The 57,671-nt window shown below is 69.3% G+C and carries 33 protein-coding genes and 9 pseudogenes (1 of these 42 running past the window's edge); 20 read left to right on the forward strand and 22 right to left on the reverse strand.

Annotated features, from left to right (window positions below; translation table 11 throughout):
• The 6 genes and pseudogenes from JOF55_RS22910 to JOF55_RS22930 form a co-directional block, all read left to right on the forward strand.
• Positions 1-4,005, forward strand: a pseudogene (locus tag JOF55_RS22910) (type I polyketide synthase); the annotation flags it as partial.
• 242 nt (positions 4,006-4,247) lie between these two features.
• Positions 4,248-4,766, forward strand: coding sequence for an acyl carrier protein (locus JOF55_RS24615; RefSeq protein ID WP_374727605.1), 519 nt, complete (start codon positions 4,248-4,250; stop codon positions 4,764-4,766).
• 119 nt (positions 4,767-4,885) lie between these two features.
• Positions 4,886-15,001, forward strand: a pseudogene (locus JOF55_RS22915) (type I polyketide synthase); the annotation flags it as partial.
• 163 nt (positions 15,002-15,164) lie between these two features.
• A pseudogene (locus JOF55_RS22920) lies at positions 15,165-20,669 on the forward strand (type I polyketide synthase); the annotation flags it as partial.
• A gap of 84 nt (positions 20,670-20,753) precedes the next feature.
• Positions 20,754-26,261 (forward strand): annotated as a pseudogene (locus JOF55_RS22925) (type I polyketide synthase); the annotation flags it as partial.
• Positions 26,262-26,393: 132 nt separating this feature from the next.
• Positions 26,394-32,828, forward strand: a pseudogene (locus JOF55_RS22930) (SDR family NAD(P)-dependent oxidoreductase); the annotation flags it as partial.
• Positions 32,829-33,259: 431 nt separating this feature from the next.
• On the opposite strand, the gene JOF55_RS22935 reads toward JOF55_RS22930, so the two are convergent.
• The 3 genes and pseudogenes from JOF55_RS22935 to JOF55_RS22945 form a co-directional block, all read right to left on the reverse strand.
• Complete coding sequence (locus JOF55_RS22935) at positions 33,260-33,523, reverse strand: type II toxin-antitoxin system RelE family toxin (protein ID WP_310278545.1); 264 nt, start codon at positions 33,521-33,523, stop codon at positions 33,260-33,262.
• Positions 33,520-33,807, reverse strand: a complete 288-nt coding sequence (locus tag JOF55_RS22940; protein WP_310278548.1) for a type II toxin-antitoxin system Phd/YefM family antitoxin — start codon at positions 33,805-33,807, stop codon at positions 33,520-33,522. The genes JOF55_RS22935 and JOF55_RS22940 overlap by 4 nt, the downstream gene beginning before the upstream one ends.
• A 283-nt stretch (positions 33,808-34,090) precedes the next feature.
• Positions 34,091-35,177, reverse strand: a pseudogene (locus JOF55_RS22945) (IS630 family transposase).
• 271 nt (positions 35,178-35,448) lie between these two features.
• On the opposite strand from JOF55_RS22945, the gene JOF55_RS22950 reads away from it, so the two are divergent.
• Genes JOF55_RS22950 through JOF55_RS22980 form a run of 7 tightly spaced genes read left to right on the forward strand, consistent with a single transcriptional unit; the run spans position 35,449 to position 41,767 of the window.
• On the forward strand, positions 35,449-37,074 hold the full coding sequence (locus JOF55_RS22950; RefSeq protein ID WP_310278551.1) for a purine-cytosine permease family protein: 1,626 nt from the start codon (positions 35,449-35,451) through the stop codon (positions 37,072-37,074).
• Positions 37,075-37,129: 55 nt separating this feature from the next.
• Positions 37,130-37,432, forward strand: coding sequence for an urease subunit gamma (locus JOF55_RS22955; RefSeq protein ID WP_310278554.1), 303 nt, complete (start codon positions 37,130-37,132; stop codon positions 37,430-37,432).
• Positions 37,433-37,440: 8 nt separating this feature from the next.
• The gene (locus JOF55_RS22960) at positions 37,441-37,806 is read left to right on the forward strand and encodes an urease subunit beta (protein WP_310278556.1); all 366 of its coding nucleotides are present in this window, start codon (positions 37,441-37,443) and stop codon (positions 37,804-37,806) included.
• Positions 37,803-39,542 (forward strand): urease subunit alpha, encoded by a 1,740-nt coding sequence (locus JOF55_RS22965; protein WP_310278559.1) that lies wholly within the window; start codon positions 37,803-37,805, stop codon positions 39,540-39,542. The genes JOF55_RS22960 and JOF55_RS22965 overlap by 4 nt, the downstream gene beginning before the upstream one ends.
• A gap of 50 nt (positions 39,543-39,592) precedes the next feature.
• The gene (locus tag JOF55_RS22970; RefSeq protein ID WP_310278563.1) at positions 39,593-40,285 is read left to right on the forward strand and encodes an urease accessory protein UreF; all 693 of its coding nucleotides are present in this window, start codon (positions 39,593-39,595) and stop codon (positions 40,283-40,285) included.
• Positions 40,275-41,006 (forward strand): urease accessory protein UreG, encoded by a 732-nt coding sequence (gene ureG / locus JOF55_RS22975; protein ID WP_310278565.1) that lies wholly within the window; start codon positions 40,275-40,277, stop codon positions 41,004-41,006. Before JOF55_RS22970 ends, ureG begins: the two co-directional genes overlap by 11 nt.
• Entirely contained in the window at positions 41,003-41,767 is a 765-nt protein-coding gene (locus tag JOF55_RS22980) for an urease accessory protein UreD (RefSeq protein WP_374727597.1), read from the forward strand. Before ureG ends, JOF55_RS22980 begins: the two co-directional genes overlap by 4 nt.
• A gap of 323 nt (positions 41,768-42,090) precedes the next feature.
• On the opposite strand, the pseudogene JOF55_RS22985 reads toward JOF55_RS22980, so the two are convergent.
• Positions 42,091-42,587, reverse strand: a pseudogene (locus JOF55_RS22985) (tyrosine-type recombinase/integrase).
• Positions 42,588-42,742: 155 nt separating this feature from the next.
• Here JOF55_RS22985 and JOF55_RS22990 point away from each other — a divergent pair.
• Positions 42,743-43,759, forward strand: coding sequence for an IS481 family transposase (locus JOF55_RS22990; protein WP_310279064.1), 1,017 nt, complete (start codon positions 42,743-42,745; stop codon positions 43,757-43,759).
• 131 nt (positions 43,760-43,890) lie between these two features.
• On the opposite strand, the gene JOF55_RS22995 is transcribed toward JOF55_RS22990, so the two are convergent.
• The 8 genes from JOF55_RS22995 to JOF55_RS23030 form a co-directional block, all read right to left on the reverse strand.
• On the reverse strand, positions 43,891-44,118 hold the full coding sequence (locus JOF55_RS22995) for a hypothetical protein (protein WP_310278571.1): 228 nt from the start codon (positions 44,116-44,118) through the stop codon (positions 43,891-43,893).
• 121 nt (positions 44,119-44,239) lie between these two features.
• Positions 44,240-44,794 (reverse strand): STAS domain-containing protein, encoded by a 555-nt coding sequence (locus JOF55_RS23000; protein ID WP_310278574.1) that lies wholly within the window; start codon positions 44,792-44,794, stop codon positions 44,240-44,242.
• A gap of 359 nt (positions 44,795-45,153) precedes the next feature.
• Positions 45,154-45,357: a cold-shock protein gene (locus JOF55_RS23005; protein WP_310278577.1), complete on the reverse strand. Its 204-nt coding sequence runs from the start codon at positions 45,355-45,357 to the stop codon at positions 45,154-45,156.
• A gap of 305 nt (positions 45,358-45,662) precedes the next feature.
• A complete protein-coding gene (locus JOF55_RS23010; protein ID WP_310278580.1) occupies positions 45,663-45,878 on the reverse strand; it encodes a hypothetical protein in 216 nt (71 codons plus the stop codon).
• A gap of 144 nt (positions 45,879-46,022) precedes the next feature.
• Positions 46,023-46,190, reverse strand: a complete 168-nt coding sequence (locus JOF55_RS23015) for a hypothetical protein (RefSeq protein WP_310278583.1) — start codon at positions 46,188-46,190, stop codon at positions 46,023-46,025.
• Positions 46,187-46,435: a hypothetical protein gene (locus JOF55_RS23020; protein ID WP_310278586.1), complete on the reverse strand. Its 249-nt coding sequence runs from the start codon at positions 46,433-46,435 to the stop codon at positions 46,187-46,189. Before JOF55_RS23020 ends, JOF55_RS23015 begins: the two co-directional genes overlap by 4 nt.
• Positions 46,435-46,797, reverse strand: a complete 363-nt coding sequence (locus tag JOF55_RS23025; protein ID WP_310278589.1) for a helix-turn-helix domain-containing protein — start codon at positions 46,795-46,797, stop codon at positions 46,435-46,437. Before JOF55_RS23025 ends, JOF55_RS23020 begins: the two co-directional genes overlap by 1 nt.
• 76 nt (positions 46,798-46,873) lie before the next feature.
• Positions 46,874-47,320 (reverse strand): Hsp20/alpha crystallin family protein, encoded by a 447-nt coding sequence (locus JOF55_RS23030; RefSeq protein WP_310278592.1) that lies wholly within the window; start codon positions 47,318-47,320, stop codon positions 46,874-46,876.
• Positions 47,321-47,465: 145 nt separating this feature from the next.
• Here JOF55_RS23030 and JOF55_RS23035 point away from each other — a divergent pair, with 145 nt between their 5' ends.
• Both JOF55_RS23035 and JOF55_RS23040 read left to right on the forward strand, forming a co-directional pair.
• Positions 47,466-48,053: a hypothetical protein gene (locus JOF55_RS23035; RefSeq protein ID WP_310278595.1), complete on the forward strand. Its 588-nt coding sequence runs from the start codon at positions 47,466-47,468 to the stop codon at positions 48,051-48,053.
• A gap of 396 nt (positions 48,054-48,449) precedes the next feature.
• On the forward strand, positions 48,450-48,764 hold the full coding sequence (locus JOF55_RS23040) for a MerR family transcriptional regulator (RefSeq protein ID WP_310278598.1): 315 nt from the start codon (positions 48,450-48,452) through the stop codon (positions 48,762-48,764).
• Here JOF55_RS23040 and JOF55_RS23045 read toward each other — a convergent pair.
• Positions 48,758-48,925, reverse strand: coding sequence for a hypothetical protein (locus JOF55_RS23045; RefSeq protein WP_310278601.1), 168 nt, complete (start codon positions 48,923-48,925; stop codon positions 48,758-48,760). The genes JOF55_RS23040 and JOF55_RS23045 overlap by 7 nt on opposite strands.
• Positions 48,926-49,173: 248 nt before the next feature.
• Here JOF55_RS23045 and JOF55_RS23050 point away from each other — a divergent pair, with 248 nt between their 5' ends.
• Positions 49,174-49,860, forward strand: coding sequence for a hypothetical protein (locus tag JOF55_RS23050; protein ID WP_310278604.1), 687 nt, complete (start codon positions 49,174-49,176; stop codon positions 49,858-49,860).
• Positions 49,861-49,957: 97 nt separating this feature from the next.
• Here JOF55_RS23050 and JOF55_RS23055 read toward each other — a convergent pair whose 3' ends face one another.
• The 3 genes and pseudogenes from JOF55_RS23055 to JOF55_RS23070 all read right to left on the reverse strand — a co-directional run bounded on the left by JOF55_RS23055 (position 49,958) and on the right by JOF55_RS23070 (position 50,942).
• A complete protein-coding gene (locus JOF55_RS23055) occupies positions 49,958-50,236 on the reverse strand; it encodes a hypothetical protein (RefSeq protein ID WP_310278607.1) in 279 nt (92 codons plus the stop codon).
• Positions 50,237-50,242: 6 nt separating this feature from the next.
• Positions 50,243-50,748, reverse strand: a pseudogene (locus JOF55_RS23065) (Asp23/Gls24 family envelope stress response protein).
• Entirely contained in the window at positions 50,745-50,942 is a 198-nt protein-coding gene (locus JOF55_RS23070) for a hypothetical protein (protein WP_310278617.1), read from the reverse strand. The pseudogene JOF55_RS23065 and the gene JOF55_RS23070 overlap by 4 nt, the downstream one beginning before the upstream one ends.
• An 83-nt stretch (positions 50,943-51,025) precedes the next feature.
• On the opposite strand from JOF55_RS23070, the gene JOF55_RS23075 reads away from it, so the two are divergent.
• A complete protein-coding gene (locus tag JOF55_RS23075; protein WP_310278620.1) occupies positions 51,026-51,166 on the forward strand; it encodes a hypothetical protein in 141 nt (46 codons plus the stop codon).
• Positions 51,167-51,509: 343 nt separating this feature from the next.
• Here the strand turns inward: JOF55_RS23075 and JOF55_RS23080 are convergent, their stop codons facing one another.
• The gene (locus JOF55_RS23080; RefSeq protein ID WP_310278623.1) at positions 51,510-54,851 is read right to left on the reverse strand and encodes a Tn3 family transposase; all 3,342 of its coding nucleotides are present in this window, start codon (positions 54,849-54,851) and stop codon (positions 51,510-51,512) included.
• 76 nt (positions 54,852-54,927) lie between these two features.
• Between JOF55_RS23080 and JOF55_RS23085 the strand changes: the two genes are divergently transcribed.
• Positions 54,928-55,146, forward strand: a complete 219-nt coding sequence (locus tag JOF55_RS23085) for a hypothetical protein (RefSeq protein ID WP_310278626.1) — start codon at positions 54,928-54,930, stop codon at positions 55,144-55,146.
• Here the strand turns inward: JOF55_RS23085 and JOF55_RS23090 are convergent.
• Positions 55,143-55,449, reverse strand: a pseudogene (locus JOF55_RS23090) (transposase); the annotation flags it as partial. The gene JOF55_RS23085 and the pseudogene JOF55_RS23090 sit on opposite strands and share 4 nt — an antisense overlap.
• Here JOF55_RS23090 and JOF55_RS23095 point away from each other — a divergent pair.
• Positions 55,435-55,701: a hypothetical protein gene (locus JOF55_RS23095; protein ID WP_310279102.1), complete on the forward strand. Its 267-nt coding sequence runs from the start codon at positions 55,435-55,437 to the stop codon at positions 55,699-55,701. The pseudogene JOF55_RS23090 and the gene JOF55_RS23095 overlap by 15 nt on opposite strands.
• Positions 55,702-55,921: 220 nt before the next feature.
• Here JOF55_RS23095 and JOF55_RS23100 read toward each other — a convergent pair whose 3' ends face one another.
• The 4 genes from JOF55_RS23100 to JOF55_RS23115 all read right to left on the reverse strand — a co-directional run.
• The gene (locus tag JOF55_RS23100; protein WP_310278630.1) at positions 55,922-56,338 is read right to left on the reverse strand and encodes a nuclear transport factor 2 family protein; all 417 of its coding nucleotides are present in this window, start codon (positions 56,336-56,338) and stop codon (positions 55,922-55,924) included.
• A 49-nt stretch (positions 56,339-56,387) separates the two neighbouring features.
• Positions 56,388-56,630, reverse strand: coding sequence for an NAD(P)-binding domain-containing protein (locus JOF55_RS23105; RefSeq protein WP_310278634.1), 243 nt, complete (start codon positions 56,628-56,630; stop codon positions 56,388-56,390).
• Positions 56,631-56,727: 97 nt separating this feature from the next.
• Positions 56,728-57,480: an SDR family NAD(P)-dependent oxidoreductase gene (locus JOF55_RS23110; protein WP_310278637.1), complete on the reverse strand. Its 753-nt coding sequence runs from the start codon at positions 57,478-57,480 to the stop codon at positions 56,728-56,730.
• Between the two features lie 99 nt (positions 57,481-57,579).
• Positions 57,580-57,671, reverse strand: the final stretch of a protein-coding gene (locus JOF55_RS23115) for an Rrf2 family transcriptional regulator (RefSeq protein ID WP_310278640.1). It continues 334 nt past the right edge of the window; the window shows 92 of its 426 coding nt (coding positions 335-426); its start codon lies beyond the right edge, outside the window; its stop codon occupies positions 57,580-57,582.

Below are 57,671 nucleotides of genomic sequence, written 5' to 3' on the forward strand. Positions count from 1 at the left end.
GGGGTCGCGTGGTCAGAAGGGTGCGGCATCCTGTTGCTCGAACGGCTGTCCGACGCGCGGAAGAACGGGCACGACGTGCTGGCGGTGCTCCGGTCGGGCGCGATCAACCAGGACGGCCGCAGCCAGGGACTCACCGCACCGAACGGACCCTCGCAGCAGCGGGTGATCCGCGCGGCCCTCGCCGCCGGCGACCTGGCTCCATCCGACATCGACGCGGTGGAGGCGCACGGGACCGGCACGACGCTCGGCGACCCGATCGAGGCGAACGCGCTCGCCGCGACGTACGGCCGGGCGCGCACGGACGAGGCGCTCTTTGCCCTGGGATCGGTCAAGTCCAACCTCGGTCACACGCAGGCTGCGGCCGGCGTCGCCGGTGTGATCAAGATGGTCTCGGCGCTCCAGCACGAGCAGCTGCCTCGGACCCTGCACGCCGACGAGCCGACCGAACACGTCGACTGGACCGCGGGCCACATGCTGCTTCTCTCGGAGCCGATGTCCTGGCCGCGACGGTCCGGGCACGTCCGCCGCGCCGGTGTGAGTTCCTTCGGGATCTCCGGGACGAACGCCCACGTGATCGTGGAGGAGGCACCGGAGGACGGCACCGGCCTCGACACCGTTCCCTCCTCCCGCTCGCGTGCGGGCGAGAGCGCCTCGCTCGCCCCGGTCCCGTTCGTCGTGACCGGGCACAGTGACGAGGCACTTCGGGCGAACGCGGCGCGGCTCGCCGCCCACATCGACACCTCCCAGGAGACCGCTGTCGCACTCGACGTCGCCGCCAGCCTGGTGCGCACGCGCGATGCCTTCCTGCATCGTGCGGTCGTCCCGGTGTCGGGCAACGAGGAGGCGATCGAGGCGCTGCGCGCCGTGGCCGATGGCACGCTCCCGTCGGGCGCCGTGCGAGTGACCGCCACCAGCACGCAGGCGATCTTCGTGTTCCCCGGGCAAGGCAGCCAGTACCCGGGGATGTGCCGAGCACTGCTCGACGACCCGACGTTCCGGGCGGCGCTAGCCGGCTGTGACGACGCACTTCGCCCGCACACCGGGTTCTCCGTGCTCGAGCTCCTCGAGGCCGACGACGAGTCGCAACGCGAGGCGATGACCCGGGTGACAGTGGTCCAGCCGTTGCTGTTCGCCGTGGCGGTCGCGCTCGGTCGACTCTGGGAACACGTCGGAATCGAACCCGCCGGAGTCATCGGACACAGCCAGGGGGAGGTGGCGGCCGCTGTCGTGGCCGGGGCCCTCAGCCTCGAGGACGGCGCCCGCATAGTCCACGTCCGTAGCCGGCTCGTCGACGGTTTGGCCGGCGACAGCGGCATGGGCAGCGTCGGTCTCCCGGTCGAGGAGATTCAGCGACGGCTTCGCGACCGGGGCGGCGCGCTCTCGGTCGCGGTCGTGAACACCGCGGAGTCCACGGTGGTCGCAGGAGATCGGGAAGAGCTGGAGGCGTTCCTCGCCGAGCTCGAAGCAGAAGGGGTGTACTGCCGCAGGATCGCGGTCGACTACGCCTCCCACTCGCCGCAGGTCGATCCGATACTCCCCGCCATCAGGCACGAGCTCGCGGCGGTCTCACCGCGGAGGGCCCGCTTTCCGCTCTACTCGACGGTGCTCGGCCGACCGCTCGACGGCCCCGAACTCGATGCCGATTACTGGGCCGACAACCTGCGTCGGCCGGTACGGCTCGACCTGGCCCTCGAATCGGTGACGTCCGGCGCGGAGACGGCCTTCGTCGAGCTGAGCGCGCATCCTCTGCTGGTCGCGCCGCTGCGGAGCGCAGGACACGACGCGGTGGTCGGCTCGCTCCACCGGGACGGCGACGCGGCGGCACGCTTCCGCCGTGCGGTTGCCGAAACATTCGCCCACGGCCTCACCGTCGATTGGGGGGCGGTCTTCGACGGCACGGGGGCGCGATCGGTCGCGCTACCCACCTATGCCTTCCAGCGGCAGCACTACTGGCTTCGGCTCGCGGCGACGGGACGCGGTGACGCCGCCGCATTCGGTCTCGACGCGGGTGAGCACCCGTTCCTCGGGGGGCGGACGGATCTCCCCGATGGAAGCGTGGTCTTCACCGGAAGCATCGACGTCGAGACGCACTCCTGGCTCACCGAGCACCGCGTCTTCGACACGACGCTGGTCCCCGGTGTCGCGATCGTGGACATGGCGCTGCACGCGGCGCGGCGCGTCGACCTTGATGGCGTCGTCGACACCGTCCTCGAGGCACCGCTCGCTCTCGAGGCCGGACGACCTCGGCGGATCCAGCTCGCTGTCGGCGCACCCGAGGACGGCGGGACCCGTTCCTACGTTCTCCGGAGCAGGGGTAAGGGGCCGACCATCGAGGCGGCCCCGGACGAGCCGTGGGTTCAGCACGCGTCCGGTGTGCTGGGGCCCGCGGAGCAGCAGCCCGACAGGCTCGAATCGTGGCCGCCTGCCGGCGCCGAGCCGGTCGACGTCGAGGCACTCTACGAGCGTCTCGAGGGACGCGGCCTGTCCTACGGGCCGAATTTCCGTGGCTTGCGCAGGCTGTGGAAACGAGACGGCGTGCTCTTCGCGGATGTGGACCTGCCGGACGAGGTGAGTGCGGAGGCCGACGCCTTCGGTATGCACCCTGTGCTGTTCGACGCGGCGCTGCACGCGGTTGCCGAACCCGCACGTGACGGCGGCGGCGTATCCCTCCCGTTCGCATGGCGGGACGTGCGGCTGCACGCGGTTGGGGCGACCGCGCTCCGGGCCCGCATCGCCCCGGTGACCGGGGCCGACGACGGCACGAGCGAGGTGACTCTCGCGCTCTTCGATCCCGCTGGAGCGCCGGTCGCGTCCGTGGGCGCCGTCTCCGGGCAGCCGACGAGCGCGACGGGAATCCGGCGCTCTCTCCGCGGCCAGGCAACCCATCTGTACCGGATGACCGCGCCGCAGGTACTGGCCGAAGGATTCGGCGGTCCCATCGCGTTCGTCGACGTCGATCCGCGCGAACCGGATCTGGATCGTGTCGTCGAGGACACGGACACGGAAGCGGCTCGGCCCACGCTCGTCGCCCGGTGGGATTCCGTGCCGAACCCCGGAGAAGAGGCGAGCGCCGATGACATCCGCGAGGCGGCGCATCGTGGTCTTGCCTGGCTGCAGCACTGGCTCGCGGCCGAGGTGCTTGCGGAAGCAAGGGTCGTCTGGATCACGCGCCGTGCGGTCGCTCGCGACGGGGACGAATCCGCAGATCCGGGCGCGGCGACCCTCTGGGGTCTCGGACGGACGTTCCGGGAGGAGCACCCCGAACGCCTCCTCGTGCACCTCGACGTCGACGAGATGCCGAGCGACGAGGCTCTGTCGGCCCTGCTCGGCCGCCTACCGGACGGCGAGACCGAGTTCCTCCTCCGAGACGGAGAACTCGCGATGCCGAGGCTCGCTCCGGTCGAGCCGAGGGAACCGGATGTCGACGACGGGGACGCGCTCGTCCCCGCCCTGCACCCTGACGGCACGGTGCTCGTCACGGGCGGCACCGGCGGGTTGGCGCGGGTGACGAGCAGGCATCTCGTCACCCGCCACGGTGCTCGGCACCTGCTCCTGCTGTCGCGTTCGGGTCCGAACTCGCCGGGCGCCTCGGCGCTCGTCGAGGAACTCGAAGCGCTCGGCGCCGAGAAAGTCACCGCTGTCTCCTGCGACGTCTCCGATCGCGGGCAGCTGGAGGCGGCCCTCGCGTCGATCGACAAGGCACATCCACTGACCGCGGTGGTGCACACGGCCACCGTCCTGGACGACGGTCTCCTCCCCGACCTGACGCAGGCGCGGGTCGACGCGGTCCTCCGGCCGAAGGTCGACGCGGCGGTGCACCTGCACGAACTGACCGAAGGCATGGACCTGCGTGCGTTCATGCTGTTCTCGTCGATGGCAGGCACCCTCGGCGGCGCCGCACAGGCCAACTACGCGGCCGCGAATGCCGCCATCGACGCCCTCGCTGCGCTGCGCAGGCATCGCGGTCTCCCCGCGACCAGCCTCGCCTGGGGCAGCTGGGCCGAGGTGGGCCTCGTTGCGGTCATGGACGAGACGTTCCAGCGCCGGATCGGCGCTCCGGGTTCGTCCCCCTCGACCCGGAGACCGGAGTGGCGCTGCTGGACGAAGCGCTCGCCAGGCACGACGCATACCTCGCTCCGGTGCGGCTGGACCGTGCAGCGCTGCAGCGGGCCGCGAACACGGAGCAGAGCGCGCCGGCGCCGATGCTTCGCGGACTCGTGCGACCCCCCGCACGTCGTGCCTCGGCGATGGCAGCGGAGCGTTCGCGGCTCCTCGAGCGGCTCGGGCCTCTCCCCGAAGCCGAGCGTGAGAAGGCGGTGCTCGACGCGGTGCGCTGGGAGCTCGCTGCGGTACTCGGGCTTTCCGAACCCGCGTCCGTCGCCGTCGACCGGCCCATCCAGGAGCTCGGACTCGACTCACTCATGGCGGTCGAGCTGCGAAACCGGTTGTCGGGTTTGGTCGGCGAGCGCCTGCCTGCCACCCTGCTGTTCGACCGGCCGGTGCCGCGCGCGCTCGCCGGCTATCTCACCTCGCTCGTCGGGACGCCGCAGGCTGCCCCCTCACCGATCGCCGAGGCGGTCGAGCTGCTCGAGCGGACACCACTCGCCGCCCTCGACGAGGACAGCGCGGTGGAACGGCTCCTCGATCTCGCCACGCGGCTGCGGGCGCAGCGAGAGGGGAACCAGGAGGCAGGTCGTGCTCTGGATGGTGTGGCCGACGAAGACCTCGACGACCTCCTCGACCAAGAGATCAGGAAGCTCGAATGAGCGCGCCGAAGGACGAAAAGCCGATGTCGTCAGTGACGGATCCGCAAGAAAGGGCGCGGCGCGCGGTCGCGGCGCTGCAGCAGGCCAACCAGAAACTCGGCGAGCTCAGATCGCGGGCCAACGAGCCCATCGCCGTCGTGTCGATGGCCGGGCGCTACCCGGGTGGAGCGGACACGCCGGAGGCACTGTGGCAGCTCGTCGCGGAGGGAGACGACGCGGTCGGGGCGTTTCCGGAGAGCCGACCGGGGTGGAGCATCGACAGCCTCTACGATCCGGACCCGGACGCCCCGGGGCGCTCGCTCACCAAGGAGGGCGGCTTCCTCGACGACGTCGACCTGTTCGATCCGGCGTTCTTCGGGATCAGCCCGAAGGAGGCGGAGCGGATGGACCCGCAACAGCGGATCCTGCTGGAGACCTGCTGGGAGCTACTCGAGCGGGCGCGCGTGCCGGTCGCGTCGCTGCAGGGCAGTCTCACCGGCGTCTACGTCGGCGCGATGTACGACGACTACTTCGCCCGGCTCGGGCGTGACCTGGCGAACTTCGACGGGCACAACGGCACCGCAGGGGGGCACAGCATCCTGTCCGGCCGCGTCTCGTACACGCTCGGCCTGCAGGGGCCTGCGATCTCCGTCGACACGGCCTGCAGCTCGTCACTGGTGACGGTCCACATGGCGATGGAAGCACTCAGGAAGGGGGAATGCGACCTCGCTCTCGCCGGTGGTGTCGCGGTGATGGCGACCCCATTCGCGTTCGTCGAGTTCAGCAGGCAACGCGGGTTGGCGCCGGACGGACGCTGCAAACCGTTCTCGGAACAGGCCGACGGGGCGGGCTGGTCCGAGGGGTGCGGCATGCTGCTCCTCGAGCGGCTGTCCGACGCGCGGGCGAACGGACACGAGGTCCTTGCGGTACTGCGGTCGGGCGCGGTCAATCAGGACGGTCGCAGCCAGGGGCTGACGGCGCCCAACGGGCCGTCACAGGAGCGCGTCATTCGTGCCGCGCTCACGGCGGCCGACCTCGGCGCCGCCGACGTCGACGTGGTGGAGGCGCACGGCACCGGAACCCCCCTCGGCGACCCGATCGAGGCCAACGCGCTGCAGGCGACCTACGGTCAGGCGCACACCGCAGAGCGGCCACTCTGGGTCGGATCGATCAAGTCGAACCTGGGACATCCGCAGGCGGCTGCCGGTGCCGCCGGTTTGATCAAAATGGTGCAGGCGCTGCGGCACGAGGAGCTTCCCCGCTCCCTGTACACCGAGTCACCGACTCCGCACGTTGACTGGTCGGCGGGACACGTCCGGCTCCTCGAGAGTTCGGTGCCGTGGCCGCGCCGAGAAGGACACGTCCGTAGGGCCGCGGTGAGCTCGTTCGGCATCTCGGGGACGAACGCCCACGTCATCCTCGAAGAGGCACCACCTGCCGAGCAGGTCGAGCACGACGGCGGCGCCGAGCCCCGATCGGCTGCCTCGCCGTTCCCGATCGTGCTCAGCGGGCACACCGAAGCGGCGCTTCGGGCGAACGCGGCACGGCTCGCCGACCTCATGGAGCCGGACCCCATGGAGTCGGGCGGACCGGCCCGCGACGAGGCTCCGGTGCTTCGCGACATTGCCTACAGCACGGTCATGACCCGCACGCCGTCGACCGAACGGCTCTGCCTTCCGGCTCGGGATCGGGGCAACGCGGTCCCGGCACTCCGCTCCGTCGCCGAAGGGTCGCTGCCTTCCGGCGCGGTGCGGGCGACCGCCCACCGCGAGCGGACGATCTTCCTGTTCCCGGGGCAGGGCAGCCAGTACCCCGGCATGTGCCGTTCGCTTCTCGGGGACGAGACCTTCCGGGCCGCGCTCGTCGAGTGTGACGAGGCGTTGCGACCGCATGTCGGTTTCTCCGTGCTCGCGGTGCTCGAGCAGGACGATGACGCTCAGCAGGAGGCGCTGCGGAAGGTGGCGGTGGTTCAGCCGGTCCTCTTCGCGGTGGCGGTGGCGCTCGCACGGGTGTGGGCGCTATGGGGTGTCGTACCGGACGGCGTCGTCGGCCACAGCCAGGGCGAGGTGGCCGCCGCGGTGGCCGCAGGCGCGTTGAGTCTCGCCGACGGTGCACGGGTCGTCGGCGTACGCAGTCGGCTCATCGCCGGTCTCGACGGAGAAGGCGGGATGGGCAGTGTGGGGCTGCCGGTCGACGAGGTCGAACGGCGGCTCGCCGCGCGTGGCGATGACCTGTCGGTCGCGGTCGTCAACACCGCCGAGTCGACGGTCGTGGCAGGTGATTCCGCCGCGCTCGAGAGCTTCCTGACCGAGCTCGAAGCGGAGGGCATCCACTGCCGCCGGATCGCGGTCGACTACGCCTCGCACTCATCGCAGGTGGACCCGATTCTGGACGGGATTCGCGCCGAACTCGGCGGGCTGACCCCCCGTGCCGGCCACATCGCGATCTATTCAACGGTGCGGGGCGATGCCGTTGACGGACACGTCCTCGACGCGGACTACTGGGTCGACAACCTCCGCAGGCCGGTGCGCCTCGACCGGGCACTCGACGCGCTCGCGCCTGGAGAGGAAACGGCGTTCGTCGAGCTCGGTGCCCATCCGCTGCTTGTCGCAACGCTTCGCGCCGCGGGGCACGATGCAGTCGTCGGGTCGCTGCACCGGGACGAGGACAGTGCCTCCCGCCTGCGCCACGCCGCCGCGGAACTCTTCGCGCACGGGCGGCCAATCGACTGGGCCACCGTCTACACGAGCACCGGCGCGCGGCCGGTCGACCTGCCGACCTATGCGTTCCAGCGGCAGCACTACTGGCTGGAGCTTGCCGACGCGGGTCACGGGGACGCGTCGGCCTTCGGCCTCGATGCCGGAGAGCACCCGCTCCTCGCAGGCCGTACGGACCTCTCGGACGACACCGTCGTCTTCACGGGCAGCACCGCAGCGCTCGCTCGCCCGTGGCACGCGGAGCATCACGTCTTCGACACCGCACTCCTGCCTGCCGCGACGTTCGTCGACCTCGTGCTGCACGCGGCGGACCAGGTCGGTCTCGAACGGGTCGCCGACGCCTCGATCGAGGCACCGATCCCGCTCGACGCCGGTGCGCGGCGGTTGCAGCTGGTACTCGAACCCGAGCGGGGCGGCCACCGACGCTTCACGCTGCACAGTCGCCTCGCCGACGGGCCGTGGGTGCGGAACGCGACCGGAAAGCTCGCCGAACGAACGACCGAGGCGCCCGTCACCCCCGGCGGCGGGCCGCCGCCGGGGGCCACTCCCCTCGACGTCGACGGGCTCTACGCGTCGCTCGACGACGACGGACACGCGTACGGGCCGACCTTTCGGACGGTCACGCGGGGCTGGATCACCGACGACGAGGTCGTCGTCGAGGCGTCGCTGCCGGAGGAGGTTCAGGACGAGGCCGAGTCGTTCGGGGCGCACCCGGCGCTCGTCGAGGCGGCGCTCGCAGCCGCGACGCGAATCCTTCCCCGCTCCGACGAGGACGATACGGTGCACCTGCCGTGCACGGTCACGGACGCGATGCTCCACGCGGTCGGGGCGACGACGATCCGAGCGCGGGTGACGCGAGCAGCCGAGGGACGGGTTCGCCTCGCGCTCTTCGACCCCGCGGGCGATCCGGTCGCGACGATCGGCGCGGTGGCCACCGAGGCGGTCACGGAGGCGCGGATCCGGGAGGTGGCGGACTCGGCCGCGGCAACGGCGCCGTCGTCGCTCTATCACGTCGTCGGCGATCCCATCCCTGACGCCGTGGCGGACACGCCGACGGGACCGGCGACCGGCTACCTGGAGGTCGACGTTGCCGCGCCCGACTTCGCCGCGCTCGCGGATCGCGTGCGGGAGGAGGGGGCGTCCGCCCTGGTCGTCCGTTGGCCCGACACGGACGCGACACCCGCCGCCGTCCGCGACCTGACCCACCGCGCCCTCGCCTGGCTGAAAGGATGGCTGGCCGAGGACGATCTCGGCGATACCCGAGTCGTCTGGCTCACGCGCCGGGCCACCGAGGGCGGCTCGGCGGAAGCCTTGCCGTCTCCCGCCATGGGGGCGCTCTGGGGGATCGGGCGCGCGTTCCAGGAGGAACATCCGGATCGGCCACTCGTTCTGGTGGACACGGAGACGGAAACCGACGGACCTCCGGATGCGATCGACGACCTCGTGGCTCGGCTCCCGCACGACGAGCCTCAGCTCGTCCTGCGCGGCGGAATACTCGCCGCGCTCCGGCTGCTGCCCGTGGATCGCGCGGAAGAGCCGGCGGCGCCCACCTGGAACACCCACGGGACCGTGCTCATCACCGGCGGTACGGGCGGCCTTGCTCGCGTCCTCGCGCACCACCTCATCGCCGAGCACGGGATTCGGCACCTCGCTCTGGTGTCGCGGTCCGGGCCCGCGGCGAGTGGGGCCGCCGAGCTCGTGGCGGAGCTGGAAGCGGCGGGCGCGGCCACGGTGACGGTGCACGCCTGCGACGTGTCCGACCGGACAGCGCTCGCGGCCGTCCTTGATTCCGTGCCTGCGGAGCGTCCGCTGACGGCTGTGTTCCACACCGCGGCGGTCCTCGACGACGGGCTCCTCACGGATCTCACGCCGGAGCGAGTCGACACGGTGCTGCGCCCCAAGATCGACGCGGCGTTCCATCTGCACGAGCTCACGGCGGATCTGCCGTTGTCGGCTTTCGTCGTGTTCTCGTCCGCCGCAGGAACCCTCGGCAGTGCGGGACAGGCCAACTACGCCGCGGCGAACGCGGCCCTCGACTCGCTCGCGGCGCGGCGGCGACGCATGGGCTTGCCCGCGGTAAGTCTCGCCTGGGGCGTGTGGACCGAGGTGGGCCTCGCGACCAGCCTCGACGATCTGCTCCAGCACCGGCTGGGGCAGATGGGTGGCCTCCCGATCGACCCCGAGCTCGGCATGCGACTTCTCGACGAAGCCCTCGGACGGCCCGAAGCGCTCCTCGCCCCGATCCCGTTCGACCGCAGTCGGCTCGAACACCGGGCGAAGGAAGGCGCACTCCCCGCGCTCCTGCGGGGTCTCGTGCGCCGCCGCTTCCGGCGAGCCGCGGGGACGGTCAAGGGGTCGCAGCTCGCCGAGCGCCTCGCCGGCCTTTCCGAGTCCGAGCGCGAGGCAGTGTTGGTCGAGATGGTGCGCGGCGAACTCGCCACGGTCCTGGGTCTGCCGGAAGCGGCGGCTGTCCCGGTCGACGGACCGGTCCGCGATCTCGGCCTCGACTCGCTGATGGCCGTGGAATCCCGCAATCGTCTTGCGGCTCTCGTTGGCGAGAAGCTTCCGGCAAGTCTGTTGTTCGACCACCCCACTCCGAGGGAACTCACACGGTTCCTCGCGACCACGATGCGCGACACCGCGTCGGGGACGGCGCGGGTCGATGTCGTGGCCGCACGGCGCGCGCCGGACGAACCGATTGCGATCGTGTCGATGGCGGGGCGCTACCCGGGCGGGGTGGACACGCCGGAGGCGCTGTGGCGGCTCCTCGCGGAGGGGCGTGATGCGATCGCCGGCTTCCCGGATCGTCCCGGTTGGGAAATCGAGCGGCTCTACGACCCGGATCCGGATGCCGCCGGTCGATCAAGCACGAACCAGGGCGGCTTCCTCCGTGATGCGGGGTTGTTCGATCCGGAGTTTTTCGGGATCAGTCCGCGGGAGGCGGAGCGGCTTGATCCGCAGCAGCGGTTGTTGCTGGAGACGTCCTGGGAGGCCATCGAACGGGCGGGGCTGCCACCGTCGTCGCTCGACCGCAGCCTCACCGGGGTCTATCTCGGCATTCAGTCGAGTGGCTACATCATCCAGTCCGGCGAGCTCGATCAACTCGACGGTCACGTGGCGACCGGTGTCGCGAACAGCACGGCGTCCGGCCGCATTTCCTACACGCTGGGGCTGCAGGGACCTGCGGTGTCGGTGGACACGGCGTGCAGTTCCTCGCTGGTGAGTATCCATCAGGCGATGGAGGCCCTGCGGCGTGGTGAGTGCGATCTCGCCTTCGCGGGCGGAGTGACGGTGATGGCCACCCCCGTGCCGCTCGTCGCCTTCAGCCGCGAACGACTGGTCTCACCGGACGGTCGGTGCAAGCCGTTTGCGGACGCGGCGGACGGTGTGGGTTGGTCCGAGGGCTGCGGGATGGTGCTGCTGGAGCGACTGTCGGACGCGCGGGCCAACGACCACGACATCCTCGCCGTGCTGCGGTCGAGCGCGGTGAATCAGGACGGTCGCAGCCAGGGGCTCACGGCGCCGAACGGGCCGGCCCAGGAACGCGTCATTCGTTCCGCTCTCGCGGCGGGTGGGCTCGAGCCGTCGGAGGTGGATGCCGTCGAGGCACACGGCACCGGCACCACGCTCGGCGACCCGATCGAGACCAACGCACTACAGGCGACGTACGGCCGGGCACATACGGAAGACATGCCGCTGCATGTGGGCTCGATCAAGTCGAACCTGGGACACCCGCAGGCGGCGGCAGGGATCGCCGGGGTGATGAAGATGGTGCTCGCGCTCCAGCATGGAGAGTTGCCACGCTCGTTGTATGCCGACCAGCCCACCCCACATGTGGACTGGTCCTCGGGGCAGGTGCGACTTCTTGACGAAGCGGTGCCTTGGTCACACCGGGACGGACACGTGCGCCGTGCGGGGGTGAGTTCGTTCGGGATCTCGGGTACGAACGCGCACGTGATCGTCGAAGAAGCGCCCGAGGTCGAAACTTCCGAGTCGGAAGCGCCCGAGGTGGGGGCGGCCGATTCGAGGTCTCAGTTGGCTGAGTGTGCGGTGCCGATTCTTGTTTCCGGTCGTAGTGAGTCGGCGCTGCGGGCGAATGCGGAGCGGTTGGCGGCGTACCTGGAGGAAGAGTCGGGTGTGTCGCTGGCGGATGTGGGGTGCACTCTGGCGACACGGCGCAAAACGTTCGAGCATCGCGGCTCGGTGGTGGCCTCCTCGCGAGGGGCGGCGGTGGCCGGCCTGCGCGCACTCGGCCAGGGTGCACGTTCTGCGGGTGTGCGTGTGTCTGCGGGATCCTCTGCGGGCGCGGTGGGGGTGCTGTTCACCGGCCAGGGCAGCCAACGCCTGGGCATGGGCCGCGAGCTGGCCGCCGTGGACGATGTCTTTCGCGCCGATCTGGAGGAGATCGCGTCGGCGTTCGACCGGTTTCTGGACCGGCCGTTGTTGTCGGTGCTGTGGGCCGAGCCGGACACCGAAGCGGCTGAGTACCTGGCGCGGACGGAGTACATCCAACCGGCGTTGTTCACCCTCGAAGTGGCGCTGTTCCACCGGCTCCAACGGTTGGGGATCACTCCCGGTGTGCTGGTGGGCCACTCGATTGGTGAGTTGTCGGCGGTGTACGCATCGGGGGCCGTGCCGCTGGCGGACGCGGCGAAACTGGTGGCCACTCGGGGGCGGACGATGCAGCAGTGCCGCACCGACGGAATCATGCTCTCGCTGCAAGCCTCCGAAGAGGAGATTCGGGCGATGGTGCCGGAGGGCGCGTGGTTGGCGGCGGTCAACGGGCCGGGGCAGTGCGTGGTCTCCGGCGACGCGCAGGCCGTCCACCAGGTGGCCGCCGAGTTCGAGGATCGTGGTCGGAAGACGCGGCGGTTGTCGGTCAGTCACGCGTTCCACAGCGGACACATGGACACCGCACTCCCGGAACTCGAACGAGTGGCCGCGGAGTGCGAGTTCGGTGAACCGAACATCCCGGTGATCAGCAACCGCACCGGCCAACCCCTGACCACCGAGGAACTCACCTCTTCCCACTACTGGGCCCGGCATGCCCGTGAAGCGGTGCGGTTCCACGACGGCATCGCAACAGCACTCGCCGCCGGGACGGACACCTTCGTGGAATGCGGGCCGGACAACACCGCCAGCGCCATGGCCGCACAATGCGTGCCCGACGAACAGCCTGCGACATTCGTCCCCACCCTGCACAGCCAGACCAGACAACCCGGCCAGTCCGGTAAGACCGATGAGCCCGCGGCGTTCGCCACCGCACTGGGCACACTGCACACCACCGGACACCAACCCGACTGGCACACCTTCTACACCGGCACGGACGCCCATCCTGTCCTACTGCCGACGTATGCGTTCCAACACCAGCACTACTGGATCGACGCGGCACCCACTTTGAACAACGGGCCGTCGCGCGGTAACGAGTTCGCGGACGATGCGCTCCGGAACGCCGTCACCGCCGAGAAAACCGATGAGGTCGCCGATCTCCTCGCGCTCCCGGCAGAGTTGCGGTCCAACCTGACCTCACTCGTGCCGCACATGGCCGCCTGGTATCGGCGCCACGAGGCAGAAGCCGCCCTGTCCGAGTGGCTCTACGACGAGCACTGGGAGCCGGCACCCCCGCCAACCGGGAGTTCGAGTTCCTCCGGCGATCGCTGGTTGTTGCTCGCGGCAAGCGACGACCCCGTGGTCGACGCGACTGCGCGGGCCCTGGAAGCGGCGGGCGTCGACGTCGAGCGCACCGCGGTGGCGACCGACCCGGCTCCGGCCGTGGCACGCATCGAGGCGGAACGGTGGGCGGGAGTGCTCCTGGCGGGAGCGTTCACCCACGAGGATTCGTGCGCCCCCTCGGAGCTCGCTGCCGAACTGTCCCGCATCGTCGGTCTCGTCGAGGTGCTGGAACGAACGCCGAGCACCACCCGGTTCTGGTGCGTGACACGCGGTGCGGTCTCGACGACCGATGAGGAGGTGGTGCATCATCCTCTCCAATCGTTGGTCTGGGGATTCGGCCGTGTCGTCGGTCTCGAACGTCCCGACCGTCTCGGTGCGCTCGTCGACGTGCCGGAGGACCTTGCTCCGGAGGCGCTCGCGGAGCTTCCGTCGGTGCTGACTGCCCACGACGACGAGGACCAGATCGCGCTGCGCCCGGACGAGGCGACCGGAGCCTGCCGCATGGTTCGGCGCCTCGGTCGCACTCGTCTGTCGCACGGTGGAGAGGACGTCGCCTTCGCGGGGACGGTGTTGATCACGGGTGGCACCGGTGGTCTCGGTGCGCATACCGCACGGTGGCTGGCCGGGCGTCGTCGTGGTCGCTTGCATCTGGTATTGCTCTCGCGGCGTGGTGAGCAGGCTCCGGGGGCCGGGGAGTTGCGGCAGGAGTTGGAAGAGCTCGGGGCACGGGTGACCATCGCGTGCTGCGATGTGGCCGAGCGGGACGAGCTCGAACGTCTGTTGAGCAGTCTCGACGAGCCGGTGCGCGCCGTGTTCCACGCCGCGGGCACGACCGAGTCGGTCCCGCTCACGGAGCTCGACGCCGAGGTCATCGAGCGCCAAATGGCGTCGAAGGTCACCGGCGCCGCGAATCTCCACGCACTCGTCGGCTCCGACGCGTTGGAGGCGTTCGTTCTCTACGGCAGCATCGCGGGTTTCTGGGGCTCCGGTGAACAGGGTGCTTATGCGGCGGCGAATGCATTCCTGGACGGACTGGCGCGGTGTCGACGAGGCGGGGGGCTGCCTGCCACGGTGATGCACTGGGGCCCGTGGGCCCGGGGTGGCATGGTGAGCGACGAAGTGGCGGTGCAGCTTCGTCGCCGCGGGGTGGAACCGATGGCTCCGGAGGTCGCCCTCCGTGGTCTCGAGATCGCGCTGCGGGACGATCGCGCCGCGCTCGCGGTCGCGAACGTCGACTGGTTCCGTTTCGCCCCGAGCTTCGCTTTCGCACACCCACGGCCCCTACTGCTCGGCGTCGAAGAGGCCCGGCACGCGCTCGCGGAGATCTCCTCGACCGAACACCACGACGGCAAGTCGCTTCTGCACACGCGGTTGCGGGACGCTGCGCCGGAGGAGCGCGCGGAGGTGGCGCTCAACGCGGTGTGCGAAGAGGTGGCGGCGGTGTTGGGGATGGCCGGAGCCGAAGCGGTCCCCGTCGACCGGCCCTTCCAGGAACTCGGCCTGGATTCGCTGATGGCGGTCGAAGTCCAGAAGCGGCTCTCCGCACTGGTGGATCAGAAGCTCTCGCCGAGTCTGCTGTTCGATTACCCGACGGCCCGTGCGCTCTCCGAGTTCGTCCTGGGACTCGTCCACCCCAAGCGGGATGAGCTCGCGGAGGCACGAGAAGCCCTCGAGGTGCTCCAGCGTATCCCCGCCGAGCGGCTCGAGCAGGAAGGGCTGATGAAGCAGCTCGTCGGACTGGTGTTCCACACCCAGGACGGTGCGGCGGCGAACGACGAGGGATCGTCCGATACCGCAGCAGATGCCGGTGACGAGCTGTTCGGTCGGCTCGATGCGCAGTTCTCGAAGCTGAGAGATCTCGGATGAATTCGTATCGCAAGGGTGCCGCGGAGCGTGGCGCCGTCGTCTCTTGTCGCGGTCGGAAGGTGTCGTCATGCCGACGGAAAACGAACTGAAGTCCTACCTGGAGCGTGCGAGCAAGGCACTCGACCTGACCACCGCGAAGCTGGAACGCGAGCAGGCGCGCAACGACGCTCCGATCGCGGTGGTGGCGATGGCTTGTCGTTATCCGGGGGGAGTTCGTTCGCCGGAGGGATTGTGGGATCTGGTGGTGGAGGGCCGGGATGCTGTCAGTGCGTTTCCGGATCGGCCGATGTGGAACGCCGAGGGTCTTTATGATCCGGATCCGGATGCGGTGGGTACGACGTATGCCCGCGAGGGTGGTTTCGTCGAGGACGCGGGGTTGTTCGATCCGGAGTTTTTCGGGATCAGCCCGCGGGAGGCGGAGCGGCTTGATCCGCAGCAGCGGTTGCTGCTGGAGACGTCCTGGGAGGCCATCGAACGGGCGGGGCTGCCACCGTCATCGCTCGACCGCAGCCTCACCGGCGTCTACGTCGGTTCGCAGGGAAGCGACTACCTGAACCACCACTCCGCGCACCTCGAACTTCTCGACGGCCACTTGGGCACCGGCAGCATGTCCAGCACGGCGTCCGGCCGCATTTCCTACACGCTGGGGCTGCAGGGGCCTGCGGTGTCGGTGGACACGGCGTGCAGTTCGTCGCTGGTGGCGCTGCACCTGGCGATGCAGGGGTTGCGGCGTGGTGAGTGCGATCTCGCCTTCGCGGGCGGGGTGACCGTGATGGCAACGCCGACGGCATTCGTCGAGTTCAGCAGGCAGCGTGGGATCGCCCCGGATGGTCGCTGCAAGCCGTTCTCCGATGCGGCGGACGGTGTGGGGTGGTCCGAGGGCTGTGGGGTGTTGCTTCTGGAGCGGTTGTCGGACGCGCGGGCCAATAGCCGTGAGGTGTTGGCGGTGTTGCGGTCGAGCGCGGTCAATCAGGACGGCCGCAGCCAGGGGCTCACGGCGCCGAACGGGCCGGCCCAGGAGCGGGTGATCGGCGCGGCGTTGGCGGCGGGTGGGCTCGAGCCATCGGAGGTGGATGCCGTCGAGGCGCACGGCACCGGCACCTCGCTGGGGGATCCGATGGAGGCTCATGCGCTGCTGTCGACCTACGGGAAGGCGCATTCCGAGCAGGCGCCGTTGTACGTGGGCTCGATCAAGTCGAACATTGGCCATCCGCAGGCGGCGGCGGGAGTCGCCGGAGTGATCAAGATGGTGCAAGCGCTGCAGCACGAGGAACTGCCGCGATCGTTGTATGCCGACGCGCCCACCTCGCACGTCGACTGGGCATCGGGCAATGTTCGCCTCCTCGACGAAACGGTGCCGTGGCCCCATCGGCACGAACACGTTCGACGTGCTGGGGTGAGCTCGTTCGGCATCTCGGGCACGAACGCCCACGTGATCGTCGAAGAAGCGCCCGAGGTCGAGATTTCCGAGTCGGAAACACCCGAGGTGGAGGCAACGCCCGAGGCTGAGGCGGCCAATTCGGGGCCTCGGTTGGCTGGGTGCGTGCTGCCGATTCTTGTGTCCGGTCGTAGTGAGTCGGCGTTGCGGGCGAATGCGGGGCGGTTGGCGGCGTACCTGGCGGAGGACTCGGGGGTCTCGCTGGTGGATGTGGGGCTCACCCTGGCGACGCGGCGCAAGGCCTTTGACTGTCGGGCATCGGTGATGGCTTCCTCGCGGGATCAGGCGATCTCCGGCCTGCGTGCACTTGAACGGGGTGCGCGCCCGCCGGACGTGACCGTGACAGCAGGAGAGCCGTCGCCGGGTGCACTGGGGATGCTGTTCACCGGGCAGGGCAGCCAACGCCTGGGCATGGGCCGTGGTTTGGCTACGGCAGATCCCGATTTTCGGGCTGATGTGCAGAAGATCGCTGCGGCCTTCGAGGAGCACTTGGCCCGACCTCTGTTATCGGTGATGTGGGCCGATGAGTCTTCCGAAGCGGCCGAATACCTGACACGGACGGAATACGCCCAACCGGCATTGTTCACTCTTGAGGTGGCACTGTTTCACCGGTTGCAGCGGTTGGGAATCAGCCCGGATGTGCTGGTGGGCCATTCCATCGGGGAGCTGGCCGCGGTACATGTGTCGGGGGGGCTGTCACTCCCTGACGCAGCAATGTTGGTCGCCGCCCGAGGTCGATTGATGCAACAGTGCCGCACCGATGGGGCAATGGCATCGCTACAAGCCAGCGAAGACGAAATCCGGGCGGTGTTGCCTGAAAGGGTGTGGCTGGCGGCAGTCAACGGGCCGTCGCAATGCGTGATCTCCGGGAACGCGGACGCTGTCGATCAGGTAGCCACCCGGTTCAAGCAAGAGGGACGGAAGACGCGGCGGTTATCGGTCAGTCACGCGTTCCACAGCGGACACATGGACACCGCACTCCCGGAACTCCAACAGACCGCAGCGAAATGCCGGTTCAGCGAACTGGAGATTCCGGTGATCAGCAACATCACCGGCCAACCGTTGACAACTGCGGAACTAAGCTCCCCGAACTACTGGGCCCGGCATACCCGCAAAACAGTGCGCTTCCAGGACGGAATCGACTCGGCGGTGGCCATCGGAGCCCGCACCTTCGTGGAATGCGGACCGGACAACACCGCCAGCACCATAGCCACACAATGCGTACCCGACCAACACCCGACCACATTCATCCCCACCCTGCACAGCCGACCCGGCCAATCCGGTGAGCCCGCGGCATTCACCACCGCACTGGGAACACTACACACCACCGGACACCAACCCGACTGGCACACCTTCTACACCGGCACCAGGGCGAAGCCCACCCAACTACCCACCTACGCCTTCCAACACGAACACTACTGGCTCGCCCCACCGACGACCGATACCGGTTCTGGTGTCGGCGAACAACCGGGTGAGGCGTGCCGGTGGCCGCTGGCAGGCCGGCGGCACGCGCTTCCCGCAGGGGGATACGTACACACCATGCGGGTCGGCCCCGGAGCACAAACGTATTTGGCCGACCATCGGGTGTTCGGGCGTGTGGTGGTGCCAGGAGCCTTCCACGCCTCGATACTGCTGGCCATCGCGGCGAGCCGCTGGCCGCACCGGCCGGTGGCGGTGGAGGATGTGCAGTTCGTGGAGGCGCTGACGTTCGACTCGGTCGATGGCAGCGTGCCGGTGCAGGTACACCTCATCCCCGAAGGCGATGCCCCCGATGCCACTGAGACGTTCCACGCCACCCTCGCCAGCAGGCAGCACGACCAGTGGACCACCCACGCACGCGCCCGACTCACCCCAGCCGACGAACCGGCGACACTTCCGATGCTTCCTTCCGCCCCGGTCCTGGAGGAGATGAACACGGCCGAGGGCTTGCTGGATTCCTTGCGCGCCGTGGAGGTGGACTGGGCACCGCAGTGGCGGTGGCTGTCCGGATTCCGGAACGCCGGTGACGCCTGCCACGGCGCCTTCACGGTGCCGGACGGCGTCGATCCCGAGGGTTCTCCGGTACCGGCGGGTCTCCTCGACAACGCTTTCGCGGTCGCCATGTCGCTTTCCGGGCGCATCGAGGCGGGAACCCCGCAGTTGCCGTTCCACATCGAACGGCTGAGCTGGTCCGGACGGCACACCGCGGTCCGCACCGCGACGAGCGCGGGCCTGCGGCCCCAGGAGTCGATGACCCGGGCCGATGACCTCGTCGGGCGTGACGCGTCCGGAGGAACGGTGTTTCACCTCCACGGATTCTCCGCGCACCGAGCTCCGCTGCATCGCTTCCTCCCATCCCAGCACGGGAACGATCTCTTCCGAGTCGCGTTCGATCCCGTCGAAACCGATCCGGTCGCCACCGAGTCGATGGGCGGGGAGCCGGAATCCGTTCGGTACGTGCCCGCGTTCGAGACGGACATCGCGGCGTTCGTCAGCGAGCTAACCGCCGCTGACGAGACGCCGACGATCGTGGTGGAGTGGCCGGATTGCACTCCTACCACGGACGCCGTTCACGGCGTGACCAAGCGCGCGCTCGCCTGGCTTCAGGCATGGTCGGATTCCGAAGCGCTCGGCGATGCGCGGTTCGTATGGGTGACGCGCAACGCCTGCACGGTCGGCGACGGCGATCGCGCGGCCTCCCCGGCAGCGGCCGCCTTGTGGGGAATCGGACGGACGGCGCAGTCGGAGCACCCGGACCGCTCCCTCGTGCTCGTGGACGTCGACGCCGAACTCGACCACGTCTCGCTCGACGCCGCGCTGCGAACGCGGCCCGCCGACGAGCCACAGCTGGCGCTGCGCGACGGCAAGCCGGTCGCCCCTCGGCTGACGACTCTCGAGGCGAGGTCACCCGACGCCAAGCCCGAGGACACGGCGCACGCTCCGTTCGACGGATCGGGCACCGTGCTGGTCACCGGCGCCACCGGTGGGCTCGGTCGCATCGTGAGCCGTCATCTCGTCGCAGCCCACGGAGTGCGCCACCTGCTGCTGCTGTCGCGGTCCGGGCAGAGCGCCTCCGGCGCCGCCGAGCTGGTCGGGGAGCTCGAAGACCTCGGCGCGGAGACGGTGACCCTCCGCGCGTGCGACGCGTCCGTTCGCCAGGAGTTGGCAGGGATCATCGAGGAGATCCCCGCGGATCGTCCACTGCGTTCGGTCGTGCACGCGGCGGGAACCATCGATGATGGTCTGCTCACGGATCTCACCGACGCGCGCGTCGAGACGGCCCTTCGCGCGAAGGTGGATGCGGCGTTGCATTTGCATGAGTTGACGGAGTCGGTGTCGTTGTCGGCGTTTGTGCTGTTCTCGTCGGTGGCGGGGACGTTCGGCAGCGCGGCGCAAGGCAGTTATGCGGCGGCGAATGCCGCGCTCGATGCGGTGGCGGCGCGGCGCAAGGCCTGTGGCCTTCCGGCGACGAGTCTGGCGTGGGGACCGTGGGCCGAGGCGGGGATGGCCGCCGAGATGGATCGCCCACTGCAGCGGCGGCTGCGGCGCGAGGGGCTGCGGTTCCTCGACACCGAGAGCGGGATGCGCCTGTTCGACGACGCGCTCGTACGACCGGAAGCGGTGCTCGCGCCGGTGCTGCTGGATCGGGGCATCCTCCGGAACTCGGATGGTGCCGCGAGCGTGCCGCCGCTTCTCCGTGGCCTCGTGCGGGCGCAGGAATCGAGCGGGCGTGACCGGTCCGGGACGACGCTCGTCGACACACTCGCGACGGTGCCCGAGGACGAACGCCCCCGTGTCGTGCTGGAGGCGGTACGCGCGGAGGTGGCGGCGGTGCTCGGGATCACGTCCGCCGAAGAGGTTCCCCCACAGCGAGCACTCCAAGAGCTCGGCCTCGACTCGCTGATGGCGGTGGAGGTGCGGAACCGCCTGTCCGGCCTCGTCGGGCAGATGCTCCCCGCCGATCTCCTGTTCAGCTACCCGACCGCCCAGGCACTTGCCGAGCGGATCTCGTCCACTCTCGCCCCGGACGAGGAGGAGGACGAGGCCGATCAGGCGCGGGAGCTCGTGGCGGCGTTGGAGCGGTTCTCGCCGGAAGCGCTCGAACGCAGCGGGGCGGCACAGCGGCTGCTCGACTTGACGTTCCGGCTGCGGAAGCGCCCGGGCGACGGAAGAACAGAAGAACAGGACCTCGAGGGCGCCTCCGACGAGGAGCTTCTCGAGATCCTCGACGAGGAGATCTCGACCTGGTGACTCGGCCGGTGTTGGACGGGGCCGCTCGCCGCCGCATGCGGGACGGACTCGGGCCCTCCCCTCGGAAAGGTAATTCGATTGGCGACCGACCCAGAGCTGCGAACGTATCTGAAGCGCGCGACGGCGGAGTTGAAGGAGACCAAGCGCCGCCTCGCCGACGAGCTGCATCGAACGAACGAGCCGATCGCCATCGTGTCGATGGCCGGCCGTTATCCGGGCGGAGCGGACACGCCGGAGGCGCTGTGGCAACTCCTCGACGAAGGGCGTGACGGGATCGGTGGGTTCCCCGACCGCCCCGAATGGAGCGTCGAACGTGTCTATGACCCCGATCCGGACGCACCGGGTCGCTCGACGACGAAGGAAGGTGGTTTCCTCCACGACGCCGGGCTCTTCGACTGCTCGTTCTTCGGGATCAGCCCGAAGGAGGCGGAGCGGTTCGACCCGCAGCAGCGCATTCTCCTCGAAACCTGCTGGGAACTCCTGGAACGAGCGCGTGTGCCCGCCTCGTCCCTCGAGGGCAGTCTCACCGGTGTCTATGCGGGCGTCATGTACAACGACTACCTGTCGCGGCTGGGTCACGACCCGACGAACTTCGACGGACACAACGTCGCGGCGGGGGCGGGCAGCCTCATCTCCGGCCGCATCGCCTACACCCTCGGGGTCCAGGGCCCTGCGGTCTCCGTCGACACCGCGTGCAGTTCGTCGCTGGTGACCATCCACATGGCGATGCAGGCGCTGCGGCGCGGTGAATGCGATCTCGCGCTCGCCGGCGGAGTCACGGTGATGGCGACACCCTCCATCCTCATCGAGTTCAGCAGGCAGTACGCGGCGGCGCCGGACGGCCGCTGCAAACCGTTCTCCGCAGCGGCGAACGGAGTCGGCTGGTCCGAGGGATGCGGGATGCTGCTGCTCGAGCGGCTTTCGGACGCACGGGCCAACGGCCACGACGTGTTGGCGGTGCTCCGGTCGAGCGCGACCAATCAGGACGGTCGCAGTCAAGGCTTGATCGCGCCGAACGGTCCCTCCCAGGAGCGGGTGATGAGGATGGCGCTGACCTCGGGCGGCCTCGGTCCGGACGATGTGGACGCGGTGGAGGCCCACGGCACCGGAACGGCGCTCGGCGATCCGATGGAAGCCAACGCCGTTTTGGCGACCTACGGCAAAACCCGCTCCGCGGATACCCCGCTGTATCTCGGCTCGATCAAGTCGAACTTCGGTCACACACAGGCGGCCGCCGGGGCGGCGGGCGTGCTGAAGATGGTGCTCGCGCTCCAGCGCGAGCGGTTGCCACGGTCGCTGTACGCGGGCGAACCGTCGACGCGCGTCGACTGGTCTTTGGGACGTGTTCAGCTGCTCGCGGATCCGGTGGCCTGGCCGCGCCGAGACGGGCACGTCCGTCGCGCGGGGGTGAGTTCGTTCGGCATCTCCGGGACCAACGTGCACGTCATCGTCGAAGAGGCACCCGTACCCACCGTGTCGGAGGAGACGCGGGTGAACCTGGCGGCGGATGCGGAGCACGACGTCGCTCCGCAGCACCTCCGGACGCCGTTGCCGCTGGTCCTGTCCGGGCACACCGAGGATGCACTCCGCGCCAACGCCGCACGCCTCGCTGACCGGATCGCCCCACAACTCGCCACAGCACCGGCCACCGCGAGCGCCGTACTCCGGGACGTGGCGTGGAGTCTGGTCGCGACGCGTGATGCGTGCTGGGAGCGGCTCGCGTTGCCCGTCGGGAGCGAGGACACCGTCGACGCACTCCGAGCGGTCGCCGACGGGACGCTGCCGTCCGGTGCGGTCCGGGCGAGCGCCAAGCGATCGGACGTGGTGTTCGTGTTCCCGGGGCAGGGCAGTCAGTACCCGGGGATGTGTCGCGAGTTGCTCGCCGACCGCGTCTTCCGCCGGACGCTCGACGACTGCGACGAGGCGCTTCGCCCGCACACGGGCTTCTCGGTGGTTGAGCTGCTCGAGGCGGACGACGAGTGGCAACGCGAGGCGATGTCCCGGGTGACGGTGGTGCAGCCGTTGCTGTTCGCCGTGGCGGTCGCACTCGGCCGACTCTGGCAGAGCTGGGGCGTGCAGCCGTCGGGAGTACTCGGGCACAGCCAAGGGGAGGTCGCGGCAGCGGTCGTCGCCGGAACTCTGAGCCTGGACGATGCGGCGCGCGTCGTCGCGGTGCGCAGCCGTCTCGTCGAGAGCCTGGACGGAGACGGGGGCATGGCCAGTGTGGGGTTGCCGGTGGACGAGGTGGAGCGCCGTCTCACCGGGCGCGGCGGTCTCTCGATCGCCACGGTGAACACCGCGGAGTCGACAGGAGTCGCCGGCGAGCGGACCGAACTCGAGCGCTTCACCGCCGAGCTGGAAGCGGAGGGCGTGTTCTGCCGCCGCATCGCGGTCGACTACGCCTCCCACTCACCGCAGGTGGATCCGATCCTGGAGCCGATACGCCGGGAACTGGCCGAGCTGTCCCCTCGATCGGGCGCCGTCCCGATGTACTCGACGGTGCACGGCGCGCGGCTCGCAGGGGAAGAGTTGGACGGCGCGTACTGGGCCGACAATCTGCGACAGCCGGTGCGCCTCGATCACGCCCTCGTGGCATTGGACCCCGGCAGCCGGACCGCGTTCCTGGAGATCAGCGCACATCCGCTGCTGGTCGCACCGCTGAAAGGGGACGATCACGGCGCGGTCGTCGGATCGCTGGTCCGCGACCAGGACCCGCGGGCGCGTCTCCGTATCGCGGCTGCGGAGTTGTTCGCCCACGGCATCCCGGTGGACTGGACCGCTATCTGGAACGGGTCCGAGGCTCGCACCGTTGATCTGCCGACCTATGCGTTCCAGCGAGAGCACTACTGGCTGGAAGTCCCCACCTCCTCTCGCGGCGATGCGCAGGCCTTCGGTCTCGAGGCAGGCGCGCACCCGCTCGTGGGGGCGCGCGCGGACCTGCCCGACGGCAGCGCGCTCTTCTCCGGCAGCCTCGATCCGGCCGCGCATCCCTGGTTGCTCGAGGAGCACATCCACGGCGTACCGATCGCGCCCGTCTCCGCGGTGGGCGAACTCGTGCTGCACGCCGCTGTCGAGCTGGGGGCGAGCGGTGCCACGTCGCTGGCTCTCGACGCCCCGTGGCCGCTCGATGACCAGCGGCCGTGGCGTGCCCAGCTGATGATCGACCCCTCCGACGAAAACGGAGCGCGCTCGTTCGTCGTCCGGGGTCGACTCCGCGATGCGGGTGAGGACGAACCGTGGAGCACGCACGCGACCGGAACGCTGGGCGGGGATGGTGCCCCCGGACATGTGCTTGACGGCCTCGACGAATGGCCCCCGGCCGGAGCCGATGGGGCCACGGTGGAAACCGTCGACCGGTTGGCGGCGCGTGGTCACGACATCGGGCCGGCGTTCCGGGCAGCCGAGAGGATCTGGGATCGAGGGGACACGTGGTTCGTCGAGGCGGCGTTGCCCGCGGAGCTGGTCACCGACGACGAGTCCGCCGAGGAGACATCCTTCCGGTTGCACCCGGCGCTGCTGGAGGCGGTGCTGCAAACCGTGGCAGCCCATGCCGCCGACACCGACGCGCCACTGTTCCCTGCCGAATGGTGGGGCGTACGGCTGCACGCGCTCGCCGCGACGGCAGTCCGGGCACGCGTCACTCGCGTCGGCGACACGGAGTTCCGTGTCGAGCTGTTCGATCCGACCGGGGCTCCGGTGGCCACGATCGAACGCTGTGTCTTCCGCCCCGCCACGATCGAGGACGTTCAGCGCGCGTCGCGGCGTACGGCGTCGTCGCTCTACCGTGTCGAGACTCGGCCGGTCCCGGCTCGGTCGGAGCCGGATGATTCGGTACCCGTGCTCGTCGTGCGTTTCCCGAGCTTCGACGCGACCCCCGAGGGAGTCCGGGACGCGATCCACCGGGGAGTCGCCCGGCTCCAGGACTGGCTCGCATCCGCGGCGCCGGAAGACGGTCGCGTTGTGTGGGTCCTCCACGACGCGGTGGGCGCGGACGGCGGTGATCGATCTCCGAATCCCGCGATGGCGGCGCTGTGGGGACTCGGACGGTCGTTCCAGGCCGAGCATCCCGAGCGTCGGCTCGTGCTGCTGGACACCGGCACGGATCAGGACGACGCGGCCTTGCGGGATCTCATGCGGAGTGTGCCGGAGGAGGAGAACCAACTCGTGGCGCGCGACGGGTCCCTCGCGGTGCTACGCCTGGTGCAGGCCTCCGCGTCCGAAGCGCAGTCGTCCGCTGCCGCGCCGGACGAGGGAGCCGCGACACCATTGCCCGTCTCCGGAACGGTCCTCGTCACCGGCGGAACCGGCGGCCTCGCCCGACTCACCAGCCACCACCTCGTCGCCGGGCACGGCGTGCGTCACCTGGTACTGCTCTCGCGGTCGGGGCAGCAGGCCGCGGGCGCCGACGCGCTGGTCCGAGAGCTCGAGGAGGTGGGTGCGGAGACGGTCACCGTCGCGGCCTGCGACGTGAGCGACCGCGCGGAGTTGGCGGCCGTACTCAGCGGCATCCCGGCGGAGCGGCCGCTGAGCGCGGTGTTCCACACCGCGGGCGTCCTCGACGACGGCTTGATCGGTGATCTCACTCCGGAACGCGTCGACACCGTGCTGCGGCCGAAGGTCGACGCAGCGCTGCACTTGCACGAGCTGACCGAGAACGCGCAGCTGTCCGCCTTCGTCTTGTTCTCCTCGATGGCCGGCACCATCGGCGGACCCGCACAGGCGAACTACGCGGCGGCGAACGCGGCTCTCGACGCCTTGGCGGAGCGTCGCGTGCGCCGGGGTCTTCCCGCGCTCAGCCTCGCGTGGGGCCTGTGGTCGGAAACCGGTCTCGTCACCGAACTCGAGGACCGGCTCCGGGAGCGGCTCGGTCGGACGGGCATGCTGCCGATCGATCGGGAATCCGGTATGGCGCTGTTGGACGCGTCGCTGAGCGGGCCGGACCCCGTGGTCGCCCCCGCGCCGCTCGACAGGGCACTGCTGCAGCGACGCGCCACCGCCCAGCCGGAGACCGTGCCCGCCATGCTCCGGTCCCTGGTGCGCAACCCTCTTCGCCGGGCCGCGGACGCGCGTGGCACCGGCTCCGAACTCGCCACTCGACTCGCGCGGCTTCCGGAGGCCGAACGGGCGCCCGCACTGCTCGACGCGGTGCGTGGCGAGCTCGCCACCGTTCTGGGGCTGCCGGGGACTTCGGCGGTTCCCCCGGATCGTCCGGTCCGCGACCTCGGCCTCGACTCGCTGATGGCCGTCGAGTCCCGGAACCGGCTGTCGGCCGTGGTCGGCCAACCGCTCTCGGCGAACCTCCTCTTCGATTACCCGACGCCGGAGGATCTCGCCGATGCCCTCGGGGAAAAGCTCGGTCCTGAGGTCGGGGCCCGGAGGCAGAGCGCGAGCGACGAAGAGGAAGCGCGTATCCGGGATCTGCTTGCGAAGGTGCCGCTCTCCCGACTGCGGGAGAGCGGCCTGCTCACCCCGATCCTCGAGGTCGCCGAGGGCGTCGACGCAGCAAGCGCCGCCGATGCCACCGGCTCCGGGGAGATCGATTCGATGAACGTGAGCGACCTCCTTCGCCTCGCCGAAGAGGGGGGCGAATAACCCTGCAGCGCCCGGCAACCCGACGCGGAAAGCCAAGAAGGATTCATGTCTGATCAAGAGAAGCTCACCGAAGCCCTTCGAACCGCACTGAAGAAGTCCGAGCGGCTACAGCAGGAAAAACGCGCGCTCATCGCCTCGATGCGCGAACCGATCGCGGTGGTGTCGATGGCATGTCGATATCCGGGAGACACGCACACACCGGAGGACCTCTGGCACCTCCTCACCGAGGGCAGGGACGCGATCACGCCGTTCCCGGATCGGCCCGGCTTCGATCGTGAGCACCTCTACGACCCGGATCCGGACGCGCCGGGTAAGTCGTACGGGTATGAGGGAGGGTTCCTGCACGAGGCGGGAGAGTTCGATCCCGCCTTCTTCGGGATCAGTCCGCGGGAGGCGAAATACATCGACCCGCAGCAGCGCCTGCTCCTCGAGACGGCGTGGGAAACCTTCGAACGGGCGGGCATTCGCCCTTCGTCGCTGGCACGCAGCTCGACCGGTGTGTATACCGGCATCTTCCCGAACTTCTACGCCACCAGTGACCTCGAAGAGCTGGACGGGCACACCACCGCGGGATCGCTGCCGAGCGCCGCCTCGGGGCGGATCTCCTACACCTTCGGGCTCGAGGGGCCTGCGGTGTCGGTGGACACCGCCTGCAGCTCGTGCCTCACCGCGGTCAACCTCGCGATGCAGGGACTCCGCAGGGGCGAGTGCGACCTCGCGCTCGCCGGTGGAGTGACGGTGATGACCAGCCCCGCAGGCTTCGTCGAATTCAGTCGGCAGCGGGGCATGGCTTCCGACGGTCGTTGCAAGGCGTTCTCCGACCACGCCGACGGCATGGGATTCGGAGAAGGGTGCGGCGTACTGCTGCTCGAACGCCTCTCCGACGCGCAGCGACGAGGCCACGAGGTGCTGGCTGTACTGCGCGGCAGCGCGGTCAACCAGGACGGCCGCAGCCAGGGGCTCACGGCACCGAACGGTCCCTCGCAGGAACGGGCGATCCGAGCGGCGCTCGAATCGGCCGACCTGTCTCCCTCCGACGTCGACGCGGTCGAAGCGCACGGGACCGGCACCACCCTCGGCGATCCCATCGAGGCTCACGCCCTGCTGTCGACCTACGGCGCGGCGCATTCCGAGCAGGCACCGCTGTACCTCGGGTCGGTCAAGTCGAACCTCGCCCACGGGCAGGCCGCGGCGGGTGCGGCGGGGGTGATGAAGATGGTGCTGGCGCTCCGGAATGAGCTGTTGCCGCGTTCGCTGTACTCCGAGGAGCCGAGTCGCCACGTCGACTGGTCCGCGGGCAACATCGAGCTCCTCGCAGAGCCGAAGCCGTGGCCCAAGCGGGAGGGGCACGTCCGCCGCGCGGGCGTGAGCTCGTTCGGCCTGTCCGGGACCAACGCGCACGTCATCGTCGAGGAGGCGCCCCCGGCGCCGACGACATCCGCGGCGGACGAACCCGAACGCCGCATCGCGGCGGACGAGGACACGCCGACGCTCGCGGCCGTTCCGCTCGTGCTGTCGGGGCACTCCGAGGACGCGGTGCGCGCGAACGCGGCGAGGCTCGCCGACCATCTCGACGCCCGGTCCCACGACGACCAGTCGGGTTCCCTTGTCGACGTCGCGTGCAGCCTGGTCACGACCCGCGACGCGTTCTGGGACCGACTCGTCGTCCCGGCTTCCGAACCGGCCGAGGCGGTCGAGCAGCTGCGTGCGTGCGCTGCGGGAGCGCATCCGACCGGAACAGTGCGGGCCGCCGCGAAGCGGACCCAGCCGGTCTTCGTCTTCCCCGGGCAGGGTAGCCAGTACCCGGGAATGTGCCGTTCCCTGCTCCAGGAGGCGGTTTTCCGCGAGGCGCTGGCCGAGTGCGACGAGGCACTCCGCGGGCATGTCGGGTTCTCCGTGGTCGAACTCCTCGAGGCCGGCGACGACGAGCAGCGAGCGGCGATGGCGCGGGTGGACGTGGCGCAACCACTGCTGTTCGCGGTGTCGGTCGCGCTCGGCGAGCTCTGGGAGTCGTGGGGCGTTTCCCCTGCCGCGGTCATCGGGCACAGCCAGGGCGAGGTGGGCGCCGCAGTGGTCACAGGGGCGCTGAGCCTCGAAGAGGGAGCCCGCGTCGTCAGTGTGCGCAGTCGGCTGGTCCGCGGTCTCGATGGCGACGGCGCGATGGGCAGCATCGGAATGCCGGTCGACGAGGTAGAGCGGCGCCTCGCCGAGCGGGACGGGGGCCTGTCGGTGGCTGCCGTGAACACCGCGGAGTCGACGGTGGTCGCCGGCGACTCGGACGCGCTCGCCGCGCTGCTCGCCGAGCTGGAAGCGGAAGGCGTGTTCTGCCGCCGCATCGCGGTCGACTACGCCTCCCACTCACCGCAGGTGGACCCGGTCCTCGCCACGATCAGATCCGAGCTGTCGGACCTCGCGCCGCGCAAGGGCCGGGTCCCGATCTACTCGACAGTACGGGGTGCACGGCTCGACGGAAACGAGCTCGACGGCGCCTACTGGGCGGACAACCTGCGCCTGCCGGTGCGGCTGGACCAGGCGCTCGACGCACTCGCCCCCGGTGACGAGACGGCGTTCCTCGAGCTGAGCGCGCATCCGCTGCTCGTCGCGGCCCTGAGCGGCAGTGCTCATGCGGGGGTCGTGGGTTCGCTGCATCGCGATAAGAGTGCCGCGAGCCGTATCCGGGTCGCGGCGGCGGAGCTCTTCGCGCACGGGATCGCCGTCGACTGGCCTGCCGTCTACGCCGACCTCGGGGCGAATCCGGTGACGCTTCCCACCTACGCGTTCCAGCGGCAGCACTACTGGCTCGACATGGACCGGACAACGGTCTCGGATCTCACCGACCTCGGTCTGGACACGTCCGAGCACGCCCTTCTCGGCGGGCGAACCGACCGGCCTGATGGCGGTGCCGTGTTCACCGGCCGGGTCTCACCGTCGACCCGGTGGCTCGCCGATGGTGACGTCTTCGACACGACGATGGTTCCTGCCGCTGCGCTCGTCGACGCGGTCCTGCACGCGGTCTCGGCCGTGCCGGGCAACGATGCCGCGGGAGTGCGGGAGGCATCGCTCGACACGCCCCTCGCCGTCGAAGGTGCGGCGCGGCGGTTACAGCTCACTCTTGAGCCGGAACAGGACGACGGGACGCGGGCCTTCTCGCTGCACAGCCGGGCAGAGGATGACCCAGTGGCGTGGAAGCGCCATCTTGTCGGAACGCTGGCCGCGGCCATGCCGGAGGAGGCGACCGATGCCCCGCCGTGGCCGCCGAAGGGCGCGACCGAACTCGACGTGGACGACCTGTACGAGACGCTCGCGACGCGAGGATGGACGCCAGGAGCCGCGATGCGCGGCCTGCGGCGGATCTGGCAGGACGGTGACGCCCTGTTCGTGGAGGTGGCGCTGCCGGAAACCGTTGGCGTGGAGAGCGTGGGCGAGGTCGACGGCTTCGGCCTTCATCCGGCGTTCCTCGACGCTGCGCTCCAGGCGCTGGAAGGGACCGACGCTGCCTCGGGCGACGACGTCCGCCTGCCGGTGGAGTGGCGTGCCGTGCGGCTCCACGCGGTCGGGGCGACGACGGTTCGCGCGCGGATCACCGGCGTCGGCGGTCCGGAGGTGAGCATCGACCTGTTCGATCCGAGCGGTGCGCCGGTGGCGACGGTCGGTGCCGTCGCGCGGCGTTCCGTGACCGCGGCAGAGGTTCGCGCCACCGTCGGGGGTGAACGGCCGCAGCTCTACCGGGTCGATGTGCGTCCGGTGCGGTTCCGCTCCGCCACCGCGACCCCCGCGGTATTCCGTGAGGTGGACGTCCACGCGCCCGACTTCACCACCCTCGCCGCCGAGGCGCGGGACGAGAACCCGGTCTTCGTGGTCCGATGGCCGGAAGTGGCGCCCACAGCGGCCGCCGTGCGGGAGGTCACGCATCGCGGACTCGGTTTTCTCCAGGGCGTGCTCGACACCGACGGGCTCGAGCACGCGCGCATCGTCTGGCTCACGCGAGAAGCCTGGGTCGCCGACCATGACGACGCGCCTGCCAACCCGGCCTCCGCTGCGCTCTGGGGTCTCGGCCGCTCCTTCCACACCGAGCACCCGGATCGTGACCTCGTGCTCGTCGATCTCGACGCTGCGCGTGCGGACGACGAGTCCCTCCGCCGGCTGCTTGACACGCTCCCTGCCGACGAGAACCAGCTCCTCGTCCGCGGCGACGCGGTCTCGGCCCCGCGTCTGACCCAGGTAGACAGCGGCACGGAACGGCCGAGGCCCGCCTGGAACCAGGACGGCACGGCGTTGGTCACCGGTGGAACGGGTGCCCTCGCGCGGGTGACCAGCCTGCACCTGGTGCGGCACTTCGGTCTGCGGCACCTGATGCTCGTGTCGCGGTCGGGTCCTGCGGCGGAGGGCGCCGAGGACCTCGTCCAGGAGCTGAAGACCGCCGGGGCGGAGACCGTCACGCTGCGGACCTGCGACGTCTCCGATCGCACGGACCTCGAAACGACACTGGACGTGATCCCGGAGGAAAACCCGCTCTCCGTAGTGCTCCACACCGCAGCGGTCGTCGACGACGGACTCCTGCCCGAACTCACCCCCGAGCAGGTCGACAGGGTGCTTGCCCCGAAGGTGGACGCCGCCTTCCACCTCGACGCGCTGACCCGCGACGCCTCCCTCGACGCGTTCGTCCTGTTCTCCTCGGCGGCGGGAACTCTCGGCGCGATGGGCCAGGCCAACTACGGGGCGGCGAACGCATCCCTCGACGCGCTGGCGGCCCGGAGGCGGCGCCAGGACCTACCGGGGCTCAGCCTCGGCTGGGGGACGTGGGTCGAGGCGGGGCTGGTCACCGAGCTCGACGACCTCCTTCAGCTTCGGCTGCGCCGCATGGGGCTGTTGCCGATCGACGATGAGCTCGGGCTACGGTTGTTCGACGACGCGCTGCGCCGACCGGACGCGTTTCTCGCGCCGGTGCCGCTCGATCGCGCCGCGCTCCAGCGGACGGCGAGCGTGCAGCCGGGAGCAACGCCGTCGATTTTGCGTGCGCTGGCCCGCGTCCCGAAGCGCCGTGCCGCCGGGGCCGGGCATGCCGACGGAGGACTGGCAGCGACGGTGCGGCGACTGCCCGCCGCCGAGCGCGAGGATGCCCTGCTCGAGATCGTGCAGGGCGAGTTCGCCGCCATCCTCGATCTCGCGGGTCCAGCGGGAATCGCGCCCGATCGACCGGTGCAGGACCTGGGCCTCGACTCGCTGATGGCGGTCGAGCTGAGGAACCGCCTCGGATCACTCGTCGGTGCCCGGTTGCCCGCTTCGGTCCTCCTCGATCATCCGAAGCCCCGTGACCTCGCGCGCTTTCTCGTCGACGAGCTCGGCGCGGCGACCGAGGGCGGATCGGACGACGCCGCCGGAGGCGCACCGGCCACGAACCGGAGCGCGGACGGGTCGCATCCCACGCCGATCGCCGAGTACGTCGCGGAACCATGGTTGTCGATGACTCGAGAGCTCTCGTTCGAGCCGCATAACGCGGCGGCGCGGTCCGTCCTGCTGACGGGGGCGACGGGCTTTCTCGGTGCCCATCTCGTCGACGCGCTCCTCGAAGATCCACAGGTCGAACGGGTCGTGGCCGTGGTGCGCGCCCGCGACGATCACGGCGCCCGTGAGCGGGTTCGCCGGTCGTTGCGCCAGTGGGGGCTCTCGCACCTGGATGATGTCTTCGAAGACCGGGTGACGGTTTATGCCGGTGATCTCGGAGAGCACCGGCTCGGCATGGACGAAGCCACGTTCCGGAAGGTCGCGTCCGAGACCACCGAGGTGCTGGCCAACGGGGCCGCAGTCGACTGGTTCGCGCCGTTCCGCAAGCTCGCCAGGGTGAATGTCGGCGGGGTGCATCAACTTCTCGAACTCGCGTCCGCGGGAGGTCATCAACGCTTCTCGCTCGTGTCGACCCAGGCGGTGCACGACGTGTCGCCGCCGCTCGACGCGAACTACTGGGACGACGACAGAGCGCTCCAGGGGTACGGGATGAGCAAGCGTGCCGCCGAGCACCTGGTCGAGGCCGCGCGGAAACGGGGGCTGTCAACGGCGGTGTTCCGCCCCGGCGTCGTCATCGCCGGAGCGGAGTGCGGCACCATGAACAAACGCCAAGGGGAGTACCACATCTTCCGGGCGGTCGTGGAATCGCGCTCGCTGCCGGACGACGGGATCGGCACCGGCTCGCCCGTCGATTACGTCGCCCACGCGATCGCCTGCCGGGCCCTCGACCTGTGTGCGCAGCACGTCTACGAGGTCACCCATCCCGCTCCACCGAGCCCTCAGGAACTCCAGCGCCTCTTCCACGAGGCGGGCTGGGACTGCGCCCTGGTTCCCTCGGAGACCTTTCTCCAGTGGACCTCCGACACGATGCGATCAGGGGACCACTGGCTGCGGCTCGCAGAGGTGCTGCTCGAGGGACACGGTGGGGCGGTTTCGGCGCACGTTCCGTCGTCGATGCCGTCCGATGCGCTGGCGCAACGCTTCCGGCCGGAGGCAGGGATCCTGCGCACGCTGCACGCCGTCACGGAGGACGAGAGCGCGAACAGCGAACCACGGATGTAACCGTTTCGGAAAACGTGTAGAACCGTGTTCCGAGCCGTCGCATTGCTGTGCGGAGTTGGCCCCTGCCTCTTCGGCCGGGGTCTTCCCGTGGCGGTACGAACGCCCCCTCGGGGCGGCGGATCCGCCGACCTTTCTACCGTCCGTTCTCCCATGCCGCTCGCGTCGCCGCTGCGATCGAGGAGCGCCATGGCGATCACCAGCCGCAGGGTCGGCGCCGCACCGCGAATCGGGGTCTGAGTAGGGGTCTGGGGAAAATCCGTGACAGATTAAACGCTAGTGAACATCATAGCTGGTCATAGCTTCGGAGACGAGCACGTGACCAGCCTCCGACGGAAGCTGAGCCAGCCTGGTGACCAGCGATAACGTTCAATCCCCCCGGTTCTTCTTCAAACCCCAATACCGCTCAGTGCCGTGATCCCGGTGTCTTGTCGTCAACGATCGTAGATCTCGCGGCGGTGTCCGAGGTCGACGACCACGACGACGAGGCGCTCGTCCTCGACGCGATAGATCACGCGGTAGTCGCCGACGCGCAGCCGCAGGTAGCCGGGCTCGGATGTCAGGGCGACCACCCCGTTCGGGCGGGGGTTGTCGGCGAGGTTGTCGATGGCGGTCTGCAGGCGGCGCCGCATCGGCTTATCGATCTTGCCGAGGGTTTTCAGGGCGTCCCGGGTGATCTCGAGGTGCCAGCCGCTCACGCCTCGCCGCCCTCCAGGGCGACAATGGCCTCGTTCCAGGAGAGGGTGCCGGACTCTTCGGCTTCACGGGCCCGCCGCGCCCAGTAGGCGTCTTCGGCGTCGGCGTGAGCTTCGGCGACGTCGGCCGGCACGAGCGCGGCGACGCGCTTGCCCCGGTTGGTCAGATAGACCGTCTGGCCGTCCTTGGCCTTCTCGGCGTAGTCGGACAGGTGTGGCCGGGCGGTCGAGAGGTTCACCTCGATCTCGTCGGACGAGTCGTTCTGGTGTATCGCTTCCACACTCATGCCTCCATCGTACGAGCATGACTTTTCCACAACAAGTACGGACAGTACGAGATGTACGAGTGGTACTTGTCGTACCTCGCTGCTAGGGGTAGGAACGGAGTTCGGCTGAAACGGGCCGTGGCAGTCTCTTTGCCCTGCTCACTGCGGTAGCGCTGTCCCCGTAGTCCGCCGTTAGCACGCCGGTCACCGATCCTGCCGCCGCAACGACCACCGCTGGTCAGCGCGGCGTTTTACCGCCCAACTGGTGCGGACGGCCCGAACCTGGCGTATTCGGTTCCTACCCCTAGTGTCGTGAGTCGTTGATTCGTTGGCAGTATGTGGCGAGGGTGTCGAGGATCTCGTCGGCGGTCTTGGTCCAGATGAAGGGTTTGGGGTCGGCGTTCCAGGCTTCGATCCAGGCGGTGACGTCGGCTTCGAGTTCGTCGACACTACGGTGGGCCGAGCGGCGGAGTTTGCCGCGTGGTGAGTTCGGCGAACCAGCGTTCCACCAAATTGAGCCAGGAGGCACTGGTCGGGGTGAAGTGCACGTGGAACAGCGGGTGGGCCAGGAGCCATTTCTTGATGGCCGGTGTTTCGTGAGTGCCGTAGTTGTCGCAAACCAGGTGCAGGTCCAGCTCGGCGGGAGTATTTTTGTCGATGGTTTTCAGGAATTTCAAGAATTCCTGGCGCCGGTGGTGGGCGGCGATGACAGAGCCGCTGGAGATGTCCAGGGCGGCGAACAGGCTGGTCGTGCCATGACGCACGTAGTCGTGGGCCTGACGTGCCGGAGTGGTGGGCATGATCGGCAGGGTGGGAGCGGTGCGGCCGAGGGCCTGCATCTGGGATTTCTCGTCCACGCACAGCACCAGGGCGTTCTCGGGTGGGTCCATGTACAAGCCGACCACGTCGCGGACGGTGTCGATGAATTGCGGATCGGTGGACAACTTCCACGTGTCCACCTGATGGGGTTTCAGTCCGAAGGCCCGCCACATCCGCGAAATCGCGGTCTGCGACATCCCTACTGCCTCGGCCATCGACCGGGTCGACCAGTGCGTATCGCCCTTCGGCGGGGCCTGTTCCAAGGTCGTAGTGATCACCTGCTCGACGTGATCATCGGTGATCGTGCGCGGAGCGCCCGGCCGCGGCTCGTCGGACAACCCGTCCAGACGGTCTTCGACGAAGCGGCGTCGCCACTTGGTCACCGTCGGCGGCGCGATCTGCAACGTTCGCGACACATCCATATTGGACACGCCATCGGCACAGGCCAGCACGATCCGTGCCCGCAACGCGATCGCCTGCGCCGTCTTGCCTCGACGCGCCCAGCCTTCCAACGTCCGCCGCTCGACCTCGGTGAGGTTCAGATCAGGCAAACGCGGTCCTCGACGTCCCAGCACACAAACATACACCGAACTACTGACTCATCACACTAGGTATCTGAGGCAGTCCTGATCAGAGAAACACCAGATCATGGCTTCGTCCCGCGTCCGTGTCGGCCGGGCGGTGCTGTCTCAGTGAGGGTTCCCAACCGTACGCGTCCGGCGGGGACCCCTATTCAACGCCGGTGTCACACCAGTCTTCATATCGCGGAAACATCACTTACGTGGAACGGAAACATCGGCCGTCCACACTCCCGCCAGCGCATCGAATCGAGGGAGGACGGGGATGGTCGTCGACGAGGTGTCCACCAGCCAGCACACGAAGCAGACCCGCGAAACACTGGAGGACTACACGCTTCGGTTCGCGCCGCGTAGTTATCGGCGGTGGAAACCGGGCGTCGTGGCGAGCTCGGCTCTCGGCGGGATTGCTTATCTTGCCGACTTCTCGATCGGCGCCGGGATCGGGCTGAGTTACGGCACACTCAACGCGCTGGTGGCGATCCTGGTCGCAGCGCTGATCATCTTCACCACCGGACTCCCCCTCGCCTACTACGGCGCGCGCTACAACATCGACCTCGATCTGGTCACCCGCGGCGCCGGTTTCGGTTATTACGGCTCGGTTCTCACCAGCATGATCTTCGGTAGCTTCACGTTCATCTTCTTCGCCACCGAAGGCGCGATCATGGCTCAGGGCCTCAAAGTCGGGGTCGGTGTTCCACTCTGGCTGGGTTACCTGATCACCACGCTGATCGTCGTGCCACTGGTCATCCACGGGATGAAGGCGCTGAGCAAGCTCCAGGTCTGGACGACGCCGGTGTGGCTGCTGCTGATGATCGGGCCGCTGGGCTATCTGGTCATCGCCGATCCCGGCTCGGTGTCGGACTGGCTCGCGTTCACCGGCTCGGAAGGCGGCGGCGCAGGGCTCAATGCCGGATCGGTGATGCTCGGCGCGGGCGTCGCGCTGTCGCTGATGGCGCAGATCGGTGAACAGGTTGACTACCTGCGGTTCATGCCCCCGCGCACCGAAGAGAACAAGCGCTCGTGGTGGATGTCGGTGGTGCTGGCCGGTCCCGGTTGGGTGGTCTTCGGAGCGCTCAAGCAGGCCACCGGCGCGTTCCTGGCCGTCTACATTATGGGGCTCGCCGGAGCGGCGGCAACCGAACCCGTGCAGCAGTTCATGAACGTGTACGGGCTGTTCATGCCGTTGGCGGTGGCGATCCCGCTCGCCGTCGTCCTCGTGGTCATCAGCCAGGTGAAGATCAACGTGACGAATGCCTACTCGGGATCATTGGCCTGGACGAACTCGTTTACCAGGATCACCGGGCATTACCCGGGGCGGACGGTATTCGTACTGTTCAACCTGGGAGTTGCGCTCGCGCTGATGGAGGCGAACATGTTCGCCTTCCTCAGCTCGATACTGAGCTTCTATGCCAATTGCGCGATCGCCTGGGTGGTCACGGTCGCCACCGACATCCTCGTCAACAAGTTCGTGCTGAAGCTGTCGCCGCGGGAACCGGAGTTCAGGCGGGGCATGCTCCACGCTGTCAATCCAGTCGGCGTCGTGTCCTTCCTTGCCTCAGCGATCACCTCGATCGCGATGTACTTCGGTGCGTTCGGCACGACGCTCCAGCCCTACTCGCCGATCGCTGCCGTGGCGATCGCAGTGGTTCTCACACCGGTAATGGCGATCGCGACTGGGGGGCGCTACTACCTGCGCCGTACCGACGACGGCATCGACGAGCCGCGCTTCGACTCCCACGGAACGCCCGTGGACACGACCTATACCTGCCACGTGTGCGAGCAGGACTTTGAACGGCCGGACATGCTCGCGTGCTACGCCCACGACGCGGTGATCTGTTCCCTGTGCGTCACCACCGACCGAACCGGTCAACACCTGCTGCCGGCCCAGTGAACGCGCCGCACACGACCCCTGCCAGGACCAGCGATACCGGCGTATCAGGAGAGCCATGCACCTCGCACCGCATGAACGCGACAAGCTCCTCATTCGGGTCGCGGCCCAGCTTGCCCGGGACCGGCTCGACCGAGGGTTGCGGCTCAACCACCCGGAGGCGGTCGCGCTGATCACCGACCACGTCACCGAGGGCGCCCGCGACGGCAGGCGGGTCGACGAGCTGATGTCCAGCGGTCGTCAGGTCCTGGCCCGCGAGCAGGTCATGGACGGCGTACCCGAGATGCTCAGTGACATCCAGGTCGAAGCCACGTTCCCGGACGGCACGAAGCTCGTTAGCGTGCACGACCCAATCGCCTAGGAGGCACCGTGATTCCTGGGGAACTCGTTCTCCGCGACACCCCGGTCCCGCAGCAGCCGGGCGCCCTGCGCGTACGGATCACCGTGGTCAACGCCGCCGATCGACCCGTACAGGTCGGGTCGCACTACCACTTCGCGGCCGCCAACCGCGAGCTGCGCTTCGACCGCGAAGCCGCGTGGGGTCACCGGCTCGACATCGCCTCGGGCACCGCTGTGCGTTTCGAGCCAGGAGTGGAACGCGAGGTCGCCCTCGTTCCTCTCGGCGGTGCACGCACGGTCCACGGCCTGCGGCTGGAATGGGCAGGTCACCTCGACTGCCGGTGCAGCGAACCAGGGGAACTAGTGTACGGCGCCGAGGGGGAAGGACACCCATGACAGGAGCAGACGACGCACCGGCACTCGACCGCCACGAGTATGCCGAGCTGTTCGGTCCAACGGTGGGCGACCGTATCCGGCTCGCCGACACCGACCTGCTCGTCGAGGTCACTGAGGACCGGTGTCTCGGTCCGGGCGGGTCCGGCGACGAAGCGGTGTTCGGCGGAGGCAAGGTGATCCGCGAGTCCATGGGGCAGTCCGTGGCCACGCGGGCCGAGGGAACACCGGACGTCGTCATTACCGGAGCCACGATCCTCGACCACTGGGGCGTGGTGAAGGCCGATGTCGGCATCCGATACGGGCGCATTACCGGAATCGGCAAGGCGGGCAACCCCGATATCTCCGACGGCGTGGACCCGGCCCTGGTGATCGGTGCCGGTACCGAGATCATCGTGGGCAACGGCAAGATCCTCACCGCCGGAGGGATCGACTGCCACGTGCACTTCCTGTGCCCCGACGCGGTCGACAGCGCGCTGGCGAGCGGGATGACCACCCTCATCGGTGGCGGCACCGGCCCTGCGGAAGGCAGCAGGGCCACCACGGTCACGCCCGGTTCGTGGAACCTCGGGCGCATGCTCGAAGCCCTGGACGAGGTTCCGGTGAACATCCTGCTGCTCGGCAAGGGCAACACCATGCGCGGCGAAGCCCTGACCGAGCAGCTGCGCGGCGGAGCGGGCGGCCTGAAGCTGCACGAGGACTGGGGGTGCACGCCCGCAGTGATCGACAGCGCATTGCGCGGCGCCGAGGAATCCGGGGTGCAGGTTGCCATCCACACCGACACGCTCAACGAGACGGGCTTCCTCGAATCCACATTGGCCGCGATCAACGGGCGGTCGATCAACGCCTACCACGCCGAGGGCGCGGGCGGTGGGCACGCACCGGACATCATCAAGGTGGCGGCTGAACCGAACGTGCTGCCGTCCTCGACCAACCCGACCCGGCCACACACGGTGAACACCATCGACGAGCACCTCGACATGCTCATGGTGTGCCACCACCTCAACCCGGCGGTCCCGGAGGACCTCGCGTTCGCCGAGAGCCGCATCCGACCGAGCACCATCGCCGCCGAGGACGTCCTGCACGACCTCGGGGCGATCTCGATGATCAGTTCGGACGCGCAGGCGATGGGCCGGATCGGTGAGGTCGTCCTGCGCACCTGGCAGACCGCGCACGTGATGAAGCGGTGTCGTGGTGCGCTGCCCGGCGACACGACGGCCGATAACCACCGCGCCCGCCGCTACGTCGCGAAGTACACGATCAACCCGGCCCTCGCGCACGGCATCGACCACGAGGTTGGGTCCGTGGAGATCGGCAAGCGGGCGGACCTGGTGCTGTGGGAACCGAAGTTCTTCGGCGTCCGACCGGAGCACGTGCTCAAGGGAGGGTTCTCGTCCTGGGCTCAGATGGGCGACGCCAACGCGTCGATCCCGACGCCGCAGCCGTACTACGGCCGCCGGATGTGGGGGGGATCCGGTCGAGCGGCGGCGTCGAGCAGCGTCCACTTCGTCGCGCAGGCCGCACTGGACGCCGGACTTCCCGACCGGCTCGGCCTGACCAGGAGTCTGATCGCCGTGCGCGACACCCGCGCGGTGGGCAAGGCGCAGATGGTGAACAACTCGGCGACGCCGAACATCCGCGTGGACCCGGATAGCTTCGCGGTGCTCCTCGACGGCGAACTCGTCGAACCGCAACCGGTGGACGAGTTGCCGTTGGCGCAGCGGTACTCGCTGTTCTGATGGGCACCGGCACCAGAGAAACCGGCGAACGGGCAAGGAGGTGTGGGCGAATGCAGGCGGGTTTGGCCGTCCTGGCGCTGGCTGACGCCCGCTTCCCGGGTGGTGGCCATGCGCATTCCGGTGGCGTCGAAGAAGCCGCGTCTCGTGGCCTGATCACCGACACCGCCGGGTTACAGGAATTCCTGCGCGGCCGGTTGCACACGGCGGGCGCTGTGCAAGCCGTGTTCGCCGCCGCTGCCGCGCACACGGCGGCCCACGACGGCAACCGCGCACACTGGACGTCGCTCGACGTGGAGCTCGACGCCCGTACCCCGTCCCCGGCGCAGCGTGAAGCCTCGCGCGCGCAGGGGCGGGGAACGGTCCGCGCGGGACGAGCCGCCTGGCCCTCGCCTGCTCTGGATGCGCTCGTCACCACCTGCCCACGACCACACCATCCGATCGTGCTCGGCGTTCTCGCCGCCGCCGCCGGAGCCTGCCCGAGGGACGCCGCGCTGGCCGCCGGATACCTGGCGATCAGCGGCCCGTCCTCGGCGGGCGTGCGACTGCTCGGACTGGACCCGATGGCCGTCAACGCCGCCGTCGCCGGGCTCGGGGACGAACTCGACGACATCGCCGACGACGCCGCCGGGAGCGCTGGAACCGACCCGACGGACCTGCCCGATCTCGGGACGCCCGCGCTGGACCTGTTCGCCGAGGAACACGACCGCCATCACCGAGAAAGGGTGCGTCTCTTTGCCTCATGATCACCACGACCACGGCCATACCCACCCAGTCAACTTCGACCAGACAGCGGCCGGTGGGGACCCGTTCACCGCATCACCGCAGGACGGTCGCCCCTTCCGGCTCGGGATCGGTGGCCCGGTCGGTAGCGGCAAGACCGCGCTGACGGCGGCGCTGTGTCGCACACTCAGCGCCGAGGTCGATCTTGCCGTCGTCACCAACGACATCTACACGACCGAGGACGCCGATTTCCTGCGTTCAGCGGGCGTGCTCGACGACGACCACATCGAAGCCGTGCAGACCGGTGCCTGCCCGCACACAGCGATCCGCGACGACATCACGACGAACCTCGATGCCGTCGACCGGCTCGCGGACCGTCACCCGGGCCTCGACCTGGTGATCGTGGAAAGCGGTGGCGACAACCTGACCGCGATCTTCAGCCGGGGGCTGGCCGACCGGCAGGTCTTCGTCGTCGACGTCGCCGGTGGGGACAAGGTGCCTCGCAAGGGCGGCCCCGGGGTCACCACCGCGGACCTGTTGGTCATCAACAAGGTCGACCTGGCCGAGCAGGTGGGCGCCGACATGGAACTCATGGTCTCCGACGCGCACCGCGTCCGCGGCGACCGGCCGGTCATCGCCCAGTCGCTCACCCGCACGCCCGGCGCACCCGACGTCGCGGAGTGGACCCGCCGTCAGCTCATGACCGATCTTCCGCTCGCCGCAACGTGTAGTGCCGGGCAGTGAAGGCCGCCGCACAGCTCACCGTCGACCTCGGACCGCAGGGCCGGTCCGTCGTCCGCCACCTACGCTCCCAAGCACCGATGACGTTGGTGCCGAGGCGGACCGCCGCAGCCTCGCGTGACGGGGCCGCGGTGGTGCACCTGGTCAGCTCGGCCGCCACGCCATTGGGTGGGGATGAGGTCGAGCTCCGGGTGCGGGTGGGTCCCGGCGCCAGACTGCGGCTTCGAGGCACGGCGGCCACCCTGGCACTGCCCGGACAGCATCCGGCTGCGAGCCGCGCCACGGTGCGGATCGAGGTCGCCGATGACGGGCTCGTCGAGTACTTGCCCGAGCCGACCGTCGTCATCGCACGTGCCCAGCACCACGCGGAGCTCGACGTCCGGCTGGGTACCCGGGCCCGCGTGCGGTGCCGGGACACGCTGATCCTCGGTCGGCACGGAGAGCCCTCCGGCGCGCTCACCACGACCACACGCGTCGTCCGCGAGGACGTCCCGTTGCTCCAGCAGCAACTCGCCGTCGGCTCGTCCCAGTGGGAGTCCGGTCCCGCGTACCTCGCGGGCTCACGTGTACTGGCCACCGAGACCGTGGTGTGGGAGCACGATCCGCCTGCCGCCACGAGCGGCCCCTGGTGGTCACTCGTGCCGCTGCCGTCGGGAGGCGCCCTGGCTTCGACACTGGCCACGGATGCGGTCGCCGCCGGACACCGACTCGCCGCGGCCCTCGCACATCATCCCGACGCCAACGTGTTCGATACCGCCTGGTGACCAGGCCCTCCGACGCAAGCCCGATGGCTATCTCGGTGCCCTGTGGGAACTTCCCGGCGAAGACCTCATTATCGGGGTGTTGGTAAGGAGCCTGCTACAGGCCGCAACCTGGCTGCGTCTGTGCAGGTCACCACCTCGGCAGTTGATCACGCCAGAGTGTCTTGTTGCTGACCATAGCGCGCACCATCTCCGCCATCCTCCCAACCTTCCTGCGCAACGGTTGGTACACCGAGAACCACCTGCAGGACTTGGGGGACGGCCGGAATACGGCAGAAACCTGCCACGACGCGCACTGACCTGGTTTTGCAACTTCTCCCAATATTTCAGCGATCGGTGTGCAGGAGCGTGACGGCGTGTTGGCGGTCGGCTGCGGTGGAGCGGGTGTAGGTCTTGGTGGTGTCGGTGCGGGAGTGGCCGAGAAGTTCGGAGACGAGGACGAGGTCGGCGCCGGCACGGAGCATGTCGGTGGCGAAGGTGTGCCGCAGCACGTGCGGGGACAGTGATTCGATGCCGGCTGCCTCTCCGAGGCTGGAGACGATGTCGCCGACCGAGCGGGCGGAGAGCCTGGCGCGCCGTAGCGGTTGAGGAACAGTGCCGCGTTCTCGCTCGGGCCCGCCCCGCCGGCGCGGCGGGTGTGTTTCCAGTCGGTCAGGGTGCGACGCAGCTCCGGGTTGGTGGGGATGATGCGGGGTTTGCCGCCGTGGCGGCCCTTGCCGGCGCGGATGTGGATGGTGCCGGTGCGGGCGGTGGTGGGCACGTCGTCGACGTCGAGGGTGACGAGCTCGGCTGCGCGCAGGCCGGCGTAGTACAGCGTGCGCACGATCGCCCGGTCGCGTGCCGAATCCAGCCGTTCGGCGGCACGCAGGACCCGCCGCAGCTAGGTGTACTGACCACGGAGGTTGTGAACGGGCGACACGCCAGGGAATGGTCTTGGAGTAAGGGAGGACCTCCGGGTTCGGTGTGGATCACCACAATCTGCACCGAACGCTCTGGAGGTCCTCGTGTGTCACCGCAGGCGCCCCGTTGACCGAGACTGGCAGGCTGCGGCTGGCCCGGTGTGTCGTCGACGACGGCTGGCCGCTGGCCCGGGCCGCGGAGCGATTCCAGGTCGCGGTCGGTACGGCCAAGCGGTGGGCGGATCGCTATCGTGCCCACGGCGAGGCGGGCATGGTCGACCGTTCCAGTCGCCCCCGCACCAGTCCGCGGCGCACGCCAACGCGGACCGAGCGGCGCATCATCAAAGTCCGCGTGCTGCGCCGGTGGGGTCCGGCCCGCATCGCCGGATTCCTCGGGTTGGTGGTCTCCACGGTGCACCGAGTGCTGACCCGCTACGGGGTGGCCCGGCTGCGTGCGCTGGACCGCGCCACCGGCCGGGTCATCCGCCGCTATGAGCGGGCTGCGCCGGGCGAGCTGGTGCACGTCGATGTCAAAAAACTCGGCAACATTCCCGACGGCGGCGGGCACAAGATCCACGGGCGGGCCGTGGGCACGCGCTACAGTCAGCGCACGAGCAGCACCCAGCGCCGAGACGGCAAACCCGTGCTCGGCTACGGCTACCTGCACAACGCCGTCGACGACCACAGCAGGCTGGCCTACAGCGAGATCCTGGCGGATGAAACCAAAGACACCGCCGCCGCATTCTGGGGCCGCGCCGCTGCGTGGTTTCGTGCCCAAGGCATCACCGACATCCAGCGGGTCCTGACCGATAACGGCCCCTGTTACCGCTCACACGCCTGGCGCGCAGCGGTGGCCGCCACCGCGTCGCGCCACCTGCGCACCCGCGCCTACCGGCCACAGACCAACGGCAAGGTCGAGCGTTTCAACCGCATCCTGCTCGACGAGTGGGCCTACGCCGAGGCCTACACCAGCGAAACCGCCCGACGCGCCGCACTGCCCGGTTTCCTGCACTGGTACAACCACCACCGACACCACACCAGCATCAGCGGCCCACCCACCCACCGCATTCCCAACCTCTCAGGACAGAACAACTAGGTGCACCCACCCCCGCACCCTGGGCTTGACCGAAGCATGGGCGCGCCGTGTGGTCAGAACGTCGCTCACGCGAGCAGGATACGAAGCTCCGTCGTGGCCCCGATCGGTGCTTCGATTACCGGTGTTGTCGATCACCGGTGACTGGCCTCGTCTGCGGTGAACGGGGTGCGCAGCCGGCGCATGGTGTCGTGGCTGCGGTCTGCCCGTCGGGGGCGGGGGTCGGGGTTGCTGCGGGCGAGGGTGGGTTCGAGGAAGGTCACGGCAGCGACCGGCCTCGGCGCGCGCAGCTCGCGGCGCGGTGCGGGAGTGCGCCGGTCGGCGCGGGTGCGGTCGGGCCGTGGGTGGGTGCTGGGGTGCACGGGAGCGGAGAAGTTGATAGGGCGTCCTTTCCGGACAGAGTGTGTGTCGCCGCGTCGCCGGGTGCGGCTGCGGCACGGGTCGCACCATGAGCATGCGGGGCTCGGTGCGGGGGTGGTGGTGTCAGTCGGTGTCGGTGACCAGCACACGGCCTCCGCCGTAGGCGGCGAGCTGGTGGTGGGCACGGGCGACGGCGTCGGCGGCGGTGCCGATGACCCGCGCGGTGTGCTGGCCGTCGGCACCGGTGATCTGCCAGGCATCGTCGGACAACGTCGTTGCGACGTGCCGGATGGGACGCATCAGGCCATCACCGCCGTGCGCGGGTGGCCGCGGCGCCTCGATGGGTGCCGTGGCTGTGGCCGACTCCGTGTGGGGGCCGATCACCGGGCCCGTGCTCGCTGCGGCCGCGTGCAGCGCACGCTGCACGCGTGGTGCGGCGTTGATGATGTGCAGCGCGCAGCCGCGGTGCGCGGCGTAGGTGTGCGCGGCGGCCAGCAGGTCGACGCCTGCGCTGTCGATGGTGGCGGCCGCGCCCAGGTCCAGGACCGTGGCCGGTGGCGCGGTCAGCAGGTGCGGCCAGAGCCGCTCGGCCAGCCCGGCGACGTCGGGACCGGCGAGATCACCATCCACGGTGAACACAGCAGACGTGGTGGTCAGGGACATCATGATGGCCCGCATGGGGGCTCCAATACGCTCAGAAGGATCTCACGGCTTGGCGCGGACGCGGTGCGTCGCGGCTGCAGGCCGCAAGCTGGGGAAGGGCCGGGAGCCGTCGCGCTGGGCACGGACTGGCTCGACCGGGGGAACAAGAGTGTCTCGGTGTGCAACACCAGCGGCGTGCCCGACGATCATGCGCCCTGGGGTGGGCAGCGGCGTCACGGGGCGGCGCCGATGTGCTGCTGTGCTGGTGGGTCGCTCGGCGCGGGGCCGTCACCCCCACCGCATGAGCGGGCGGGTACGCCCAGCAGCGTCGGCGGCGCCCGGCTCCCCGGCTCGCACGCGAGGCGCGCGGGCCAGGGAGCGAGTCAGCGGGGTCTTTAGACCGCGCGGACGAGCTCGGCTTGGGCGCCCTTGGGGCCCTGGGTGACGTCGTAGGTCACCTGCTGGTTCTCCTCGAGGGTGCGAAAACCCCTGCCATCGATGGCCGAGTAGTGCACGAACACGTCCGGCCCGCCCGCGTCGGGGGCGATGAAGCCAAAGCCCTTCTCCGCGTTGAACCACTTCACGGTTCCCTGAGTCATGTGCGTCTCCGTTCGGGAGCTAGGAGGGATCACGGGACGCCACACCACGCGACAGCCCCGGGCCGGGATCTCAGACGGCGGCCTACTCCAGCGACAACCAAAGACAGCTGCGCGCCCGCATCAACATCCTGCGAGCGTGCGCGAAACACGAACCCAGAAACAACGACCACCCTGGACCCTACACGCCGCACACGACCGTGACCACGCACCCTTGCGCTGGTGTGCTGATCTCTACTCGTTCGGGGGACGCACGGCGAGCCGATGCTCGCGCAGGCGATTCCGTGTGCAGGCCGTGGCGCTGGGTGCTACTCGGTGGCGGGCAGGTCGGAGGCGCGCAGTTCGAGGTATGACTGTCCGTGGTGGAACCGCACCGCGTAGTGCTGCAGGACCGGCAGCACGAGCTGGTTGCCGACGTTGACCGCCACCGGCGTGTCCCCGGCCTCGGTCTCCTGCAGCTGGGTCAGCACGGCCGCGAGGTCGTCGACGGTCATCTGGGTCTGGTTGGGGGTCGGTTCGGCCACACCGCACCACCTTTCTCACTGGGATCCGGTCCCGGCACGCTACCCATCGATCTCGTCGCTCACCCGCGATGCCCCTCCCGCGCCGTCCCCGAATGCCTCGGTCCTGCTCGCTGGCCGGTGGTGGCGCCGAGCTCGACACCACGCTTACGTGCCGAGGTGCTGCAGGAAGGTCATGCCGCTGCGGGCGGCGAGGGCCAGCTGGTCCAGCAGGCCCCGGGTGAACTTCGCGGCCGAGGCGGGCGCGGTGAGCACGAAATAGGCCAGTAGGACCGTCAGGACCCCGCTGAGCAGGGTGCGGGCATTGAGCGTCATGGGAGGTCCTGGTTGGGCAAACCGCAGGAGTGGTTACTCGGCATTCTCGGGCGGGTCGGCCGGCACGCCGGGGGCTCGGCGCGGAGTTCGTCGTCGAGGGCGAGGGGTTCGGCTTGTTCGGTGGCATCGACCGGGTCGGCTTCACCCGGCATCGGAGTCTCCAGGGCCGTGTGCTCGGCCTCGTCGGCGGGATCGACCTCGGCAACGGGCTCGACGTGGGTGTCGTCGCGACGGTGGCGCACCATCACCGGTCTCCTTTCCGCGCGGGGCGATCGCTGTGGTGGGTGTGGTCCAGCTCGGCCAGGCGTTGTTGGGCGTGGGCGAGGTCGGCTTCGGTGCGGGCCAGTCGGCAGGCGGCCACGAGCAGGCTCATCCCGTCCTCGTCGAGCAGGGCCCGCACCCGGGAGGCCAGGGCGAGCTCAGCGCGGCTGTAGCGGCGGTGCCCGCCGGCCGAGCGGTTCGGGTCCAGCAGCCCGGCGGGGCCGAGGCTGCGCAGGAAGTCCGGGGTCACGCCGAGCATCTCGGCCGCGCGGCCCATGGTGTAGGCGGGGTAGTCGGCGTCGTCGAAGGCCTCCGGCGTGCCGGGATGAGCAGGGGGATCAGTCATGGACCACCTCACGACGTCGCGGTGTGGGGTGGGCGCCCCCTCGGGCGCCCACCCCACGGCGGAAAGCAGCGGCGGATCAGCTGCTCCCGCCGCCTTCGATGACCTTGTGGTGGCCGCCGCCGTGGCCGACGGAGATCTGGCGGGGCTTGGCCTGCTCGGCCACCGGCAGCGTCACCGTGAGCACCCCGTCGGTGTAGTCGGCGCTGATGTTGTCCAGATCCAGCCCGTCCCCGAGGGAGAGCTGGCGGGAGAACGTGCCCCGCGGGCGCTCGGCCGAGACGTAGGCGACCTCACTCTCCCCGGCCGCACGGGAATGCCGCTGGGCCCGCACGGTCAGCGTGTTGTTCTCCGCGCGCACCTCCAGCGAGTCGGCGTCGATGCCGGGCAGGTCGAACTCGGCGACGTAGTTCTCGCCGCTGCGGTAGACGTCCATGGGCATGGCCTGCGGCACGCGGCTGGAACCGAACACCTCAGTGGTCAGCCGGTTGAGGTCCCGAAACAGCGGGTCCAGGGCCATGGTCATCGGTACTCACTCCTTCCACGGGTGTACTTGACCTGCTTCACCACCTATTCTGGAACCATGACGCTAGATTTTCAAGTGTTTTAGTACACCTTCCCTGACATGGCGGACTGATGTTGATTCAGTTGGCGAAGGGAGCAATGCGGTGATGAGCACGCTGCACCGGGTGTATCGCTGCGAGATGAGCCCGCGGTGTCGCTGGTACGGCTACGTGGTCGCCGACGACACCGCCGTCGAGGCCGAATCCCTGCCGGCGGCGCGCCTGGCGCTGACCGAGACCCTGGCCCGCCGGGTGGAACCCTGGCCGTGGGAACACGTCGGCGAGCACACCGAACACGCCCTGTCCCCGGGGATGTGGGTGCGCGAGGCCCTCGACGCGGCCGCCGAGCCGCGCGCCCACATCAGCCGGGTGCTGGCCGCGGCATTGACCACCCAGCCGACCTCCTCCGCGCTGGCCACGCTGCCCACCCCCGCCGACGGCCAGCTCATTGTCGTCGCCGCCGTGCCCGGCGACCGGCTGGACTGGCTGCTCGAGCAGCACCCCGGCACCGGCAGCCTCGTCGTGGCCACCGCGGTCAGCAACCACCAGGCCTGGTGGAACGCCCTGCAGGCCGGGTCGGAGGCCCCACCGGCCACCAAAACCCTCGCCGACCTCAACCTCTCCCCGCCCACCGATGCCGTGCTCGACGACTGGATCGCCGCCAGCCCCACCGGCACCCACCTGGCCACCCGGTGACCAGCAACAACGATCACTTCCCCACCGCGAGATAAAACCTGCCCTCGCCGGTGTAGACATGACGGTGTGGTGCTGTTAGAGTTTTTGCCATCAGGACGGAGAGGATACAGCGCCATCACCGACGAATCGGCGCCGCAAAGGAAGTACGTGCAAGTAGGCAAGTGCAGTGGCAAGGCCCGGGCGGGGAGAACAGGTGTCCCCGCCCGGGCACCGAGGAACCGTCCGTGCACCGCGTGAGAGAAGGGGGTCGTCGATTCGCCGTACCGACAAGGCCGCGTCTCTCTCCTGTTTCTCCCCCGGATAGGTCAGCGGCCACAGTGAATGAGTAGAAACCCCCTCGCAGCCCCCGGTGCACCACTGGTGCGCCGGGGGCTTTTCGAGGGGCAGGGAGCATCGATGACTCAGCACCAGCCCGGCGCCGAGGAGAAGTTCGACGACGTCGACTACCCCGCCTACACCATGGGCCGGGCCGCCGAGATGCTGGAGGTGACCCAGCCGTTCCTGCGTTCCCTGGAAGACGCAGGACTGATCACTCCGCAGCGCTCGGCCGGCGGACACCGGCGCTACTCGCGCCGACAGTTGCGGCGCGCCGCCCGCGCCCGCACCCTGATCGACCAGGGCACCCCCGTCGCGGCGGCCTGCCGCATCATCAGCCTGGAAGACCAACTCGCCGAACACACCGACCAACAACCACCGGACGCCGATCATTGACCACAACGATCACGGCCAAGTGGAACATCCGTCCTCCCGACCCTGTCGAGGCCGCTGCCGACGCCGAGCAGGCAGCCTTCGCCAGGCCGCTGCCGGGTGAGGCCGACCCGGCCGATGCCGCCGAACAGGCCGAGGCCGTGGCCGTCGACGACGAACTGCACGCCGAGGACCCCTGCGTGCGGATCAGCTCGTCGGAGGTTTCCGAGCAATCGCCTCGCGATCCCCTACCGCCAGGCACACCTCATGACCTGGGGCGGCATGTCGCCCGATCGGGCCTGGTGAGATCAAGTTGCGTCCCGTTCGGCGGGCCGGACCATGGACACATCCCGCTGCGGCTCCTGCAGGTCACCCATCGGTGCTCAGCCGTGCTGCTGAGCCGGGGTGTGGAGCGGGTAGCAGGTGTTTGTGAATGGGTGGGGGCAGGCACGGTCAGGGCGAGCAACGGTGCCTGCCCCCACCCATGGCTCCCGCGGCTGACGACCGGGAGGCAGCGGCGCAGAGCACCGGCGCGGAAAGGGCACACATGGGCTGGGCGAGGGAAACGCAGCGAGTCGGTTACGCGCTGCTCGGCGCCAGCGCGCGGGCCGTTGAGGCCCTCACCGACACCGCAGGGTATGTGGGGCGAGCCTGGCGCCACCGCGACCAGTGGGGCCAGCGCGCCCGAGATGTCTACGCCGAGCTGGCCGAGCACGGCCAGAGTCTGTTGCACCGCGCCGAGCGGCAGGCCCGCCGCGTGCCCGGCGTCGCGTCCGCCGAGGGCGAGGCAGCCGGGCTCGTTGCCGACGCCGAGGATCTGCCGATCACTGACTACGCCGAGCGCACCGCCGCCGACATCGCCGCGCAGCTACCGCAGCTCTCGCAACGCGAGCTGCATATGGTCGAAGGCTACGAAACCCGCCACAAGGCGCGGGCCACGATCCTGCGCCGCATCGACGAACTGCGCGGCGACGAACCCTGGCCCGGCTACGACGAGATGAGCGTGGACGAGATCCTGCCTCGTATGCGCGATGCCTCCCCGCAGGAGCAGGCCGCCGTGGCCGACTACGAGCAGCGCCACAAACAACGCCGCACCATCACCACCCACACCCCCAGCTGACCGGTCACGACTCCGCGGCGGAAGGGGTTGCTCGGCCCAGGCGGGTACTGCGTCGGCAGCGCGGGAGCATGCGGGAACGAGGTGACGTCGCCGCTGGTTATCGCACCGAGATGCCTCGTGGCCCGTGCGTGCTGCTCGCCGACGGCAGTGCCCCGGCACCCAGGCCGATGGCCACCACCCCGGCGACCCACGAGGTCCACGTCGCCCACGGCTGGCCGGTGTAGCCCAGGACCACGGGTGCGAACACCAGCAGCACACCCAGCACGACCAGCGCGGCCGTCGCCGGTGCCGACGGCACCGTGAACAGCGGGCTCACCGCGACCACCACACCGACCAGCGCGGCCAGCCAGTCCTGCCACCGTAGCCAGCTCCGCATCACCCCTCACCTCACTCGACGCGTCCCGTCGTGGAGGGGGTGCTGTTCGTCGTCCTCCGGCAGCTGTAGGTCGGTGACGTCGATGTTGACCTCGACGACCTGCAGACCGGTCATCTGCTCCACCGAGCCGATCACGTTGCGGCGCACCGAGCGGCCAGCTCGGCGATGGCCACCCCGTAGTCGACCACGATGACCAGATCGATCGCGGCCTGGCGCTCGCCCACCTCGACCGAGACTCCCTGGCTGCTGGAGGCCCGGGCGCCGGGGATGCGCTCGCGCACCGCGCCCCACGCGCGGGACGTGCCGGTGCCGAACCCGTACACCCCGCTCACCTCGCGGGCGGCCCTGCCGGCGATCTTGGTGACCACCACGTCAGCGACGGTGGTCTTTCCCTGGCTACTCTCCAACGGCGAGCCTTCCGAGACGGCAGGACTGCGCGGCGACGGCGCCGTGGACGCGGCACCCTTACGCTGCGGCTCCGTGGTGGGCTGCTGGCCCGTCGGTGTAGTCATAGCCGCACTCCTTCGGCCCGAGCAGAATCCGCCTGCAAGGCCTGCAGATGCTCCTGCGAACACGCGATCAGCACGACCTCCACGCCGGGGACCCGATCCTGGCCTCCAGCGTCCGTCTCGAAGGCCAGGGTCCAGGCCAGCGCCTCCGGCTCCAGCACGCAGCCGCACCAATCACACCGGCGCGAATCGCCCATACCAGACATGATGCGCCTCGGGGTCCCCACAGGCCACACCGAGCCCGATAAGCATCAGCAGGCCGCGCCGGGGCGGGCGCACAATGATCGTGTCACTGCTTGTCGGGGGTCACGCGCACCTCGACCGGCACCGCCCCGGTGACATCGGTGTGGCCACCGCGCTCAGCAACCACCAGGCCTGGTTCAACGCCCTCGTCGCCGCCCCGAGTGCCCTCCCGCCGTGAAAACCCTCGGCGACCTCAACCTGGACCCACTCGCCGACACCCTCGACGACTGGATCACCCCAACCCCACCGGAACCCGCCTGGCCACCCCATGACCAGCGACAACGACCACTTTCCCACGGCGAGATAAAATCTATCGTCGCCGGTGTAGACATGCCACTGTGGGCCTGTTAGGGTTTCTGCCATCAGACGGAGACAGCCCACAGCGCCATCACCGACGAATCGGCGCCGCAGTGAGCAAGTGGAAGTGACAGTCCCTCGCGGGGGCGGGTCGCACGGTTCCCGCCCCCGCGGGCGTCGAGCACCAGGCACACCCGAGCAAGAAGGGGGTCGTCGTTCGCCCGTTACCCAGCGAGTGTCGCACCCACCTCCCCATGGCTCGGTGCGGTCCGCAGTGAACTGAGCAAGACCATCCCTCGCAGCCCCCGGTGCACCGCTGGTGCACCGGGGGCCTTTTCGAGGGCCAAGGAGCAGGCATGAACCCCGACCGGCCCGGTGCCAACGAGACGTTCGACGATCCCGACTACCACGCCTACACCATCAGGACCGTCAGGCGGCGGGGCCGCCGGGGAACAGGGCGCGGGGTTCCAGGTCCAGTCGGGTGACCGGAACCGCGTCGGGTGGGTCGAGATCGAGCACCAGGTCGCCGAGGCGGCGGAGGGTGTAGGTGATGTAGGGGTGATGGTGGCCAGGTCGTCGTGGTCGACCGGGTGTCCCTCGGCGGCCAGGGCGTTGGTGACGTCGGTGATGTCCAGCGCGGTGGAGTAGATCGCGCAGTTGGCCATGAGCTCGTTGAACTTGACTACCAGTTCCTGATGGTCGGGGTCGTTGTGGCCGATGAGCTTCCCGCCGACCATCAGCCACTCGGCGTAGCCGTGGAACGCCTCGGCCTTGTTGGTGATCGCGGTGATCTGCTCCCGCAGCTCTGGTTCCGACAGGAACCGGAGCAGCGTAATCGTCATGATCACCCGGCCCAGTTCCCGAAACGCCCGATAGAGCCGGTTCTTGCGAGAGTGGTTGCCGAGCCGGCGCAGCAGCGTCACCGAGGACACGCGGCTTTCGCGGATGGAGATCGCGGTGCGCAGCAGGTCGGTCCAGTGCCGCTCGATCAGGTCCCAGTCAATGGCGTTGTCGCCGAACAGCGCGTCGATGTGCTGGTAACGGGTGCGCGGATCGGGCCGGTAGAAGATCAGGTCGTGCCAGTTGCGGATGCGCGGCAGCAGCTCGAAGCCCAGCAGCGCGGCGAGTCCGAAGACAGGCAGCGACTGGCCCTGCGTGTCGGCGTGGATGGCCTCGGGCTGTATGTCGGAGTCGTTGTTGAGCAGCCCTTCGATGATGTAGATGGCTCCCCACACCCCGCAGGGGATGAAGTGGGAGAACAGGGCGATGTAGGAGTCGGCCACGTGCCGCATCGCGATCCCGCCGTAGCCGCCGTAGCGGATGTGGGACTCGGCGAGCAGGTTGTTTTCCCAGGTGTCTACCTGGGATCCGTCGACCGCGACCACCTGGCCGTCACCCCAGATCCCGGCCACGTCCAGCTTGGCGAACTCGTTGATCACGTCCATCGAGCCCCGATACACCTTGCTCGGGTCGGAGTGCTTGTTACCGGCGGTGTAGATCTCGTGGGCGGAGACTCTGCCGCGCATGTGCCGGGCGACCTCGGCCGGGCCGAGGTTGGTGCCGTAGGCGTAGGTCGTGGTCACGTAGCGGCCCAGGGTGTCGCGGACCTTCGGGTCCGACCCCGAGGTCGGCCCGAAATGACGGTGCCAGCCGGTCAGGTAAGCAGTGCGGGTGAGGATGTCCAACAAGCTGCGCTCCGGCAGCCGCTGGTGGATCGCTGCCTCCAACGCGACCGCCGAGGACCGCCGGTCGGCGCCCTTACGGCGCTTGAGCACCGGGCGGTCGCCGTCCAGCACCAGGTCGGTGTTCGCCGGGTAGCCGGCGTCGACGGCCGCGGCGGTGCGCGTCAGCTCATGCCGGTAGTGCGCCACCAGCTCGGTCGCCTCGGTGGGGATACCGGCCTGGGCGCAGAAGTCCGCGGCCAGCGGCGCGCACTCGTCCCAGCTCATGAGTTGGGCGTGCAGGTTGGCGTAGGAGTCCGAACCGGCCACCGCGATGTCACCGGACCGCAGTTCAGCGGCCAGATAGGAGAACACACAGATCTCCAGGTGCCGACGGGCCAGCATTCCCGGCCGCTGCCGGTCCCGCAGTACCTTCTCCCAGGCGTCGCTGGCGAAGGCATCCACGTTCACGGTGAGCGTAGTGGGCTGGCCATCGGTCCCGACCGTGATCGTCTCCGGTAGCCAGTCGCTGCGCCGATCCCGGTTGGCGCGGATGAACTCCACCGCGTCCAACACGCTGCGGTCCGCGCTGGTCGCCTCCAGCTCGATCGCGTCGACCAGCGTGAACAGCACCGGCCGGTGCGAGCGGTAGAACCGCTCCAGCAGCGGCAGGTAGTTGTTGCCGTGATACGCCGACACCGCCTCGGCGGCGGTGGCCAGCTCATCGATCCCGCCCGCGTCGGCCAGCGTCTTGAGCACCAGCCGACCCGCCCGCTCCTCCACACCACCCTGAACACCGCCGACGCCGGAACCAGCGTCAAGACCAGGCCCTTCGATGCCCGCTACCGACCCGGCCGCCAACTCAGGCGTCGACACCGAGGTGGCAGCGGGGGTGGTCGCTTCGCGGGCGGCGGCCAGCACCTCGCCGAACACACCGATCAGTCGCTCGGTCTCTGCTCGGTTGGCGGTCTGGATCTCCTCCAACCGCTCCCGGCCCTTCTTGTGCAAAGCGGCCATGCGCTTGCAGAACATGGTCACCACCTCGTCCCGCGCCGCGGTCCGGCACTCGTGCACGAGGCTGATCAGCAGCGTCAGCCGCTTGTCATCGTTGAGAACCTTGCACATGTCCGCGGCGTCGGTCACCCGCGCCTCGCCCGCGAAGTGCGCGATCTTGCCCGGCGGGATGCCTTCCAGCCACTGCTCGGTCGGCCCCAACCCGTCCAGCCAGGCCAGGTACGCCAGACGCTGCTTGAACTTGCCCAGCGTCGCGGCCTGCGCCGAATCTTTCAGCCGGTCGAACTCGCTGCGCCTGCTCGCCGGGTCAACCCACAGCAGCCGCTCCAGCCGTGTCCGCTGCATCCGGCCCGGCCGGTCCGCCACCGCAGTGAACATACCGCCGTTGACCTCGGCGCGGATCGAGGCGGCCATCGCGTCCAGCGTGGTGTAGCCGGGCAGCTCACAGCTCTGGCGCACCAGCTCGTCCAACGCCACGTTGATCAAATCCGCCGGGTTGTTCTTGGACTGCACGACCTTGCGGATCGCCGCATCGGCCACCGCCCGCACCGTGGCCGGCGTGTACTTCACGCCCAACCGTGTGCGCACGAAGTCCCGGTGCCGCCACAGCGTCCGGTCCGACTCATGCGCCGCCTCCACGGCCTCGTCCAGCTCTAGCTTGCCGCGCACATGGTCGACCACCGCGGGCGGCACGTCGGCCAGCTTCGAGAAGTACCCCAGCCGCTGATAGCACTTCAGCAGCACCACCAGCGCCAAGAAATGCTGCTCGGTCGCGGTCTTCGACCGAGCCCACTCGACCTCGTCCGCGGTGGGGGTGAACGCCTCCGCCAGCTCCCGCGCTGACACCACCCGCTTGAACCGCGGATACGCGGTCCGATCAATCGACGCCAACCCGACACCCCAGCAACGATCAAGACCGAGACGTAGGCACCCTAGCCACCCGCCACAATCACCTGCCGACCGGCCGTTGAGCAGTAGCTACCCATGGGCGCGGCAGGTTTCTGGCGTATTCCGGTCCCACCCCGACTTCACCGGATCCCGTGAACGCGGCGTCATCGCCAACAGCATCGGCGACGGCCACATCGCCACCGCCCCGCGCAAGGACTTCGCCGAGGCCGCCACCGTCGACCTCACCACGCCCGGCCACGAAGGCAAGGTCTACGAACTCTCCGGAGACACCACCTAGTGTTGTGAGTCGTTGATTCGTTGGCAGTATGTGGCGAGGGTGTCGAGGATCTCGTCGGCGGTCTTGGTCCAGATGAAGGGTTTGGGGTCGGCGTTCCAGGCTTCGATCCAGGCGGTGACGTCGGCTTCGAGTTCGTCGACACTACGGTGGGCCGAGCGGCGGAATTTGCCGCGTGGTGAGTTCGGCGAACCAGCGTTCCACCAAATTGAGCCAGGAGGCACTGGTCGGGGTGAAGTGCACGTGGAACCGCGGGTGGGCCAGGAGCCATTTCTTGATGGCCGGTGTTTCGTGAGTGCCGTAGTTGTGGTGGCCCACCGCCGTGTGAAGAACAATCGGTTGGCCACCGTCGGCTACAGCTGGGCATTCATGGCCATGACCAACTCACCACACGCCAAGGTCCACTACCGACGACGCAAAGACTCTGGTGATCGCCACGCCGCCCTGCGACATCTGTTCAACAAGATGCTCGGCCAGCCCTTCCACTGCCTGCACAGCGAGGAGCTCTACAACCCGATCAGGGCATTCGGCGACACACCACCAGCTACCTCCACTTGACGTTACGGACCATCGAAGGTCTTCGGGAGTTTCGGGCCTAAGTTGTGCGCGCTGGAGCAGGAGGATATGGGACGCACCGGTGACGACCGAAAGCGAGGAAGATCCTCCGGGGTCGCGGCCGGCGGCCAGGACCAGGTCGGCGGGCCCAGCCGAGCGGCGAGATTGTACGTACACGCCCGGCCGGGCTGCCCCGGGCCACGGTGCTCTGAGCACTCGCCGCTCAGCCGGCGTTGAACGCCTCGTCGACGGTCAGCGTGTCCTCGTACAGGTGCATGCGGACGATCCGGTTGTCCTCGACCACCAGGTGCATGGCCGCCGGTGTGGTGAACTCCTTACCGCTGGCCGCGACGGTGTGCGTGAAGTCCGCCAGCAGCATCACGTCACCACCGTCGACGATGACGCGCTCCAGCACGACCTTGCTCCTGCCGTGCGCGAAGTGCGGCCACATCGTGGTGAAGTACGGCGCGACCTCCTCCCGGCGGGTACGACGCCCGGTCCAGGGCAGCGCGTCACTGCCGGGGACGTGCCAGTCGATCTCCTCGGAGAACAGTTCCTGGATGCCGTCGGGGTCCTGCCTGCCGAGGCGCTCCACGAACTTCTCGGCCACGGTCCGCGAGGTCTGAGTATCTGTTGCCATCGTCCTTGTCCTTTGTCTTTTTGTTCGCATGAGGTGTGTCGGTCGGGCCTCAGCCCTGGAACAGAAAGTGCTTGCCGCTCAGCGGCCCGCCGAGCCGCATGAGCGCCCCGCCTTCGCACAGCGCGCCAGGTCGACCGGCTGCGAACCCGAATTCGGTCAGCAGCCGTGTGAAGGGGTCCTTGGCGCTCTCGTCGTCACCGGCGAGGAAGACGACCAGGTTGTCCTCCTGGTGCCGGGGATCGGGCTGGCCGCATCGCCCGCCCGGTAGTGGACCACGTTCTTGACGACTCACTCCTGGTTGTGTCGGAGCCGTTGCCCTGACGACGGTCGCAAGTACGCGGCTCAATACCCTGGAGCGTCGAATGCGTCCCGCGTCGCCGATTTGGCGCCTAGAGCTGTGTGGCACCGCCGTCGACGAGCAGTTCCGCGCCGGTGGTGAAAGTGCTTTGGTCACCGGCCAGGTAGAGGGCGGTGGCGGCGACCTCGTCGGGATGGCCGATCCGGCCGAGCGGGGTCAGCGGGGTGGGCTCGGCCGCGGTGGGCCGATCGCCGTGCGGGAAAGCGGCGCGGAGCTCGTCCCCGCCCGGGGTCTCGACATCGCCGGGGGTGAGGGTGTTGACGCGGATCCCGCGGCCGGCCAACTCGGCGGCCCAGGTACGGGCGAGGCTGCGGATCGAGGCCTTGGTGGCGGCGTAGACGCCCAGGCCCGGGGCGGCCCGCAGGGCCGCGCTGGAGGAGAGCAGCATCACCGAGGCGCCGGCCGTCAGCAGCGGCAGCGCCTTCTGGACGGTGAAGACCGTGCCCTTGAGATTGATCGAGGCAGTGCGGTCGTACTCCTCCTCGGTGATCGCGCCGAGCGGGCCGTAGTCCCCGACTCCGGCGTTGGCCACCACGATGTCCAGGCGGCCGCTGCGGTTCGCGATCTCGGCGAAGAGCCGGTCGAGGTCGCCGAGGTCCGAGGCATCGCCCTGGATGGCGATACCTCGGGCGCCGACCTGCGCGACGGCGGCGTCCAGCTCGGCCTTGCGGCGGCCGGTGAGGTAGACGGTCGCGCCCTCGGCGGCGAAACGGCGGGCGATCGCCAGGCCGATGCCGCTGGAAGCACCGGTGACGAGGGCGGTCTTGTCGTCCAACGGTCCCATGGGATTCTCCTATTCCCTTTTCTTAAAGTAACCATTTTTGTTACATATATGGGTGCGGGCTGTGATCTCCCTCGATCAGGGAAAGTCAACAGTCCGAGGTCAGGCGGCTTTCAAGACGTCCCGCAGCACGTCCTCCAGCGTGGTCTTGGCCAGCTCCCTGCGCAGGGCGGCCTCCACCTCGTCGTACACGG

This window comes from Haloactinomyces albus (genome assembly GCF_031458135.1).
GTDB classification, from domain to species: Bacteria; Actinomycetota; Actinomycetes; order Mycobacteriales; family Pseudonocardiaceae; genus Haloactinomyces; species Haloactinomyces albus.

Bases quoted from the DNA above. Each gene is read 5' to 3' on its own strand.
- JOF55_RS22970 (WP_310278563.1), top strand. From the start codon at position 39,593: ATGCAGGCGGGTTTGGCCGTCCTGGCGCTGGCTGACGCCCGCTTCCCG.
- JOF55_RS23000 (WP_310278574.1), bottom strand. From the start codon at position 44,794: ATGCGGGCCATCATGATGTCCCTGACCACCACGTCTGCTGTGTTCACC.
- JOF55_RS23005 (WP_310278577.1), bottom strand. From the start codon at position 45,357: ATGACTCAGGGAACCGTGAAGTGGTTCAACGCGGAGAAGGGCTTTGGC.
- JOF55_RS23020 (WP_310278586.1), bottom strand. From the start codon at position 46,435: ATGGTGCGCCACCGTCGCGACGACACCCACGTCGAGCCCGTTGCCGAG.
- JOF55_RS22940 (WP_310278548.1), bottom strand. From the start codon at position 33,807: ATGAGTGTGGAAGCGATACACCAGAACGACTCGTCCGACGAGATCGAG.
- JOF55_RS22965 (WP_310278559.1), top strand. From the start codon at position 37,803: ATGACAGGAGCAGACGACGCACCGGCACTCGACCGCCACGAGTATGCC.
- JOF55_RS23040 (WP_310278598.1), top strand. From the start codon at position 48,450: ATGACTCAGCACCAGCCCGGCGCCGAGGAGAAGTTCGACGACGTCGAC.
- JOF55_RS23015 (WP_310278583.1), bottom strand. From the start codon at position 46,190: ATGACGCTCAATGCCCGCACCCTGCTCAGCGGGGTCCTGACGGTCCTA.
- JOF55_RS23055 (WP_310278607.1), bottom strand. From the start codon at position 50,236: ATGCGGAGCTGGCTACGGTGGCAGGACTGGCTGGCCGCGCTGGTCGGT.
- JOF55_RS24615 (WP_374727605.1), top strand. From the start codon at position 4,248: ATGGCAGCGGAGCGTTCGCGGCTCCTCGAGCGGCTCGGGCCTCTCCCC.
- JOF55_RS22950 (WP_310278551.1), top strand. From the start codon at position 35,449: ATGGTCGTCGACGAGGTGTCCACCAGCCAGCACACGAAGCAGACCCGC.
- JOF55_RS23025 (WP_310278589.1), bottom strand. From the start codon at position 46,797: ATGACTGATCCCCCTGCTCATCCCGGCACGCCGGAGGCCTTCGACGAC.
- JOF55_RS23070 (WP_310278617.1), bottom strand. From the start codon at position 50,942: ATGGGCGATTCGCGCCGGTGTGATTGGTGCGGCTGCGTGCTGGAGCCG.
- JOF55_RS23050 (WP_310278604.1), top strand. From the start codon at position 49,174: ATGGGTGGGGGCAGGCACGGTCAGGGCGAGCAACGGTGCCTGCCCCCA.
- JOF55_RS23110 (WP_310278637.1), bottom strand. From the start codon at position 57,480: ATGGGACCGTTGGACGACAAGACCGCCCTCGTCACCGGTGCTTCCAGC.
- JOF55_RS23075 (WP_310278620.1), top strand. From the start codon at position 51,026: ATGATCGTGTCACTGCTTGTCGGGGGTCACGCGCACCTCGACCGGCAC.
- JOF55_RS22955 (WP_310278554.1), top strand. From the start codon at position 37,130: ATGCACCTCGCACCGCATGAACGCGACAAGCTCCTCATTCGGGTCGCG.
- JOF55_RS23035 (WP_310278595.1), top strand. From the start codon at position 47,466: ATGAGCACGCTGCACCGGGTGTATCGCTGCGAGATGAGCCCGCGGTGT.
- JOF55_RS23030 (WP_310278592.1), bottom strand. From the start codon at position 47,320: ATGACCATGGCCCTGGACCCGCTGTTTCGGGACCTCAACCGGCTGACC.
- JOF55_RS23100 (WP_310278630.1), bottom strand. From the start codon at position 56,338: ATGGCAACAGATACTCAGACCTCGCGGACCGTGGCCGAGAAGTTCGTG.